At 68.6% G+C, this 57,671-nt stretch carries 48 protein-coding genes (1 of these 48 running past the window's edge); 24 read left to right on the top strand and 24 right to left on the bottom strand.

All coding sequences use genetic code 11. From position 1 onward, the window contains the following. Positions 1-240: 240 nt before the first annotated feature. The gene (locus tag AB0M24_RS05930) at positions 241-1,461 is read right to left on the bottom strand and encodes a serine hydrolase domain-containing protein (protein WP_363761622.1); all 1,221 of its coding nucleotides are present in this window, start codon (positions 1,459-1,461) and stop codon (positions 241-243) included. A 173-nt stretch (positions 1,462-1,634) separates the two neighbouring features. Here AB0M24_RS05930 and AB0M24_RS05935 point away from each other — a divergent pair, with 173 nt between their 5' ends. Further along, complete coding sequence (locus AB0M24_RS05935; RefSeq protein ID WP_363761624.1) at positions 1,635-4,445, top strand: AAA family ATPase; 2,811 nt, start codon at positions 1,635-1,637, stop codon at positions 4,443-4,445. Here AB0M24_RS05935 and AB0M24_RS05940 read toward each other — a convergent pair. Next, entirely contained in the window at positions 4,442-5,404 is a 963-nt protein-coding gene (locus AB0M24_RS05940) for an MASE1 domain-containing protein (protein WP_363761626.1), read from the bottom strand. The genes AB0M24_RS05935 and AB0M24_RS05940 overlap by 4 nt on opposite strands. A 50-nt stretch (positions 5,405-5,454) precedes the next feature. Further along, positions 5,455-6,108, bottom strand: a complete 654-nt coding sequence (locus AB0M24_RS05945) for a terpene synthase family protein (RefSeq protein WP_363761628.1) — start codon at positions 6,106-6,108, stop codon at positions 5,455-5,457. Between the two features lie 200 nt (positions 6,109-6,308). Here AB0M24_RS05945 and AB0M24_RS05950 point away from each other — a divergent pair, with 200 nt between their 5' ends. From AB0M24_RS05950 to AB0M24_RS05980, 7 genes are all read left to right on the top strand, one after another. Further along, positions 6,309-7,301, top strand: a complete 993-nt coding sequence (locus tag AB0M24_RS05950) for a polyprenyl synthetase family protein (RefSeq protein WP_363761630.1) — start codon at positions 6,309-6,311, stop codon at positions 7,299-7,301. Beyond that, a complete protein-coding gene (locus AB0M24_RS05955) occupies positions 7,295-8,254 on the top strand; it encodes a polyprenyl synthetase family protein (RefSeq protein WP_363761632.1) in 960 nt (319 codons plus the stop codon). The genes AB0M24_RS05950 and AB0M24_RS05955 overlap by 7 nt, the downstream gene beginning before the upstream one ends. Before the next feature lie 54 nt (positions 8,255-8,308). After that, on the top strand, positions 8,309-8,956 hold the full coding sequence (locus AB0M24_RS05960; RefSeq protein WP_363761634.1) for a zinc-binding dehydrogenase: 648 nt from the start codon (positions 8,309-8,311) through the stop codon (positions 8,954-8,956). Between the two features lie 33 nt (positions 8,957-8,989). Then, positions 8,990-11,128, top strand: a complete 2,139-nt coding sequence (locus AB0M24_RS05965) for a molybdopterin oxidoreductase family protein (protein ID WP_363761636.1) — start codon at positions 8,990-8,992, stop codon at positions 11,126-11,128. Between the two features lie 81 nt (positions 11,129-11,209). Further along, positions 11,210-12,991: a long-chain fatty acid--CoA ligase gene (locus tag AB0M24_RS05970; protein WP_363761638.1), complete on the top strand. Its 1,782-nt coding sequence runs from the start codon at positions 11,210-11,212 to the stop codon at positions 12,989-12,991. A 304-nt stretch (positions 12,992-13,295) separates the two neighbouring features. Next, positions 13,296-14,141, top strand: coding sequence for an alpha/beta hydrolase (locus AB0M24_RS05975; protein WP_363761640.1), 846 nt, complete (start codon positions 13,296-13,298; stop codon positions 14,139-14,141). Then, positions 14,141-14,842: a hypothetical protein gene (locus AB0M24_RS05980; RefSeq protein ID WP_363761642.1), complete on the top strand. Its 702-nt coding sequence runs from the start codon at positions 14,141-14,143 to the stop codon at positions 14,840-14,842. Before AB0M24_RS05975 ends, AB0M24_RS05980 begins: the two co-directional genes overlap by 1 nt. Here AB0M24_RS05980 and AB0M24_RS05985 read toward each other — a convergent pair. From AB0M24_RS05985 to AB0M24_RS06010, 6 genes are all read right to left on the bottom strand, one after another. Beyond that, positions 14,826-15,386, bottom strand: a complete 561-nt coding sequence (locus tag AB0M24_RS05985; protein ID WP_363761644.1) for a TetR/AcrR family transcriptional regulator — start codon at positions 15,384-15,386, stop codon at positions 14,826-14,828. The genes AB0M24_RS05980 and AB0M24_RS05985 overlap by 17 nt on opposite strands. Before the next feature lie 28 nt (positions 15,387-15,414). After that, positions 15,415-16,398 carry a LacI family DNA-binding transcriptional regulator gene (locus AB0M24_RS05990; RefSeq protein WP_363761646.1) on the bottom strand — a complete coding sequence of 328 codons (984 nt, stop codon included), beginning with the start codon at positions 16,396-16,398 and terminating at the stop codon, positions 15,415-15,417. A 50-nt stretch (positions 16,399-16,448) separates the two neighbouring features. Then, entirely contained in the window at positions 16,449-17,267 is an 819-nt protein-coding gene (locus tag AB0M24_RS05995) for an ABC transporter permease (RefSeq protein WP_363761648.1), read from the bottom strand. Beyond that, complete coding sequence (locus AB0M24_RS06000) at positions 17,264-18,154, bottom strand: sugar ABC transporter permease (protein WP_363761650.1); 891 nt, start codon at positions 18,152-18,154, stop codon at positions 17,264-17,266. The genes AB0M24_RS05995 and AB0M24_RS06000 overlap by 4 nt, the downstream gene beginning before the upstream one ends. Beyond that, positions 18,151-19,209: an ABC transporter ATP-binding protein gene (locus tag AB0M24_RS06005; RefSeq protein ID WP_363761652.1), complete on the bottom strand. Its 1,059-nt coding sequence runs from the start codon at positions 19,207-19,209 to the stop codon at positions 18,151-18,153. The genes AB0M24_RS06000 and AB0M24_RS06005 overlap by 4 nt, the downstream gene beginning before the upstream one ends. Positions 19,210-19,435: 226 nt before the next feature. Continuing rightward, on the bottom strand, positions 19,436-20,629 hold the full coding sequence (locus AB0M24_RS06010) for an extracellular solute-binding protein (protein ID WP_363761654.1): 1,194 nt from the start codon (positions 20,627-20,629) through the stop codon (positions 19,436-19,438). A 207-nt stretch (positions 20,630-20,836) separates the two neighbouring features. Between AB0M24_RS06010 and AB0M24_RS06015 the strand changes: the two genes are divergently transcribed. After that, positions 20,837-22,912, top strand: a complete 2,076-nt coding sequence (locus tag AB0M24_RS06015) for a PQQ-dependent sugar dehydrogenase (RefSeq protein WP_363761656.1) — start codon at positions 20,837-20,839, stop codon at positions 22,910-22,912. A gap of 153 nt (positions 22,913-23,065) precedes the next feature. Then, positions 23,066-23,788, top strand: a complete 723-nt coding sequence (locus AB0M24_RS06020; RefSeq protein ID WP_363761658.1) for a hypothetical protein — start codon at positions 23,066-23,068, stop codon at positions 23,786-23,788. On the opposite strand, the gene AB0M24_RS06025 is transcribed toward AB0M24_RS06020, so the two are convergent. Then, positions 23,756-24,301, bottom strand: coding sequence for a TetR/AcrR family transcriptional regulator (locus AB0M24_RS06025; RefSeq protein ID WP_363761660.1), 546 nt, complete (start codon positions 24,299-24,301; stop codon positions 23,756-23,758). The genes AB0M24_RS06020 and AB0M24_RS06025 overlap by 33 nt on opposite strands. Before the next feature lie 94 nt (positions 24,302-24,395). On the opposite strand from AB0M24_RS06025, the gene AB0M24_RS06030 reads away from it, so the two are divergent. Beyond that, complete coding sequence (locus AB0M24_RS06030; RefSeq protein WP_363761661.1) at positions 24,396-25,274, top strand: alpha/beta fold hydrolase; 879 nt, start codon at positions 24,396-24,398, stop codon at positions 25,272-25,274. Here AB0M24_RS06030 and araD read toward each other — a convergent pair. The 3 genes from araD to AB0M24_RS06045 are packed head-to-tail and all read right to left on the bottom strand — an operon-like array spanning position 25,236 to position 28,478. After that, a complete protein-coding gene (araD, locus tag AB0M24_RS06035; protein WP_363761663.1) occupies positions 25,236-26,954 on the bottom strand; it encodes an L-arabinonate dehydratase in 1,719 nt (572 codons plus the stop codon). The two genes, AB0M24_RS06030 and araD, sit on opposite strands and share 39 nt — an antisense overlap. Further along, positions 26,939-27,844 carry a dihydrodipicolinate synthase family protein gene (locus AB0M24_RS06040; protein WP_363761665.1) on the bottom strand — a complete coding sequence of 302 codons (906 nt, stop codon included), beginning with the start codon at positions 27,842-27,844 and terminating at the stop codon, positions 26,939-26,941. The genes araD and AB0M24_RS06040 overlap by 16 nt, the downstream gene beginning before the upstream one ends. Then, complete coding sequence (locus AB0M24_RS06045; protein ID WP_363761667.1) at positions 27,831-28,478, bottom strand: GntR family transcriptional regulator; 648 nt, start codon at positions 28,476-28,478, stop codon at positions 27,831-27,833. The genes AB0M24_RS06040 and AB0M24_RS06045 overlap by 14 nt, the downstream gene beginning before the upstream one ends. A gap of 258 nt (positions 28,479-28,736) precedes the next feature. Between AB0M24_RS06045 and AB0M24_RS06050 the strand changes: the two genes are divergently transcribed. Further along, complete coding sequence (locus tag AB0M24_RS06050; RefSeq protein ID WP_363761669.1) at positions 28,737-29,246, top strand: hypothetical protein; 510 nt, start codon at positions 28,737-28,739, stop codon at positions 29,244-29,246. Positions 29,247-29,256: 10 nt separating this feature from the next. Here the strand turns inward: AB0M24_RS06050 and AB0M24_RS06055 are convergent, their stop codons facing one another. Beyond that, on the bottom strand, positions 29,257-29,682 hold the full coding sequence (locus tag AB0M24_RS06055; RefSeq protein WP_363761671.1) for a VOC family protein: 426 nt from the start codon (positions 29,680-29,682) through the stop codon (positions 29,257-29,259). A 167-nt stretch (positions 29,683-29,849) separates the two neighbouring features. On the opposite strand from AB0M24_RS06055, the gene AB0M24_RS06060 reads away from it, so the two are divergent. The 3 genes from AB0M24_RS06060 (at position 29,850) to AB0M24_RS06070 (ending at position 32,316) form a co-directional block, all read left to right on the top strand. Then, a complete protein-coding gene (locus AB0M24_RS06060; protein WP_363761673.1) occupies positions 29,850-30,770 on the top strand; it encodes a DUF1996 domain-containing protein in 921 nt (306 codons plus the stop codon). A gap of 290 nt (positions 30,771-31,060) precedes the next feature. After that, a complete protein-coding gene (locus AB0M24_RS06065; protein ID WP_109637237.1) occupies positions 31,061-31,612 on the top strand; it encodes a sigma-70 family RNA polymerase sigma factor in 552 nt (183 codons plus the stop codon). Continuing rightward, positions 31,609-32,316 carry a zf-HC2 domain-containing protein gene (locus AB0M24_RS06070; RefSeq protein WP_363761675.1) on the top strand — a complete coding sequence of 236 codons (708 nt, stop codon included), beginning with the start codon at positions 31,609-31,611 and terminating at the stop codon, positions 32,314-32,316. Before AB0M24_RS06065 ends, AB0M24_RS06070 begins: the two co-directional genes overlap by 4 nt. Before the next feature lie 53 nt (positions 32,317-32,369). Here the strand turns inward: AB0M24_RS06070 and AB0M24_RS06075 are convergent, their stop codons facing one another. Further along, positions 32,370-33,314, bottom strand: coding sequence for a zinc-binding dehydrogenase (locus AB0M24_RS06075; protein ID WP_363761677.1), 945 nt, complete (start codon positions 33,312-33,314; stop codon positions 32,370-32,372). Between the two features lie 270 nt (positions 33,315-33,584). Here AB0M24_RS06075 and AB0M24_RS06080 point away from each other — a divergent pair, with 270 nt between their 5' ends. The 3 genes from AB0M24_RS06080 to AB0M24_RS06090 all read left to right on the top strand — a co-directional run bounded on the left by AB0M24_RS06080 (position 33,585) and on the right by AB0M24_RS06090 (position 38,353). Continuing rightward, positions 33,585-35,117: a tachylectin-related carbohydrate-binding protein gene (locus tag AB0M24_RS06080; protein WP_363761679.1), complete on the top strand. Its 1,533-nt coding sequence runs from the start codon at positions 33,585-33,587 to the stop codon at positions 35,115-35,117. Positions 35,118-35,213: 96 nt separating this feature from the next. Further along, on the top strand, positions 35,214-37,148 hold the full coding sequence (locus AB0M24_RS06085) for a trypsin-like serine protease (protein ID WP_363761681.1): 1,935 nt from the start codon (positions 35,214-35,216) through the stop codon (positions 37,146-37,148). A 146-nt stretch (positions 37,149-37,294) separates the two neighbouring features. Then, entirely contained in the window at positions 37,295-38,353 is a 1,059-nt protein-coding gene (locus AB0M24_RS06090) for a ricin-type beta-trefoil lectin domain protein (protein WP_363761683.1), read from the top strand. A 52-nt stretch (positions 38,354-38,405) separates the two neighbouring features. Here AB0M24_RS06090 and AB0M24_RS06095 read toward each other — a convergent pair whose 3' ends face one another. Then, positions 38,406-39,209, bottom strand: a complete 804-nt coding sequence (locus tag AB0M24_RS06095; protein WP_363761685.1) for an AfsR/SARP family transcriptional regulator — start codon at positions 39,207-39,209, stop codon at positions 38,406-38,408. A 417-nt stretch (positions 39,210-39,626) separates the two neighbouring features. On the opposite strand from AB0M24_RS06095, the gene AB0M24_RS06100 reads away from it, so the two are divergent. From AB0M24_RS06100 to AB0M24_RS06110, 3 genes are read left to right on the top strand one after another with little or no spacing between them, the layout of a single operon-like run. Continuing rightward, positions 39,627-40,439: a 2-amino-3,7-dideoxy-D-threo-hept-6-ulosonate synthase gene (locus AB0M24_RS06100; protein WP_363761687.1), complete on the top strand. Its 813-nt coding sequence runs from the start codon at positions 39,627-39,629 to the stop codon at positions 40,437-40,439. After that, positions 40,436-41,518: a 3-dehydroquinate synthase II gene (locus AB0M24_RS06105; RefSeq protein WP_363761689.1), complete on the top strand. Its 1,083-nt coding sequence runs from the start codon at positions 40,436-40,438 to the stop codon at positions 41,516-41,518. The genes AB0M24_RS06100 and AB0M24_RS06105 overlap by 4 nt, the downstream gene beginning before the upstream one ends. 12 nt (positions 41,519-41,530) lie before the next feature. Continuing rightward, positions 41,531-42,868: a class I adenylate-forming enzyme family protein gene (locus AB0M24_RS06110; protein WP_363761691.1), complete on the top strand. Its 1,338-nt coding sequence runs from the start codon at positions 41,531-41,533 to the stop codon at positions 42,866-42,868. A gap of 124 nt (positions 42,869-42,992) precedes the next feature. Here the strand turns inward: AB0M24_RS06110 and AB0M24_RS06115 are convergent, their stop codons facing one another. From AB0M24_RS06115 to AB0M24_RS06135, 5 genes are all read right to left on the bottom strand, one after another. Next, the gene (locus AB0M24_RS06115) at positions 42,993-43,802 is read right to left on the bottom strand and encodes an AfsR/SARP family transcriptional regulator (RefSeq protein WP_363761693.1); all 810 of its coding nucleotides are present in this window, start codon (positions 43,800-43,802) and stop codon (positions 42,993-42,995) included. Further along, positions 43,795-44,814 (bottom strand): methyltransferase, encoded by a 1,020-nt coding sequence (locus AB0M24_RS06120; RefSeq protein WP_363761695.1) that lies wholly within the window; start codon positions 44,812-44,814, stop codon positions 43,795-43,797. The genes AB0M24_RS06115 and AB0M24_RS06120 overlap by 8 nt, the downstream gene beginning before the upstream one ends. Beyond that, complete coding sequence (locus tag AB0M24_RS06125; protein WP_363761697.1) at positions 44,811-46,415, bottom strand: AMP-binding protein; 1,605 nt, start codon at positions 46,413-46,415, stop codon at positions 44,811-44,813. Before AB0M24_RS06125 ends, AB0M24_RS06120 begins: the two co-directional genes overlap by 4 nt. A gap of 82 nt (positions 46,416-46,497) precedes the next feature. After that, on the bottom strand, positions 46,498-47,694 hold the full coding sequence (locus AB0M24_RS06130; RefSeq protein ID WP_363761699.1) for an FAD-dependent monooxygenase: 1,197 nt from the start codon (positions 47,692-47,694) through the stop codon (positions 46,498-46,500). A gap of 60 nt (positions 47,695-47,754) precedes the next feature. Further along, positions 47,755-48,981 carry an MFS transporter gene (locus AB0M24_RS06135; RefSeq protein ID WP_363761701.1) on the bottom strand — a complete coding sequence of 409 codons (1,227 nt, stop codon included), beginning with the start codon at positions 48,979-48,981 and terminating at the stop codon, positions 47,755-47,757. A gap of 93 nt (positions 48,982-49,074) precedes the next feature. Here AB0M24_RS06135 and AB0M24_RS06140 point away from each other — a divergent pair, with 93 nt between their 5' ends. The 3 genes from AB0M24_RS06140 (at position 49,075) to AB0M24_RS06150 (ending at position 53,455) form a co-directional block, all read left to right on the top strand. Then, entirely contained in the window at positions 49,075-49,548 is a 474-nt protein-coding gene (locus AB0M24_RS06140) for an Rrf2 family transcriptional regulator (RefSeq protein ID WP_363761703.1), read from the top strand. A gap of 92 nt (positions 49,549-49,640) precedes the next feature. Beyond that, positions 49,641-51,164: an FAD-binding oxidoreductase gene (locus AB0M24_RS06145; protein WP_363761705.1), complete on the top strand. Its 1,524-nt coding sequence runs from the start codon at positions 49,641-49,643 to the stop codon at positions 51,162-51,164. After that, positions 51,161-53,455 carry a penicillin acylase family protein gene (locus tag AB0M24_RS06150; protein WP_363761707.1) on the top strand — a complete coding sequence of 765 codons (2,295 nt, stop codon included), beginning with the start codon at positions 51,161-51,163 and terminating at the stop codon, positions 53,453-53,455. The genes AB0M24_RS06145 and AB0M24_RS06150 overlap by 4 nt, the downstream gene beginning before the upstream one ends. Before the next feature lie 91 nt (positions 53,456-53,546). Here the strand turns inward: AB0M24_RS06150 and pcaB are convergent, their stop codons facing one another. From pcaB to AB0M24_RS06165, 3 genes are all read right to left on the bottom strand, one after another. Next, positions 53,547-54,914 (bottom strand): 3-carboxy-cis,cis-muconate cycloisomerase, encoded by a 1,368-nt coding sequence (gene pcaB / locus AB0M24_RS06155; protein WP_363761709.1) that lies wholly within the window; start codon positions 54,912-54,914, stop codon positions 53,547-53,549. After that, positions 54,911-56,863: an FAD/NAD(P)-binding protein gene (locus tag AB0M24_RS06160; RefSeq protein ID WP_363761711.1), complete on the bottom strand. Its 1,953-nt coding sequence runs from the start codon at positions 56,861-56,863 to the stop codon at positions 54,911-54,913. The genes pcaB and AB0M24_RS06160 overlap by 4 nt, the downstream gene beginning before the upstream one ends. 121 nt (positions 56,864-56,984) lie before the next feature. Beyond that, positions 56,985-57,671 carry the 3' portion of an MFS transporter gene (locus AB0M24_RS06165; protein ID WP_363761713.1) on the bottom strand. It continues 519 nt past the right edge of the window, so only the last 687 of its 1,206 coding nucleotides appear in the window; its start codon lies beyond the right edge, outside the window; its stop codon occupies positions 56,985-56,987.

Below are 57,671 nucleotides of genomic sequence, written 5' to 3' on the forward strand. Positions count from 1 at the left end.
CGGACGAGCACTCCCCAGACCACGCAGGTCGCGCAGCCGCCGCAGAAGCCGAAGCGCAAGACCAAGGCGCTGACGCTTGACCTGACCCCTCTGGCGCGGCAAACGGTCAGACACGACTCGTGACGGGGCCCACCGAACCACGCGGAAAGCTTGCTCGCCTTCGGCTTCGCTACTTGCTTCGGCTTCGCCTTCGCTCCTGCCCTCGGCTTCGCCGTCGGGGGCTCGCCTTCGGCTTCGCGGTTAGGCGAACCAGGTGCCGCCTCCCGTTTGGCGGTAGCCGAGAGCGCGGTAGACAGCGTCCACTAGGGACTGGCCGCGTGCGTTCACGCCTAGGCCCGGGCCCTGCCGGTTCATCGCGTAGCCGAAGGAGAGGCGGGCCTTCGGGTCCGCGAAGCCGAGTGAGCCGCCCATTCCGTTGTGGCCGAAGGCTTCCTCGGGGATGAGCAGGCCCTCGGCGTCGTTCGGCGGGAGGTGGGCGTTGTCGCAGGCCTTCTGGAAGCCCAGGCCGAAGCGGGATGGGACCAGGACCACGGCGTCGGCTCCGGCCACTGCCACGTTCGACATCTGCGGGATCTGCGACTCGTTGACCAGGCGGACGCCGTTGTAGGCGCCGCCCAGGGCCAGCGGGCGGTACATGCCTGCCAGGCCCCGGGCGTTCGAGATTCCGCCGATCGCGCCCATTTCTGCCGTATGGGCGGCGCGGGAGTCGGATTCGCCAGGGGCCATGTAGCCGCCGTTGTTGAGGAGCATCAGACCCGGGACGGACTCGGGCTGGGTGAGAGCTGTGATGAAGAGCGACGGCAGGAGGATCCCCGGTTGCGTGGGGTCTACCGGGATGGTGGGGGCCACGTGCGGTTCGAGGTCCTCGGGCAGGCCCATCCAGAAGTCCAGGCCTAGGGGGCCGGAGACTTCCTTTTCGAAGAACTGGCCCAGGGAGAGGCCCGTTACGCGGCGGATGATCTCGCCGACTAGGAAGCCGAAGGTCAGGCCGTGGTAGCCGTGGCGCGTGCCGGGTTCCCAGAGGGGCTTCTGGGCGGCCAGGGAGGAGGTGACCAGGTCCCAGTCGTAGAAGGCACCGGCTGGGAGCCACTCGGTGAGGGCGGGCAGGCCTGCTTGGTGCGACAGGACGTGGCGGACGAGGGTGGATTCCTTGCCCTCGGCGCCGTATTCCGGCCAGTACTGGACTACGGGCGCGTTGAGGTCCAGGGCGCCGCGCGAGGCCAGGATGTGGGCGCACAGCGAGGTGGCGGCTTTGGTGCAGGACCAGACGTGGACGATGGTTTCTTCGGACCACGGCTGGTTGGACACCGTGTCGGCTACACCGCCCCAGAGGTCCACGACGGGCTCGCCGTCGAGGGTCACGTGCACGGAGGCGCCGACCTCGCCGCGCTCGGCGAAGTTGCGTTCGAACTCGGTGCGGACCTCTGCGAACTGCGGGGCGCAGGTTCCCTGGATCGACATTGACCCTCCTCGGAAGGGGCGGCGGGGTTGCCTCTAGGCCATCACTCAGTGGAACCACGGATTAGTAGGGAACACTTAGCGGCTAACGTGTCCGGCCTCACACGGAGCAGCAGTCCTACTGAGAGTGACTGATCGCGTACGGAAAGCGGCCCTTGCCGAGTCAAGACACCCACATGGAAGACTCTGCGCAGCACCGCAGAAGCCGGGAGGCCGTCATCGCCGACACTCCAAGCCGCGCACTCGTGGGTCGGGAACCCGAACTGCGCGCCGTGCTGGACTGCGTGGACGCGGCGCCCGCTACGGGGCTCGTCGTGGTGCAGGTCAGCGGTGAGCCGGGGATCGGCAAGACGAGTTTGCTCGCGGAGCTCGCCAGACGACTCAAAGATCGTCATTGCGCGGTGCTGGCCAGTGCGTCGGACGTGCTCGGCAAGCGCATCCCGTACGGCGCGGTGCTCGCGTTGATCAGGTCGCTGCCCGCGGACAAGGCGAAGGCCGATGCCTTGGCCGCGCTGGAGATCTCGGTGGCCGAGGACTCCGGCGCGTGGTTCGGGCGGGCGTGCGACAAGGTGGTGCGGCTGCTCACCGAGCTGACGGCTACGCGGCCCGCGGCGTTGCTGATCGACGACCTCGACCATGTCGACGACGACTCCCTGGCCCTGCTGACGTTGGTGCTGCGCCGGGTCTCGGCGGCCCCGCTGGTCCTCGTCACGGCCAGTCGTCCGCACACGGGCGAAGCCGGGGAGAACCTGCTGGACCGCGTGGAGCAGCACGCGGAGGTTATGCGCCTGCAGCTCGCCCCGCTGTCCGGCGCGGATGTCGCGCGCATCGTCGAGGCCGTGCTGCAGACCGCCCCGGACGACGCCCTTGCCCGCGAGGTCCAGCAACGATCCGACGGCAACCCCTTCTTCGTCACCGAGATCGCGCGGTCGTTGAGAGAACTCGATCTGGTGACGGTCGACAACAACCGGGCCCGGCTCGCGGTGTCCCCGGACGCCATTCGACTCACGCGTCGCGAGGCCGTTCTAAGGCGAGTCGCACCGCTGGAGAACGACACACGGCTCGTAGCGCGCGCTGTCGCCGTGTTCAGAAGAGTTCGCCTCGACCAGATCTCGCTGCTCGCGCGCGTTGCGAGCCTTCCTGAGCAGACCGTCGTCGGTGCGTTCGACGAACTCCTGCGCGCGCACATCGTGGTCCACGACGACGAACGCGGCTACAGGTTCTCGCACGCGCTCGTAGGCGAAGCGCTCTACCACGAGGTCGGCCCTGCTCAGCGCCGTCACCTGCACTCGCTGATCTCGGCGAGACTGCTGGAGGACCGCGCCCAGGGCCTGGCTGTGGACCTGCTCCAACTGGCCTGGCACCTCGCCGAGTCGGCCGCGCCCGGTGATCGTGTCGCGGTCGGTGTCCTGGCCGAGGCCGCGTCGGTGGCCCGCGCGACGGCACCGGAGACCGCCGCCGCTCTGTGCGCCCGAGCCTTGCAACTGTTGCCGCGCAACGCCCCCGAACGTTCCGAGCTGCTCGCGTTGCAGTGCCGGGTGCTCGCCAGGGCCTCCCGTCCGGCGCTCGCGATCGAACCTGGCCTCGCCGCCCTCGAATCCTTGGAGCCCGGCCAAGAACGCACGCGCGTTGCCACGGCCGTGATCTCCTCCCTCTTCTCGGTCGGACGCACGCAAGAAGCGATGGCACTGGCCGATGACGAGGTCGCGCGCGGGCCGGTCCCCGCGTCGTTGGAAGCCCAACGCGCCGTGCTCCTCGTCTACAACAACCGCCACGAAGACGCCGTCACGGAAGTAGCCCGCATCGAGGCTCTCCCGATCAGCTCGCCGGCCGAGGGCGTGATCGTCTTCGAGCACCTCGCGATGCTCAGCTCGTTGCTCTTCCAGCACGACCGCACGGTCGAGTACGCCAACCGAGCCCTGTCGTACAGCGACGGCCAGCCGATGCTCGAGCTCCAGGCGCTGTCGGTCTGCGCGTCGATCACCTCGCTCGCCGGCCTCGTGCACGACGCCGAGTGGCGGGTCCGGCGAGCGGAGGAGCTCGTCGACCAGGTCGGCTCGCACGGCTTCCGCGCCGAACGGGCCGCGTCACGGGTGGCGCTGGACTGGCTCGGCGGGCACTGGGACGCCGCGCTCGACGGCATCGGCCGCTGGCTGCCGGACGTGGAGGCCGCCCAGGCCGACCAGGCTCTCGGTGTCCTGCAGGCGATCGAGCTGTCGATCCGCACCTGGCGCGGCGAGCTCGACGTCGCCGCCCGCCTGGCCTCGCTGCCCGCCCCGCAGTCGGTGAACATCTCCAAGCTGCACGCCTCCGCGCTCGCCGAGTACCTGGTCGCGCGCGGGGACACGGATGCCGCGTACAAGCTGCTCGGGGACGCGATCGGCTCGAAACTCGAAGCCGCCTACTCCTGCGTCCTGGTCGCGCGGATGATCGAACTGGACCTCGAACGAGGTCACAACGACCAGGCCCTCAAGGCCCTGGATCAGCTGGCAGCCGTCTCGCCGACCCGCGTCTCACCCTGGTCGCGCACCACGATCCGGCGCGTCACCGGAGTCGTGCGGCAGGACGCGGACCTGTTGCGAGAGGCCGTGTCCGAGGCGGCGCTGGGCGGTCTGGAGTTCGAGAAGGCCCGCGCCCAACTCGCACTGGGAGAGGTCACGAAGGACGAGGTGCCGACGCTCGTCGAGGCCTACACCGCGTTCCAACGCCTCGGCGCGCACGGACTGCGGCGCCAGGCGGGCAACCGCCTCAGAACGTTGGGCGCCAAGGTCCCGCGAGCCCGCTCGAAGGCGCCGGGCCTGCTGACCGAGGCCGAGGAGAACGTGGCTCGCCTTGTGCAGCAAGGAATGCGCAACCGCGACATCGCCGCGGCCCTGCACTACAGCCCGCGCACGATCGAGGTCTACCTGTCCCGCATCTACGCCAAGCTGCACGTGTCCTCACGCCTGGAGCTGGCGCGGGTCCTGGACGCGATGCAACAGCGCTAAGCCGGTGGAATCACCCGGCCGAGCCGTTTGCGAGCACCGTCCTGCTGGTACCGCGCGACGGTCTCGGCCAACTGCACGCACGCCCGCTCGATCGACTTCCTGGCCTCGTTGCGTTCGCTCGTGATCGCGCTCAGGATCAGCCCGGTCAGCGCCACCGACCCGTTGAACGCCTGCAGCACGATCATCGTCGTCAGCAGGTCGTTCTGCGCGAAGTGACCGCTGGCGGCGGACATCACCGCGGCCACCGAGATGATCACCGCGCACGGGGCCGCGATCGCGTGCTGGAACCTGAGTGCCGCCCAGATCAGCATCGGGAACACCAGGAACAGCAGGCGTGACTCCGACACCGTCACGAACGCGGCGAGGGCAGCCGTGGCGACCAGGATGCCCGCGGCCTCCACGAGCCGCAGCGGTGCCGCGTTCCAGTGCCGGGGCAAGGTCAGCAGCAACGGCGTGAACACCAGCACGCCCATCGCGTCGCCCGTCCACCACACCGCGATCACCGCCGGGACCTCGTGCCACGGGATGTCGCCGCCGATCTTCAACGCCGCCGCGCCCACCAGCGCGCTGACCATCATCGCGCCCAGCGCGCCCGCGAACACGAGCAGCAGCGCGTCCTTCAACCTGTCGAGCTGCTGCCGGAACCCGAAGCGCGTCAGCAGGTACCAGGCGGCCAGCGGGGCGAGCGTGTTGCCGACGGTGATCATCACGATGGCGCCGGGACCCGCACCGAGAGCGAGGTTCGCGGTCAACGCACCGAGTGCGATGCCCGGCCAGATCTTGCGGCCGTTCATCAGCAGCGCCGCGACCGAGATTCCCGTGGGCAGCCACAGTGGAGTGACCTGGCCCTTGACCAGCGCCAGGACCAGCCCCACCTTCGCCGTCGCGTAGTAGGCGACCGCGACCGCGAGGATCGTCGTGGTGGTGCGCAGTGCGGCGTTCACCGGCACACTCTCCACCTGTCCACACCCGTTCGCCATACCTCGCCACGCGGCGTACCCGACCGGACTCACTCCGTAGGTCCGTATCGGTCGGTTCCGCAGGCGTGCCAACGGTTCGAGCCCGCCACCCAGTCGCACACCGCTGTGGCGCAACGGAACGCGGGATCGCCCTCCGACAGCGACGCGACAGCATCCCGGAGTGCTCCCGCCCGTTCCCCGATCAACCGCACGGTCTCGTCGACCGCTTCGGTGAGATCGAGCCCCGAATGGTTCAGCACGACGACCATGTTCGTCATCAGACCGCCTGCCATTTCCTTTTCATATGAATACAGGTCGTTGGTCCACGTGACGACGTCCGTTCCGGCCAAAACGACTTCTTGGTAGAGCTCCGAATGGTATGAATCCGAGGAAAGCTCGACACCGAGACATACTTCGAGTACGTCGAACACCACCTTCATTGCGCCGGCATTGCGACGAAGCGTCACGTAGTCGTCGAAATCGGGAGGTGAACCGGCGTCGCGCAGGCCTATTTCCGCAGTCGCCGCGGCCAGCATCGCGGCGAAGTGGCCGTGGAAGCGATCTCTCCATTCGAGTGTCGATATATTTCCCAGCCGCATGGAAACGTCCGCCAGCGCGGCGATCAGCGGGCCGTCGGCGGCGAGCCCTGCCGAGCACTCGTAGTGGTCGTCGATGACGAACATCCAGGTCAGCAGGTCGGCCATCAGCTCGGCGCCCTCGGCTGGCGCGCTCGGGCACGTCATCGCGGCGTACGTGCCGAAGTGCCGGGCGTGCTCCGAAAGCCCGAACCGCAAGGCCCAGGAATGCGACGAAAGCTCTATTCGTTCCCTGTCGGAATGCTGTCGAAAAGAAAACGGGAGTTCCACCTGGAAAGTGAGCATGAGCGAAAGTTACACTCCCGATCGTGTCCCCACTCGATTTGCACGGCGTGCGTCAGGACATCGAGCAGGCGCTGAAGCGATTCATTCTCGGGCGCAAGTACGACGTCGCGGGCGCGCAGGTCGCGGCGCCTCTGCGCGCCCTCGACTCGTTCCTCGACGGACCCGGAAAACGGATTCGGCCGCTGTTCGCCCAAGCGGGCTGGCACACCGTGCGCGACGACCCCGACCCGCGGCTGCTCGACCTCGCCGTCGGATTGGAGCTGTTCCACTCGTACGTGCTGATCCACGACGACGTGATCGACCGCTCGGACGTCCGCCGGGATCGCCCGACGCTGCACCGGATCATGGCGCCGGACGACGACTGGACCGCCGTCAGCACGGCGATCCTGCTCGGCGACCTCTGCGAGGCGTGGTCGGCGGAGCTCATGAGCGGGCTCGGCGCGGCGGCGCTCGAACAGGTCCACCAGATGCGCGAGGACGTCCTGATCGGTCAGCTGCTCGACCTGTGCGGCGCCGCCGAGCCGTTCGAGGTGATCCACTACAAGACCACGCAGTACACCGTGCACCGGCCGTTGCGGATCGGTGCGGCGATGGCGGGTGCGGACGACGACGTGCTGGCCGCGTGCACCGCCTACGCCGAGCCGCTGGGGGAGGCGTTCCAGCTGCTCGACGACCTGGAGGACGTGATCCCGTCCCGCTACCCGCAGACGCGCGTCGGTGATCTGCGAGAGGGCAAGCCGACGGTGGTCCTCAAGCTCGCGATCGAGCTGGCCACGCCGGTGCAACGAGATCAGCTCATGCACCTCGTCGGAGACCGGCACCTCGACGACGACGGCCTGCGTACGGCACAACGGTTGATCGCGGACACTGGGGCGGTGGCCGAGGTGCAGCAGATGATCACGAACAGACGGCGGCAGGCGCTGGAAGTGCTGACGGACGCGCCGTTCCACGGCACCGGTGCGGAAGCGCTGACCGTGCTGACGGACCTCGCGCTGCCGGGCGTGAGCACGTGGTGAAGCTCCTCGACGACGCCCGCGCGGCCGTCCAGCCGTTGCTCAAGAGCCGCCTCGACACCCTGCCCCCGACTTTGCGGCAGCGCGCCGCCCACCACTTCGCCGGTGGTGGCAAAGCCGTCCGGCCGGCTCTCGTCCTCGCGACAGCACGCGCTCTCGACGCCGACCACGACACCGCGCTCACGATCGCGACCGCTGTCGAACTGGTGCACAACTTCACGTTGATCCACGACGACGTGCACGACCAGGACGCCGAACGGCACGGGCGACCCGCGTTGTGGACGGTCTACGGCACCTCGGAGGCGTTGCTCGTCGGCAACGCGGTGTGCGCGCTCGGCCTGGAGACACTCGACGGCCTGAAGGGCGTCGGGCGGCTCGCACGGTGCGTCACGGACCTGTGCGAGGGCCAGAGCCTCGACATCGCCTTCGAACAACGCGCCGAGGTCAGCCTCGACGAGTGCCTGCGGATGTCCGCGGGCAAAACCGGCGTCCTGCTCGGCTGCGCGGGCGCCCTGACCGCGCTCAACGCCGGAGCGGACGACGACGTCGTGAGGACGTTCCAGGACTTCGGCATCGAGATCGGCATCGCCTTCCAGTTCGCCAACGACCTGCTCGGCATCTGGGGCGACGAGGAGGCGACCGGCAAGCCCACCGGCTCCGACGTCGCCCGCCTCAAGAAGACGCTGCCGATCATCCGCGCCCTGCGGTCCGGGACCGAGGCGGGAACGCAGCTGGCCGAGCTCTACGCGGCCGGCGTCGAGCTGGACGACACCCAGACCCGCCGCGCCATCGCCCTCGTGGCCAGGACCGGGGCGCGGGAGTGGGCGGAGTCCGAGATCCACCGCCGCGTCACCCGAGCGCTGAAGCACATCGAGCACACCGGCTCGCCCGAACTGACCCTGCTGGCCGAGCTCGCGTACGCGTATTACAGGTCTCTGAGCAGCGCCGATTCTTAGTTGTCGTGGAAGCCGCACTACAGCCAGTGGGCCCAAGAACGTGAGATGGGCTACATGCGCACAGCCGAGGCGGTCGACGAGGTCCGGGTCGAGGACGGCGGACGTCGCGTGGTGGTGGTCGCCGGACGCCTGCACCTACCGGTCTCCGCGGGTGTCACGGACGACCAGGCGCTGACGCTCGCGAGAGCGGGCACGACGGCGTGGCACCTCCTCCGCACGTGCGCGCACCTCAGGCCGGACGAGTCGATCGTCGTGCACGACGCGGCGAGCGAGATCGGCGCGATCGCGGTCCAGCTCGCGCGCAGTTTCGCGGCAGGGCGTGTGATCGCGACGGACTCCAGCCAGGCCCGCCGGCGCAAGGCTTTGAAGCTCGGTGCCGACGTCGCCGTGGAGTCTGATCAGGACGGGCTCGCCGAACGGCTGATCGAGGCGAACGAGGGTAAACAGGTCGACGTGGTGCTCGATCCCGGTGACACCCTCAAGCCTTCGTTAGAGGCTCTAGCGCCGTTCGGTCGGATCGTCTGCTACGGCGCTGACCAGGACGAATCCATCAAGCTGACCGGGCTGCTCGGTGGCTCGCGCGCGGTCATCGGGTTCCGCTTCGAGCACACCCTCGACAGGCCGGACATGATCGCCAGGGCTGTCAGTGAGCTGTTCGGGTTGACCTCGGCTGGGCGATTGCGTCCGATGGCAGCTGACTAGTACTCGTTGGTAACAAGCCGTTTAAGGGGACGCATGAGGACCGTGTTCACGACCTGCCCGCTCTGCGAAGCGACGTGCGGGCTCGAGCTGACGGTCGAGGGCGACCGCATCACGAAGGTGCGCGGCGACCGCGAGGACGACTTCAGCAAGGGGTTCATCTGCCCCAAGGGCGCCTCCCTCGGCACGCTCGACGCCGATCCGGACCGCCTCGCGCAGCCGTTGATCAAGCGGGACGGCGAGTTCCAGGAGGCGACCTGGGACGAGGCGTTCGCGTACATCGACGAGCGGCTCAAGGACTTCCCCGACCGCAACTCCATCGCGATGTACCTCGGCAACCCGGTCGTCCACTCGCTCGCCGGCGGTCTCTACGCCGGGCCGTTGCGCAAGGCGCTGGGCAGCCGCAACGTCTTCACCGCCAGCACCGTCGACCAGATGCCCAAGCACGTCCAGGTCGGCCACATGTACGGCAGCATCTTCTCGATCCCGGTGCCGGACATCGACCGCACCGACTTCATGCTGGTGCTGGGCGCGGACCCGTTCTCGTCCAACGGCAGCCTGTGGACGGTTCCGGACGTGCCCGGCCGGTTCAAGGACCTCCAGAAGCGCGGCGGGTCGTTCGTCGTCGTCGATCCGCGCCGCAGCCGTACCGCGGCAGCCGCCGATCAGCACGTCGTGATCCGGCCCGGCACGGACGTGTTCCTGTTGCTGGCGTTGATCCACGAGCTGTTCGCGCAGGATCTGGTCGACCTTCGCGAACTCGCCGAGCACGTCACCGACCACTCGGTGATCCGCGAGCACGTTGTGCCGTTCAGCCCGGAAGCCGTCGCGGAACGCACGGGCGTCGCCGCGGACACGATCCGCGAGCTGGCCCGGAAGCTGGCGTCCGCCGACCGTGCTGCCGTGTACGGGCGCATCGGCACGACGACGGTGGAGTTCGGCACGGTCGCGTCGTGGGCGGTCGACACGCTCAACATCCTCACCGGCAACCTCGACCGCGCCGGTGGCGTGATGTGGCCGCTGCCCGCGCACAGCAAGCGAGGCCCGGGCAAGGGCAAGGGTTTCGGCGTCGGCCGCTGGCACAGCCGCGTCAAGGGACACCCCGAGGTGATGGGGGAGTACCCGGCCGTCACGATGGTCGACGAGATCGAGACGCCAGGCGAAGGCCAGGTGCGGGCGCTGTTCACGATCGGCGGCAACCCCGCGCTGTCGTTGCCCAACTCGGCTCGCGTGAACGCGGCGCTGGCGGGGCTGGACTTCATGGTCAGCGTCGACCCGTACCTGAACGAAACCACTCGCCACGCCGACGTCATCCTGCCCACGCCGCCGCCCTCCCGCCGCGACCACTACGACATCGCGTTCCTCAACAACTCCGTCCGCAACGTCGTGAAGTACTCGCGCGCGGCGATTCCGTTGGAGGAAGGCAGGGTCGACGAGACGGACATCTTCTTCCGGCTCGCCACGATCTTCAGCGGCCTCGGTCCATCGGCGGATCTGGACGCTCTGGCGGCGATGCAGCTCGCCGGTCTCAAGCAGCAGCTGGGCGTCGACTTCGAACCCGAGGGCGAGACGCGCGAGGAACGGTTGCTGGACCTCAAACTCCGCACCGGTCCGTACGGCGTTTCGTTGCGGCAGCTGCTCGACAACCCGCACGGCATCGACCTCGGCCCGCTCACCCCGCGCCTGCCGGAGATCCTCCGGACTGTCTCCGGCCGCATCGAGCTGACGCCTCAGCCGATCATGGACGACCTGCCGCGCGTGCTGAGGTCGTTGGAGACGCCCGAGACCGAGCTCGTGCTGGTCGGCCGCAGGCACCTGCGCACCAACAACTCCTGGATGCACAACGTGCCCGCGCTGGTGAAGGGCAAGCCGTTGTGCACGCTGCTGGTGAACCCCGGCGACGCGTCGCGGCTGGGCATCGAGGACGGCAAGACCGCTCAGGTCACCTCGCGCGTCGGCAAGATCGAGGTGCTCGTCGAGGTCACCGACGACATCGCACCCGGTGTCGTCTCGATGCCGCACGGCTGGGGCCACGACCTGCCCGGCACGCAGCTCAGCGTCGCTCGCGAGCACGCCGGCGTGAACGTCAACCTCCTCACCGACGACCTCCGCATCGACCCGCTCTCGGGCACCGCCGTCCTCAACGGCACCCGCGTGCAGGTCGTGCCCGCCTAAAACGATGAACGGCGCTTTTGTCCACCTCAGGTGCACAAAAGCGCCGTTCATAGAGATCCCCCCGAAGGTTAGGAGCCGCCCATGACCGCCGGAGTTGCCAGTCCCAGCGCGGTGCAAGCTGTTCGACGGATAGCTGACCTGCCGTTCCTCGCGGAGCAGGCGTACGGCGACAAGGTGGCGTGGCGGTTCAAGCAGAACGGGGAGTGGCGGGAGCAGACCTACGCCGAGGTCTCCGAGCAGGTGCTGGACCTGGCGTCGGGGTTCGTCCACGCCGGACTGAAGGCGGGTGACCGGGTCTGCGTGCTCGCGAACACGCGTCCTGAGTGGACGGCGGTCGAGCTCGCGGTGCTCGCGGCGGGCGGCATCGTCGTGCCGATCTACCCGTCGAGCACCTCGGAGGAGATCGCGTGGGTGATCGGCGACTCCGGCGCGTCGATCGTGGTGGCCGAGAACGAGGCGCAGTGCGTGAAGGTCGACGTCGTGCGGCCCGAACTCCCTGAGCTCCGAACGGTTTTCACGATCGACCCGGCGGGTGACCGGCCGAGCATCGCGGAGCTGGAGGACACCGGCCGCACGTCTCCGTTGGCCGCTGAGCTCGACACGCGGCGTGGCGCGATCAAGCCCGAGGACCCGAGCCTGATCATCTACACCTCGGGCACCACCGGTCCGCCCAAGGGCTGCATCCTCACCAACGCGAACTGGGTCGCGCTGTGCCGGGTCGCGGAGGAAGCCCGCATCGACGCGATGACCGGCACCGTCTACCTGTTCCTGCCGCTGGCGCACGTCTTCGCGCAGATCGTCATGTTCGGCACGATGTACCGCGGCGGCGCGCTGGCGTACTTCGGCGGTGACATGACGGCGATCGTGCCGGAGCTGGCCGAGGTCAAGCCGACCTTCCTGCCTTCCGTGCCGCGGATCTTCGAGAAGATCTACACCTTCGTCACGTCGGCAGTGCCGCCGGAGCAGCTCGCGCAGGCGGTGACTCTGGGGCTCGAGGTTCGGCGTCGCCGCGCTGCCGGCGAGCCCGTTCCCGCCGAGATGGCCGCCGCGTTCGACCAGGTCGACGCGCTGTTCGCCAAGGTGCGCGCGGTGTTCGGCGGGCGGCTCGTGCAGGCGTTGTCCGGTGCCGCGCCGATCTCCCGCGAGGTGCTGCAGTTCTTCCACGCGGCAGGCGTGCCGGTGCTGGAGGGCTACGGCATGACCGAGTCCACCGCGGTCGGCACGATCAACACGTTGGAACGTTTCAAGCTCGGTTCCGTTGGGGCGTCAGGGGTTGCCGGGCTGGAGATGTCCCTCGGGGACGATGGCGAGCTCCTGATGCGCGGCCCGCACGTCTTCGCGGGGTACTGGCGCAATCCCGAGGCCACCGCTGCCACGATCCAGGACGGCTGGTTGCACACGGGCGATCTGGGTGAGATCGACGCGGACGGTTTCGTCACGATCACAGGGCGCAAGAAGGACATCATCATCACCGCGGGCGGCAAGAACATCGCGCCCGCCAACGTGGAGAACGTCCTGCGCCAGTCCCGCTGGATCTCGCACGCGGTCCTGTTCGGGGACCGCAAGCCCTACTGTGTGGCCCTGCTCACACTCGACGCCGACGAGATCGTGCCGTGGGCGGCGCAGCGGGACTTGCCTTCTGACATCGAATCTTTGGTGGGTCACCCGGAAGTGCGAGCGCTCGTGCAGGAAGTTGTTGACGAAGCGAACTCGCACTTTGCCAGTGTTTCCCAGGTGAAGCGGTTCGTCCTGCTCAGCCGCGATCTGTCCCAGGAGGAGGGTGAGCTCACCCCCACGTTGAAGGTCAAGCGCACCGTGGTACATCGCCTTCACTCTGGGTTGTACGAAGGGCTCTACGAGTAACCCGTACGTACGAGAAATCCAAAAACAGGTACATCCACCCTGGCGTTCTCGGCTCGGTCAGGGCAGAGTGGGACACCAAGCGGCGCCTCGGCCCCCTCCCCCCTCGGGCCCAGCCGCTTCGCGGCCCCGGCACACGGCGTACTCCCCCCAGACGCCTCGCCGGGGCCGCCTTGTATTTCCGGAGTTTTCCGAACCGGCGGAAACCGGTCGGTATCCAACTCTCTCGATCTGCTGTGTATTCCGTGTCTTTCCTCATGCTTTTCTTGGATACCGATCGGTTTTCCACACTGCTAGCTTCGTCGTCATGACCACGCACACCCACAACACCGCACCGACGCGGTTCGCCGAGGTAGGGCCGAATCGCCTGGCCTACCGGCGTTTCGGCGCGGCGGAAGGCGTTCCCGTGCTGTTCTTCCAGCACTTCCGGGGCAACCTCGACTACTGGGACCCGGCCGTCGTCGACGGGCTCGCCGCACACCGTCCGGTGATCCTGTTCAACCCGCCGGGCATCGGTTCGTCCACCGGAAACGCGGCCGAGTCGTTCGAGGAAGTCGCGGACCAGGCGGCAGGACTGCTCGACGCGCTCGACGTGCCGGTGGCGGACGCGCTGGGCTTCTCGCTCGGTGGGTTCGCCGCCCAGGAGCTGGCGCTGCGCCACCCCGAGCGCGTCCGCAAGCTCGTGCTCGTCGGCACGAAGCCCCGCGGCGGCACGGACGAGGGCGCGCACCCGGACGTCATCCCGGTGGCGACGGGCAACGAGGTGCCGACGGTGGAGGACTTCCTGTTCCTCTTCTTCGAGCCCTCAGAGGCGAGCCAGGCGGCGGGACGCGCGTTCTGGGAGCGCCGGCACCAGCGGACCGCCGACCTCGACACGCCGACGTCCAAGGAGGCGATGCTCGCCCAGCTGACCGCCGCGCAGAAGTGGTCGGTGCCGACCTCGCCGCCGTTCGCCGACCTCGCCAGGATCACGCAGCCGACCCTGGTCGTGAACGGTTCGCACGACGTCATGCTGCCGACCTTCAACTCGTACCTGCTGCAGCAGCACATCCCCGACGCGCAGCTGATCATCTACCCCGACTCCGGCCACGGCGCGCAGTTCCAGTACCCGGAGCTCTTCGTCCGCCACACCGAACTCTTCCTGGACGCGTGATGCTCAACGACATCCTCGAGGCCCACGGCGGCCTCGCCAACTGGCAGACGGTCACCGAGCTCACCGCGACCTTCACGGCGGGCGGGCCGTTCTGGCGGGCGAAGGGCTGGCCCGGCGACCAGCTCGACCTCACGGCGCGGCTCGACCCGCGCACGCAGCGCATCGAGTTCTCCCCGTTCGCGGACGCGACCCTGGTGCTGGACAACGGAGAAGTGTCGTTGCTGCGCGACGGTGAAGTGCTGCAGGCCCGCGCCGACCCTCGCGCGCACTTCGACGGGCTCGACCTGAAGTCGCGATGGGACGACCCGCTGCGGTTCGGCTACTTCCTGGCCTACGCGATGTGGAACTACCTCACCACGCCGTTCCAGTTCACCTACCCCGGCTTCACCACGCGGGAACTGCCGGACTGGCAAGGGATGCGCCGGCTCGCGGTGTCCTACCCGGACACGGTTCACGCGCACCACCGCGACCAGACGTTCTACTTCGGACACGACGGCCTGCTGCGGCGGCTCGACTACGTGGTCGACGTCAACGGCGGAGCGGACGTCGCTCACCTCGTCGAGGACCACCGGACGTTCGACGGGCTGGTGTTCCCGGCCAGGCGGCACGTCCACCCGCGCAACCAGGACAACACTCCGGACCTCGGCTTCGAGGGCATCACCGTCGAACTGCGCGACGTCGAGGTCAAGCGTGCTCGATGAGGTCCAGCGCGAGCTCGCGGGCGTCGTCGAACGGCGCCGAGTCGTCCAGCGAGGTGGCCAGCGACATCACCCCCTCGTACAGCGTGATCAGGTGCCGGGCCAGCCGTTCCGGGTCGCGCGCGCCGATCTCCTTCGCGGCGTTGGTGACGTGCTCGCGCGTCCACCGCTTGTGCGTCAGCACCTCTGCCCGGCCCGGATGCTCCGGGTCGGGCAGTTCCACGGCCGCGTTGTGCCACGGGCAGCCGCGGAAACCGGCCGAGATCGGGGGCCGGTCGAAGAGCTTCAGCAGCCGGTCGCGGGCGGGGACCTCCAGGTCGTCCAGCCCGCGCTCGTTGAGCACGCTGCCGTCGTCGTCCAGTCCGCGCAGGTAGGCGGCCACGAGGTCGTCCTTGCTCGCGAAGAGCTGGTACAGCGACCGCTTCGACACGCGCGCGGTCTCGACGATCTCGCCGACGCCCGTCGCCTGGATGCCGTTGCGGTAGAACAGCCGCCCGGCGGTCTCCATGATCCGGCGCCGGGTCTCGGCCAGCGGCTCCTGCGTCATCCCTTCATGGTACCGATCGGTATCCCGTTCAGCGCTTCGGTGGAGTTGTGGTTCCGCGCACGATGAGCTGGGTCTCCGCCACGATCTGGGGCACCTCGGTGTTGTCCGAGTCGAGCCAGTCGAGCAGCAGGTTCACCGCCGTCCGGCCCGCCTGCGCCACCGGCATCGCCACCGTCGTGAGCGCGGGCGAGCAGAGCGCCGCGTACGTCAGGTCGTCGAACCCGGTCACCGACACGTCGCCCGGCACCGAGATGCCGCGGTCCCGCAGCCGCGCGAGCACGCCCAGCGCCATGATGTCGTTGTAGGCGACGATCGCGGTCGTGTCGGCCGCCACCGCCAGGTCAGCCGCCTGCAGACCACCCTCGTAGCGCGGCGCGAACGGTCCGAGATCCACCAGGTCGACGCCGTGCTGCGCGACCGCCGACATCAGGCCCCGGCGCCGTTCCTGGTTCGACCACGACGTGCGCGGACCGTTGAGGTAGGCGATCCGCCGGTGCCCCAGCGCGACGAGGTGGTCGATGATGGCGTGCATGCCGCCCGCCGAGTCCATCAACGCCGCGGGCACGCCGGGCAGGCGCCGGTTCAGCAGCACCAGCGACGTCGCGCCCGCCACCTCGTAGACCTGCGAGTCCTCCAGACCGGGCGCACAGAGCACGACGCCGTCGACCTGCTTGGCCATCGCGTGCACGAGCTTGGCCTCGGCGACCGGGTCCTCGTCGCTGTCCGCCACGAACACCGCGTAGTCCGCCTGCATGGCCCGCGCCTGCACGGCCTTGAGCACACCCGTGAAGAACGGGTTGTCGAGGTCCGGCACGACGATGCCGATGTTGCCGGTCTTGCCCGTGATCAGCCCTCGCGCCGCCCGGTTGGGCTGGTAGCCGAGGTCGGAGGCGGCGGCCAGCACCCGTGATCTGGTCTCCGGGCGCACCAGTTCGGGGGATGTCAGCGCACGCGAAACGGTGGCGACCGATACGTGCGCCCTGCGTGCCACGTCGCGGATGGTGACTGCCACTTGTACCTCACCCTCAACTGCCGGTTGAAACAATCATGACGGGTCAGGCGCTAAGCCGGTTCTTTGAGTCTGGTGACGAGCTGCGTCGGGTTGACGAATCGGAGTGCGATCACGAGGAGCAGCAGCATAGATCCGGTGTAGATCACGGCCATCGAGTCGACCATCTGCTGTGGCCGGATGCCCGCCGACGACATCGCCTCGTACAGCGACACCACCAGGGTCTGACTGGTCGGCCCCGCCGTGAGGAACGTCAGTTCGAACATGCCCACCGTCCGCACCAGCACCAGGATCGAAGCCGCAAGGATGCCCGGTACGAGCAGAGGCGCGAGCACGCGGGTGAAGATCGCGAACGTGTTGGCCCCGCACATCCGCGCCGCCGACTCGATCTTCGTGTCGATCTGCTCGATGAACGGCGTCATCGTCAGCACCACGAACGGCACGGCCGGCACGAGGTTCGCCGCGATCACGCCGAACATGCTGCCCGCCAGCTGGAACTTGTAGAGCACGGTGGCGAGCGGGATGCCGTAGGTCATGGGTGGCATCAGGATCGGCAGCAGGAACAACACGTTGAGCAGCTTCTTGCCGGGGAAGTTGCGGCGCGCCAGGGCATAGGCCGTAGGAACTCCGATGAGGACGGAGATGACGACGACCGCGATGGCGACCTGGAAGGTGACCGTGAGGACGTCCAGCAACCGGTAGTCGCGCCAGGCCTCGCCGTACCACTTGCCGGTGTAGCCGTCCGGCAGCCACGTGCCGAACCAGGTCTCGGCGAACGAGTTCGTGACGACCGCGCCGACGATGCCGACGAGGTTGATCATGAAAAACGCCAGTGCGCCCCAGGTCAGCCAGATGATCGGACGTGCTTTCATCCCTTGCCTCCTGTCGCGCCGCGGTAGAGCGTCGTGCGCCAGATCAGCACCACGCCGATCACGATCAGCATCACCAGCGCCATCAGCATCGCGATCGCCGAACCCATCGCGAAGTCGTTGTCCCGCAACGCCGTCTCGTACGCGGCGATCGACATCACGTGCGTCTCGCCGGCCGGGTTGCCGACCATGACCGCACTCGGGAACACGCTGAACGCCAGCACGAAGCTGAGGCAGAACGTGACCGCCAGGCCTGGTGCGAGCAACGGCATGGTGATCGTGCGGAAGCGTTGTCTTTTGCTTGCGCCGAGTGTCGCCGCCGCCTGTTCCAGCGTCGGGTCGATGCCGGACAGGTAGCTGAGGGTCAGCAGGAACGCGAACGGGAAGCCGGTGATGATCAGGCTGAACAGCACACCCCAGTAGTTGTGGGTGAGCTTGGCCGGTTCGTCCGCTCCGAGTAGCTGGAGGACGCGGTTGAACCACCCCGTCGGGCCGAAGAACGCGAGGAGTCCTTCGGCCGTCAGCACGGTGCCGAGGGTGATCGGGATGACCAGCAGTGTGGTGAGCGCTCTCTTGCCCCGGAACCGGCCGCGCATCCGGAACGCGATCGGGATGGACGCCAGCACGTTGAACAGCGCCGCCGGGAGCCCGAGCCGCAGCGTGATCCAGACCGTTTCCGCCAGGTAGTCGTCCTGGAAGAACGTGATGTAGTTCTGGAACGGGCTGCCACCCTGTTTCGGTTGGAAGCTCAGCTGCAGCCCGTACAGGAACGGGTACACGAACAGCAGGATCACGAACACGGCGCCCGGGAGGAGGAGCCAGAGGACCCGGTCCACGCCCTTCTCGGCCAGCCGGTGCTTGAGCGAGGCTCTTTGGATCGTGGCCGTCATGCGAACACCAGCACGCGTTCGGTGGGCACCCTCAACGTGACGGTGTCGCCGGGCGCCAGCCTGGAGTTCGTGCGGACGTGCAGCTGCGTGCCGTCGCGCAGCCGTGCCTCCACCGCCTGCTCGCGACCGTGGTACTCGACGATCTCGACCACGGCCTCGATCGTGTTGTCGCCGGTCTCGGTCACGACCGTGAAGTCCTCGGGCCTGATGGCCGCGACGGCTTGGTCTTTGAGCTCTTCCCGTTTGACGCCAACGAGTTTGACGCCGGCCTCGGTGTGGGCCGTCGCGTGCTCGCCGGTCTGGGCGTCGACGGTCACCGGGATCATGTTGCGGTAGCCCATGAATCCCGCCACGTACCGGTTGACGGGATGCGCGTAGACCTCCTCCGGCGACCCGACCTGCTGCACCTCGCCGAGCCGCAGCACGACGAGCCGGTCCGCGAGAGCCAGCGCTTCTTCCTGGTCGTGCGTCACGTAGACCGTCGTGAGACCCAGCGACTGGTGCAGCCGCCGGATCTCCGTGCGCATCTCGAGCCTGAGCGCCGCGTCCAGGTTGGACAGTGGCTCGTCCATCAGAACCAGCGGCGGCTCAAGCACGATCGCCCGCGCGATCGCGACGCGCTGCTGCTGGCCGCCGGACAGCTGGGCCGGGAACTTGTGCTGGTGCTCCTCGAGCTGGACGAGCCTGACGGCCTCGTCCACCCTCTTCGCGAGCTCCTGTTTCGGCGTCTTGCGCATGGACAGGCCGAACCCGATGTTGCGCCGCACCGACATGTGCGGGAACAGCGCGTAGTTCTGGAACACCATCCCGAACCCGCGCTTCTCGGGCGGCAGGTCGTCGATCCGCTTGCCGTCCAACGTGATCCTGCCGCCCGTGAGAGGCAGGAGACCCGCCAGGCAGTTCAGCGCGGTCGACTTCCCGCACCCCGACGGCCCGAGCAGGGCGACGAACTCGCCGCCCTTGATCGTCAGGTCCATGCCCTTGAGGGCAACGGTGTCCCCGAACGCCCGCTGCACGTGGTCCAGGTGCAGCTCGGCAAACCGTTGTCCGGTCATCGCGGTCCCCTCGCTCGGGTCGCCATCTTGGGGTGCGGGGTGTTTCGCCGGCGTATCGGGGGAGAGGGGGCGGCGGCGAATGCTGCGGCCGCACCCACGCCATCACTGCCAAGCGCACGCACCGCCGCACCCCCACCCTCATCCGCGTGGAGCGCGCGCACCGCAACCGAGCCGCCACCGCTCGGCGCAGTCACCCGCTCCACCACGTGCCCGGAAACCTGAGAGGTCACTTCTTGCCGATCTCTCGGTCCCACCGCTGGAACGCCTTCACCTGCTGCGCGGCCGGCAGCGACGTCTCCTTGGGGTTGTCGGCGATCAGCTTGTCGTACTCGGCGCGCCCGAACTTCGCGATCGCGTCCTGCGACTCCTGCGGCGCCATCTTCAAGGTCACGTCCTTGACGGCCGGGCCGGGGTAGAAGTAGCCCTTGTCGAAAGCCTTGGCCTGCTGCTTGGCGTCCAGCATGAACTTGATGAGCGCCAGGTTCGCCGACAGCACGTCCTGCGACACGCCCTTCGGCACGACGGCGTAGTGCGCGTCGGTGACCCAGTGGAAGCCCTTGAACGTCGAGATCTTCATGCCCTCGGGCACGGAGCCGAGCACGCGCGGGTTGATGTCCCAGCCGGTGGTCGAGGCGACCATCCACGACGTGCCGTTCGCCAGGTTCTTCATGACGTCCGTGGTGCCGCCGGGGTAGTTGTCGACGTACTGGCCCAGGTCCTTCAGGAAGGCCCAGGTCTTCTCCCAGCCCTTCTCCGGGTCCTTGGGGTCGGTGTCACCGAGCAGGTACGGCAGTCCCATCAGGAACGTCCGGCCGGGACCGGAGTTCGCGGGCCGCGCGTACTGGAACTTGCCGGGGTGCTCCTTGGCCCACGCCAGCAGTTCGGCAGGAGAGGTCGGAGGGGTGGGCACCTTCGCCGGGTCGTACTCCAGCAGCGGGCCGGCGGGGTAGTAGGTGACGGCGACGCCCTGGCCCTGGGCGAGCTTCTGCATCTCCCACGCCGGCGGGAGGTAGGTCTTCTCCAGGTCCGGCAGCTTCGCCGAATATCCGGGGAGCAGTTCGTAGACCAGCTTCTGCTCGATCACCGACGACAATCCGTCGGTACCGGTCAGCACGAGGTGGGTCTGGGAGGTGCCGGAGTTCTGCTCGGCCTTGAGCTTGCCGGGCATGTCGGGCGCGGTCGCCTTGGTGTAGTTGACCTTGCTGACGAAGTCGGGGTTGGACTTCACGAACTCGTCGATCATGCCCTGGGTGAGCTGCAGGTTGCCGGCCACGTCGAGCACGTTCAGCTCGACCGGTTTCGACGGCTTGTCCGGGACCGTGCTGGGTGCGTTCGCCGCCTGCGGGGCCTCCGGCGCACCACAGGCCGTGACCACCAACAGGGCGGGGATGACGAGCTGTAACTTCCTTGTCCAGCGCATCTCGTGGCTCCCTAACTGACTCTGGACCTGGCGCTCGAAAACGTTTACGGTTTTTCTGTAACGGTCGAATGCCTACACCTGATCTCCACAGCGAGTCAACAGATTCGCCCAGAGGGCAGCACAGCACTCCTCCGATGACTGGCCCGCCGCCCGGTCGAACGCAATGCCGCCGCACAACCCATCCCCCGACGAAAGTGGGAGGCTCCTGTGGCACCCCGTTCACGGCGGTTGCTGGTCGCAAGAACCGGCATCCTGGCCACTGCGCTCGCAGTGGCGGTGACCTCGCTCGTTTCCGCCGCGCCCCAAGCGGCTGCGGCGGACGTCCTGCTGTCCCAAGGCAAGCCCGCGACCGAGTCGGCGTCCGGCGGTGCGAACTACGCGCCGAAGAACGCCGTCGACGGCAACTCGGGCACGCGCTGGGCCAGCAAGTCGAACACCGATCCGGCCTGGATCCGCGTCGACCTCGGCGCGTCCGCGAACATCAGCCGGGTTCGGCTGCAGTGGGACCTCTCGTGCGCCAAGGCGTACCGGGTCGAGACCTCTGAGAACGACTCGAGCTGGACGTCGATCTACACGACCGCCGACGGCAAGGGCGGCACCGAGGATCTGACGGTCACCGGGCGGGGCCGTTATGTCCGCATGTACGGCACGACGCGTTGCCGCACCGGCACGTCCTACGGCTACTCGCTGCAGGAGTTCCAGGTCTTCGGCAACAGCGGCCCGATCGACGGTGAACCGCCCACGCCACCCGCGAACCTCAAGGCGTCCGACGTCAAGCCGGACTCCGCGAAGCTGACGTGGGACCCGTCGACGGACAACATCGCCGTCACCTCCTACGAGATCTACAACCTCGGCCAGTTCGTGAAGTCCGTCCCCGCGACGCCGACGTCCACCACGATGACGGGCCTGAAGCCGAACACGACGTACGGCTTCTACGTCAACGCGAAGGACGCGCAGGGCAACATCTCACAGGCGTCCAACACCGTCGAGTTCAAGACGCCGCCGGCCGAGGACGACCCGATCCCGCCGACCGCGCCGACGAACCTGCGCTCGTCCGGGCAGACCGCGAACAGCGTCACGCTGATCTGGGACCCCGCGACCGACAACGTCGGCGTGGTCCGCTACGAGATCTACAGCGGTGGCGTCAAGGTCGGTGACTCGACCACGACGACGGCGACCATCGGCGGCCTGAAGGCGAACACCGAGTACAAGTTCACCGTCAAGGCCTTCGACGCGGTGGGCAACGCCTCGCCCGCGTCGAACGAGATCACCGCGCGCACCAAGTCCGGCGGCGACCAGGTCGGTGCCGTCACACAGATCGCGACCGACAACGACGTGCCGTGGGGCCTCGCGTTCCTGCCCAACGGCGACGGCATCTACTCGCGCCGCGACGCGCAGGACATCGTCCGCATCACCCCGTCCGGCCAGAAGACCACGCTGGGCAAGGTTCCCGGCGTGAGCGGCACCAACGGTGAGGGCGGTCTGCTCGGCATCGAGCTTTCGCCCACGTTCGCCTCGGACGGCCTGATCTACGTCTACCACACGGCTTCCGGCGACAACCGGATCGTGCGGGCGAAGATCGAGGGCAACTCGCTGACCGGCTGGACCACGCTGCTCACCGGCATCCCGCGCAACAAGTTCCACAACGGCGGCCGCCTGCGCTTCGGCGCCGACGGCAAGCTCTACGCGGGCACCGGCGACGGCCAGAACGGAGCCAACGCCCAGAACAAGCAGAACCTGGGCGGCAAGGTCCTGCGCCTGAACCCGGACGGCTCCGCGCCGTCGGACAACCCGTTCTTCAGCGAGGGCGGCAACGCGCGCTACGTCTGGACCTACGGCCACCGCAACGTCCAGGGCCTCGCCACGGACTCGCAGGGCCGCATGTGGCAGGCCGAGCTCGGCAACTCGAACATGGACGAGGTCAACCTGCTGCAGAAGGGCGGCAACTACGGCTGGCCCAACTGCGAGGGCACCAGTGGTTCGTGTTCCGGTTACGTGGCACCGAAGAAGACCTTCTCGGTCGGCTCGGCGTCCCCGTCCGGTCTCGCGATCGTCAACGACGTGCTGTTCCTCGCGGCTCTGCGCGGCGAACGCCTGTACCGCATGCAGATCAGCGGTTCGTCGATCGGTACGACCACGTCCCACTTCCAGGGCACCTACGGCCGTCTGCGGACGCCCGAACCCGCCCCGGACGGCTCGCTGTGGGTCACCACCTCCAACGGTGACAAGGACTCCACCGCGGGCAACAGCTCCACCAAGCTGCTGAAGGTGGCGCTGAACTAGAAGCGGCCCGGTGCGGTCCGACATGCGGCGGCGCTAGGCCGGGCCGCGCCGGTACCGGAAAACGGAAGGCCCTCGGACGTGGCGTCCGGGGGCCTTCCCCTGTCGCGGATCTCTGGGGATGATCGAGGAGGGAGTGGGAGGTGAGCCCTGCCGATGACCATGCGTGGCGTGCTGGCACTGACCGGTCTGCTGGTAGCGGTGCTGGTGGTGATCGCCGCGCTCACGTTCCTGCTGAGCCCCAGAGGCGGCAACAACACAGCTGATTCCACGACAATCCCCGTCACGCCGACGCAGCCGCCTGCCGCGACCACGACCAGCACGTCGAGGTTCGTCCTGCAGGACGGTCAGGTCGTGTACCGCGCGCCTTCTCCCATGCAGGTCAACGAGGTTCAGCGGGTGACCGTCCGCGTGGCCGGATCCGACGCCCCGCCAGAGCTGACGTCGGGACTGCCCGGCACCGGCAGCATCACCGTCGACCCCGCCAAGGTCGGCACCGATCTCGCCGCCGACCTGAGCGGACCCGAATTCCAGATCACCCGTGTCGGCAGTGGTGACGACGGCAAGCGCGAACTGCAGGAGGGCGGGTTCGCCGAGTGGGCCTGGGACGTCCGCCCGGCCAAGAGCGGGAAGCTCAAGCTCGACTTCGTGCTGTACGTGGCCAAGGAGACCGGTGGCGCGCCTGTCTACTACCGGACCTATGCGCACGAGGTGGAGGTCGAGGTCAACTTCTCTTACAGCTTCGGCAAGTTCGTGAAGGACTACGGCGCTTTGACCGGCTTGAGCGTGCCGGTGGTCGTGGGCGCGCTGTGGACGTTCTTCCGCTGGCTGCGCAAGAAGCGCAAGTCAAAGCCGGACCTGGAGCCCGTCGAGGAGTAGCGAGATCAGGCGCCGCGGGTCGTAGCGCGGGTCGTCGTCTCGCCCGATGCACAGGTTGCCGATTCCGCGCATCAGCTCGTACGGCTGGATGTCCTTGATCCCGGCCGCTTCGAGCAGTTCAGCGCACACCGGTCCGAGCCGGTCGAGGAAGTACGCGTGCAGCGACGCGAACCCGCTGCTGTCCGACTGCAACGCGCCGGCGAGTCCGTGTTTGGTGACCAGGAAGTCCACGAACAGGTCGACCCACGCCCGCAGCGCGTCGAACGGCGTGTCCGAAGTGGACAGCAGTGATGGGCCCGCGGAGGCGCACGCCTCGACCTGGTGGCGGTAGACGGCCACGACGAGGTCGGCGCGGGTGGGGAAGTGGCGGTAGATCGTGCCCATGCCGACGCCCGCCTCGGCCGCGATCTCGCGGATCGGCGCGTCGACGCCCGACCTGACGAACACCTCGGCCGCGGCCGCGAGCAGCGTCTGCTCGTTGCGCACGGCGTCGGCCCGCTTGCGTGGTGGCATGGGAGCTCCCGTCGGTTGACAAAGCGGAACAGCGCTCCGTATCGTTCCGGAACGTCGCTCCACTTACGGCGACAGACTACTCGAAGGGGAACCGATGACCGTCTTCACGGTGAGTCCTGTCGTGCTCGAGATTCCTGGCAGGCCCGTTGACCTGCAGTTGAAGGTGAGCGCGCCGATCGAGGGCAACGATCTGCCGATCATCCTGCTGTCGCACGGGCAGGGCTACTCGAACCACCTGTCCTCGCTGAACGGGTACGCACCGCTGGCCAACCACTGGGCTGAGGAGGGGTTCGTCGTCATCCAGCCGACGCACCTCAGCTCCCGCACGCTGGACCTCGGAGACATTCCCGGCGCGCCGATGTTCTGGAAGGAGCGCGCCGAGGACATGAGCAACATCATCGACCGGCTCGACGAGATCGAGAAGGCCGTGCCGCAGCTGCGGAACCGGCTCGACCGCACGAAGATCGCGGTCGCGGGCCACTCGATGGGCGGCCACACCGCGAGCCTGCTCATGGGCATGAAAACAGAAGGTCAGAGCCTCAAGGACGAGCGGATCAAGGCGGGCGTGCTGCTCGGCTCGACCGGCCGCGGAGAAGGGCTCACCGACGTGGTCAAAGAGAACTACGCGTTCATGCTGGCCGCGGACTTCGGCGACATGACCACTCCGGCGCTCGTAGTCGCGGGTGACCAGGACGGGTCCGAGCACCTCACGACGAACGGCCCGCAGTGGCACGAGGACCCGTTCCACCTGTCGCCCGGCCCGAAGGACCTGCTGGTTCTCGAAGGCGGCGAGCACGGCCTCGGCGGCGTCTCCGGTTACGACGTCGCCGAGACCACGGACGAGAGCCCGGAACGGGTCGCGCTCGTGCAGCGGCTCACCACGGCCTACCTGCGCAGCCGGCTGAACAAGACGAACGACTGGCAGCAGGAAGCGCTAGTGGGCGTTGGGTTCCGGGTTGACTCCCGGTCGTGACAGGAACTCGAAGTCGCAGCCCTCGTTGGCCTGCGTGATGTGCTCGTAGTACAGAGCGCCGTACCCGCGTTCGAACTTCGGCGGCGGCGCGGTCCACAAGGCTCGACGCCGTGCCATCTCCTCATCGGAGATCTCGAGCCGCAACACGCGTTCTGAGACGTCCAGCGTGACGAGGTCGCCATCCTGCACCAGCGCCAGCGGCCCACCGACGTGCGCTTCCGGTGCCACGTGCAGAACGCAAGCGCCATAAGAAGTTCCGGACATCCGCGCGTCTGACACGCGCACCATGTCCCGAACGCCTTCTCGCAGCAACTTGTCCGGGATCGGCAGCATCCCGTACTCAGGCATGCCGGGCCCGCCCTTGGGGCCGCCACCGGCCAGCACGATCACGGAGTCCTTCGTCACCTCCAATGAAGGATCATTGATCCGTGCCTGCAAATCCTTGTAGCCGTGGAAAACCACGGCGGGCCCGGTGTGCTTCCACAACGAAGGATCAGCCGCCACGTACTTGATCACCGCGCCGTCGGGAGCCAGATTGCCCCGCAGCACAGCCAGTCCGCCCTCAGCCGAGATCGGGTCGTCCACCGACCGGATCACCGCGGAGTCGTAGACCTCCGCGCCTTCCAGGTCCTCGCCGAACGTCCGGCCGGTGACCGTGATTCGCTTGAGGTGCAACGAATCGCGCAACCGCGACAGCAACCCGCGCAGCCCGCCCGCGTAGTAGAAGTCCTCCATCAGGAAGGAACCGGCGGGCTGAACCGAAGCCAGCACGGGAACTTCTCGCGACAACCGGTCGAAGTCGTCCAGCGACAAGGAGATCTGCGACCGTCCGGCCATCGCGATCAGGTGGATGTAGGAGTTGGTGGAGCCGCCCAACGCCAGCACGGTCCGAATCGCGTCCTCGTACGCCTCCGGAGACACGATGTCGTTGATGGTCAGGCCTTCCCGGACCATCTCGACGACGCGCATGCCGGACGCCGCGGCCATCCGGTAGTGCGCCGAGTCGACGGCCGGAATCGACGACGCGCCGGGCAGGGTGAGCCCGAGCGCCTCGGCGGCCGCGGTCATCGTCGAGGCCGTGCCCATCGTCATGCACGTGCCGGGGGAGCGGGCGAGTCCGGACTGGATCTCCGCCCAGTCCGACGACGAGATCGTCCCCGCGCGCTTCTCGTCCCAGAACCGCCACATGTCCGTGCCGGACGCCAGTTTCTCGCCACGCCAGTTGCCGCGCAGCATCGGCCCGGCGGGCACGAACACCGCGGGCAGACCGGCGGAAGCCGCGCCCATCAGCAACGCCGGAGTGGTCTTGTCGCAGCCGCCCATCAGCACGGCACCGTCGACCGGGTAGGAGCGGAGGATCTCCTCGGTCTCCATCGACAGCATGTTCCGGTACAGCATGGGAGTCGGCTTCTGGTACGTCTCCGACAGCGTGGACACCGGGAACTCCAGCGGATAGCCACCGGCCTCCCACACCCCGCGCTCGACCTGTTGCGCCCGCTCGCGCAGGTGCATGTGGCACGGGTTGATGCCGCTCCACGTGTTCAGGATGGCGATGACGGGCTTGCCGAGGTGTTCCTCGGGGTTCATGCCGAGCTGGCGCATGCGTGCGTTGTGCGAGAACGCCCGCAGCCCTTCGCCCTCGAACCACTCAGCGCTGCGCAGCTTCACAGCAAGCTCCACGAGTTCAGCAGCACACCAACCGCAGAACGATCAGCCTCGCTCAACAACGAAGCAGGCGGCCGCACATCTCGGCGGCACAAACCGAGCTGTGCCAACGCTTCCTTCACCACGGACACGTTGTTCGCGGACTCGTTCAACGCCCGCAGCTCCTCGAACTTCCGGATGAACTCCCAGAACTCCATCGCTGCACCGAACTCGCCGGCTTTCAAAGCCTTGAACATCTGCACGGACAGCTCGGGCGCCACGTTCGCGAGCCCCGAGGTGAACCCGGTGGCTCCGACCGCGAAGTAGCCGGGTGCCGACAGCTCGGCGAGCCCCGCGACCCACGTCAGCCGGTCCAGCCCGGCATCGCGAGCCACGGTCGCGAACCGCACCGGATCCGGCACCGCGTACTTCACGCCGACGACGTTCGGGCACGCGTCGGACAAAGCAGCGATCTGCGCCCCGCCGATCCGCGGGTTGCGGACGTAGAGGATCACGCTCAGCTCAGGCACCGAGGACGCGATGGCGCGGTGGTAGTCGACCCACCCGTCCAACGACACGTACGGGTGCACCGGCTGGTGGATCATGATCCCGTTCGCCCCGGCCCGATCAGCGAACTGAGCGGCAGTGACAGCGGAACCGAGGTCATGTCCGACCCCGGCGACGATCGCGGCCCGATGCCCGACGGTGTCCACGGTGATCCGCAGCGCGCGCTCGGTCTCGGCAGAGGACAACGTGTAGAACTCGCTCGTGTTGCCGTTCGGCGTGACGACCGAGACGCCGCCCTCCACCATCCGGTCCACGATCGAGGCGTAGTTCTTCTCGTCGATCGCGCCGTCGGCGTCGAACGGCGTGACGGTGATCGCCACGACGGACGCGAGCCGCTCGGAGAGGTCATCGAACGCCATCGGGAAGCTCCTCAACTACTCGGTCGGCGAAGGTCTGGATGTGGCGGCGGAGTAGCTCGAAAGCGAGATCGCCCTTGCCGGTGACCGCGGCGGCGAGGATCGCGCGGTGCTCGGCGGCCTCGTCGTCCCAGGTCGGGCAGATGCCCCAGCCGGCGACGGTGATCAACGCGGCCTGGTCGCGCAGGCCGTCGAGAATCTGGATCATCAACGGGTTCCCGCACCCGGCGTACAGGGCGCGGTGGAAGCGGCGGTTGGCCAGAGAGCGTTGGGCCAGGTCGGACGGGTCCTCCAACGCCAGCGCGGCGTCGTCGAACGAGGCCCCGAGCAGGATCGCGCGGCGCAGCGCCTCGGGTTCCATCACCATCCGCACGTCGTAGACGGCATTGGCCATCGCGGCGTCGACGGTGCGGACCGCGGCTCCCTTGTACGGGCTCATCACGACGAGCCCCGACCCGGCGAGCGTCTTGAGCGCCTCGCGCACGGGCGTCTTGGAGACGTTGAGCGTGGCCGCGAGATCTGTTTCCACGAGCGCCTGTCCGGGCTTCAGTTTTCCGTTGAGAATCGCTTCTTTGATCGATTCCAGAACGAAGTCCGTTCGAGACGCGGGAGGCGCTTCCACCCGGTCATACATCATATATGAGAGCCTAGGGGCCTTGAGAGGCCCAGGTCAACCGTCTTCTGTGGGCTGCGCAACTGCCCTGTATCTGCGTTGAACCAACTTCCTCGCGGGCTCGTTTTGAAGGTGTCGGTCCCAAGCTGCAACACCGCAACAACGCGGACCGGAGAAGGAGAAAATGAGTGAGTCGTTCCGCGTGAACCGTGTCCATTGCCGCGTCCGCCAGCGCATGGCACCGAACGTCCTGGGCACCGACGAGTTGAACGAGATCGACACATGCTGATGGAAGAACTGCCACCGGAGGCCGCACTGGACGGCCCTCCGCGCGACGCGGACCACCTCTTGCAGCGCACGCTGGGGACGGTCCGCGACGAGAGACACCAGGCCGTGCGACGCCGAGGGCGCATCACGGCCCTGACCTCGACCTTTCTGGTCGCCGGCGTGCTTGCTGGGGGCGTTTGGTTAGGGCAGGGCTCGGGCATCGGCGGCACGGACGACGTTGCCGGGGTTCTGCAGGGGACCTCGGCGGACGGCGCGCACCTCGCCGTCAAGGTCACCGACACCGAGGGCGGCCTCAGGCTGGTCGCCACGGTCGACGGCATGCAGGACGGGGAAGCCTGCTGGCTCGTCGTGCACACGAAAGACGGACGCACCTTCACCGCCGGCTCCTGGAGAGCGCACGACGGCGAGGTGACGCTGGCCGGGTCCGCGATGGTGCGGGCTGGGGACGTGGCCGGGGTCAGCGTCGTGAACCACGATCACCAGCCGCTGGTGACCGCCAACTAGAGCAGGACCCTCACGTTGCGAAGACCTGTGAGTCGTCGGCGAACGCCTTCACCTCGATGGCGTTCCCCGACGGGTCGCGGAAGAACATCGTCCACTGCTCGCCGGGCTCCCCGGCGAACCGGCGGTAGGGCGCGATCACGAACTCCGTCCCCGAGGCCTGCAGCTTGTCCGCGAGCAGCAGGAACGCCTCGACCGACAGCAGCACGCCGAAGTGCGGCACCGGCACGTCGTGGCCATCCACCGGGTTGTGGGTCACCGAGGGGCGCGGGCCTTCCACCAGGTGCGTCACGAACTGGTGGCCGTAGAGGTTCCAGTCGATCCACCTCTCGCCCGACCTGCCTTCCGGGCAGCCGAGCACGCCGCCGTAGAACACGCGGGCCTGGGCCAGGTCCGTGACCGGCACCGCGAGGTGGAAGCGAGGGATGGTCCGGGTCATCTGACGTCCTTTCGCTCGGCTAACGAATTAGCCCCTCTCGCCGGCTCGATGTCAACATCCGGACATGTCCTGAACCTCGCGGCGATGATCGGCGTAGAGGACGCCGTGACCCTCCGAAGTGAGACACCGGCCTGTCCTCTCGATGGCGCGCTTGGCAAGCTGTAGCCGTGGCCCGCAGCAAACCGATGACCCTCGCAGTCGCGGCGGTCGCGGTCATCGTGGTCGTGGCCTCCGCCGTCGCGTACGCCCGGTCCGACACCGACCAGTACGTGACCGAGCTGGACCAGGCGTTGACCGAGCCTTCCGTGCCCAACGTCGTGATCCGCTGCGGCACGAACGAGGACCGGCACCTCAACGCCGACAACCCCGTCGTGTCGCCCGGCATCCCGTTCGGTGCACACCACACACACGAGTACGTGGGCAACAAGTCGGCCGACGCCCAGTCGACGAACGTCTCTCTCGCGGCCGCCGCGACCACGTGCGAGAAGGACGACCAGTCGACGTACTACTGGCCGGTGCTGCGCCTGACCGACGGCGCGGGCCCCGACGCGCACGCCGAGGGTGGCGGGGTGCACGGCAACGTCGGTGAGGTGCTCAAACCGAAGAGCGTGGAAATCCGGTACGAGGCCAGCCCGGTGAGCACTGTGCTGCCGATGCCGCGGTTTCTGCGCATGATCACCGGCGACCCGTCGGCGTTCACCAACAACTACGGCCCGAAAGTTCGGGCCCAGTGGGGCTGCTCGGACAAGCCCGGCCGGTACACGACGAAGTACCCGCTGTGCGGGAGCGCGACCACCCTGCGCGGCTACGACTTCGCGAGCTGCTGGGACGGCAACAACACCGACAGCGCCTCGCACCGCACGCACGTGGTGTTCCCGCTGGCAGGAGGCGCGTGCCCGCCCAGGACGTTCCCGATCCCGCGGCTGCGCGTCACGGTGGGGTACGACGTTCCCGAGGGCAGGCCGTTCGCGATCGACAGCTTTCCCGAGGAGCTGCGCGACCCGGCGACCGACCACGCGATGTTCATCAACGTGATGCCCGACGCGCTGATGAAGGAGCTGGTCGGGCACCTCAACAGCGCCCGGTAGCGCGGTCGGCGCCGCTGGCCTTTGCCCCGTATTTGGTGGTCAGACGGATGCATCGTGGTGCCGGCCGCACGCCCTCATCCTGGTTGGCTGTGGGTGTGAGGCCCGTGCCGCGAGGCGCCCTGCTGAGCGCCGAAGCCGCGGCGAAGGCCAGCGGTCGCGGCGCCGCTAGCATTCGCGACAATCTTTTAGTCAAACCTCTTTGAACCGAAGCCCGTCTCTGCTCGTGTGTCGGCTGAGGTCTTGAACAGGACGCCCGCAAGAGGTGTTCGCGGGCGGGGAGGAGTGGGTGGATGGCGGCTTTGTTCTCCCGCAAACGGGAGACCGCGGCCGACGAGGCGCTGATCCGATCGCTCTACGAGGAGCACGGTCGGGCTCTGCTGGCGTACGCGACGCGGTTGACCGGTGATCGGGCGGCTGCCGAGGACGTGGTCCAGGAGACCCTCGTCCGAGCGTGGCGCCATCCCGACGCCCTCGTCAACGGCAAGGGGTCGGTTCGCGGCTGGTTGCTGACCGTGGCGCGCAACATCGTCACCGACAGGGTCCGGGCCAAGGCGGCGCGTCCTCAGGAGGTGGCCGAGTCTCCGGCGACGCCACCGATCGAGCGCGACCACGCCGACCAGGTCGTCGACTCGGTGGTGGTGCTGGAGGCGCTCGACAGGTTGTCGTCGGATCACCGCGATGTGCTGATGGAGATCTACTTCCGCGGCCGCAGTGTGACGGAGGCGGCGGAGGCGCTCGGGGTGCCACCGGGCACGGTTAAATCAAGATCGTATTACGCGTTGCGAGCCCTGAGGGAGACGTTCGTCGGTCAACAGGTCGCACTGAAGGGGGTGGCCGGATGACCACGCAGCACGACCCGCAGCTGCTCGGTGCCTACGTTCTCGGAGCGATGGACGAGCAGGAGGTGCGCGACATGGACGAGCACTTGGCGTCCTGCCCTGACTGCACGCGTGAGCTCGAGGACCTCCGCGCCATGGAGGCCTACCTCGGCGAGGTGCCGCCGGAGGCCATGCTCGACGGGCCGCCGGAAGGTGGCGACCTGTTGTTGCAGCGCACGCTCCGGGAGGTGCGTGCGGAACGAGGCGGCGTCGCGCGGCGTCGCCAGTTCGCGTTGGGAGCCGCGGCAGCCGTCGTGGCCGCCGTGGTGCTCGGTGCCGGTGTCTTCGTCGGCAAGGCGACCTCGCCGGACGTCCAGGCAGGTCCTGCCCCGACGACGACGGCTCCGGACCCGTCGGGCACCAAGCTCGCGTCGTTCACCGACCCGGCCACCAAGGCGTCGATGACCGTGAAGGTCGTCCCCGCCGCGGGCTGGGTGCGCACGAACATGTCGATCAACGGTATCCCCGAGGGCGAGAAGTGCCGGATCTTCGTCGTGGCGAAGGACGGCAGCCGTCAGGAGGCGGGTTCCTGGGTGGTGTCCAAGAAGGGCGCCGCCGAGGGCACGAACCTGGACGGCTCCGCGCTCGTGGCCCCCAACGACGTGAAGTCGGTGGTGGTCGAGAACTTCGCCGGTAAGAAGTTCGTCGAGGTACCGGTCCAAGCCTGACCGAGGGGTTGGAGAAGGGGCCGCCTCCGTTTCGACGGGGGCGGCCCCTTCGTTCACGGCTTGAGCACGACTTTCCCCACCGTCGCACGGGATTCCAGTGCCTCGTGCGCCGCGGCGGCGTCCTTCAACGCGAACGCCGGGTTGATCAGCGGCACGAACCGTCCGCTCGCCAGCCCCGCCATCGACTCGTCCTCCAAGACCCGCAGCCCACGCCGCATCAAGCCGGGACCGAGCGCGACCGTCGCCGTGAGGCTGTTGGCCCACAACGCTTCCGTGCTGATCTGAGTCATCTCGCCGGACGCCCAGCCGTAGATGATGTGCCGCCCGCCGACGCCGAGCGTCTTCAGCGCCGCCGAGCCGACCGCGCCCCCGACGCCGTCGAGCACCACGGTCATGTCCTTGATCCCGTCCGCCCAGTCCGGCCGGGTGTAGTCGATCGCGGCGTCGGCGCCGTTGTCCATCACGAAGTCCAGCTTCGAGCCGCTCGCCAGGCCCACGACCCGCGCTCCGACGTTGCGCGCCTCCTGCACGAGCAACGCCCCCATGCCCCCGGCCGCCGACGTCACCAGCACGACGTCGTCCGGAGTGAGCTTCGCCGCGTGCAGCACGCCCACGACCGTGCGCCCGGTGCCGATCATCGCCACCGCGGCCTCGAACGACACGTCGTCCGGCAGCGCGTGCAACGACTCGGTTTTGGCCACGGCCAGCTCCGCGTAACCCCCGTTGGACATGCCGAGATGAGCCGTGACGCGCCGCCCCAGCCACTCGGCCTCGACCCCCTCGCCGAGCGCCGTCACCACCCCGGCCACCTCCCGTCCCGGCGTCATGGGGAAGTCGACGGGACCGAACCCGCCCTTGCGGATCGTGGTGTCGACGAGGTGCACCCCGGAGGCGGCGACCGTGATGCGCACCTGGCCGGGCGCGGGCGAGGGGTCGGGCACCTCCTCGAAGAGCAGGTTCGAGGCCGGGCCGTACTCGTACTGCCGAATCGCGAACATGCTCAAGGACGCTAAGAGCTCGACTTAGGTGGAGGTCAACAGGTGTAGCGCGATCAACGACACACGGGCAACTGTGCCTCGGATCACTTGCACGGCTGCCCGGAACCTGAAGCGCGAAGGTAGGTTGCTCGCGGTAGTACGTACCTCTGGGGGGTCGTTTTGCGCACGCGCATGCGCGTCTCACCGGGGCAATGGACAACTTCGAGTCCTGGGGGACTTAATGAGATCGTTCTCGCGCGCCCAAGCGCAGCCGGCCGAGGTGGTCTGGCTGTGAGCGTGAGCAGGAAGGTCACCGTCGCCGCCGCGGTCGCCGCGGTCGCGCTCGCCGGGGTGCCGGTCGCGCAGGCGTTGTCCGGCGGCACCGTCGTCCCGGACGGGTCGTACGAGTTCCTCGCCCGCCTCACCGCGGGGGACAAGGGCTGCTCGGGCGCGCTGGTCGCTCCCGGCTACGTCCTCACCGCCGCGTCCTGCCTCCCGCAGACCGCCGGTGACGTGAAGGTCGTCGTGGGCAAGGTGAACCTCGCGACGGGCACCGGATTCGCCACCACGGCCAGGCGGATCGTCCGCCACACCGACCGCGACGTGGCGCTGGTGAAGCTCGCGACCAAGACCGACGGCATCACCCCGCTGGCGTTGAGCGGCACCACGCTGGCCCAGAACGAGTCGCTGAAGTCCGCCGGTTTCGGCCGCACCGCGACGGAGTGGGTGCCGGACCGGCCGCGCGTCAGCACGTTCACCGCCGGCGCCCTCACCACCACCGAGGCCTCGCTCACCGGCGAGAAGGACACCTGCAAGGGCGACGCGGGTGGCCCGGTGTTCCGCGAGGTCAACGGCACGCCGCAGGTCGTCGCGGTGAACAGCAGGTCGTGGCAGAACGGCTGCCTGCTCGTCAACGAGACCCGGAAGGGCAGCACCGGCACGCGCGTCGACGACCTGACCGCCTGGATCACCAAGCAGATCACGCCGACGCCGGTCGACTGCAAGCCCGCGGCGATCTGGTCGGTGCGGCAGAACGGCGACCTGTTCCGCTACCAGCACCACGACGCCAAGGACGGCGGTCTGAGCTGGTCCGGCGGCGGCCAGGTCGGCAACGGCTGGCTCGGCCGCATGCTCGCGGGCACGGACAACGTGGTGTGGGACTTCCACAAGAAGATCGACGCGAACGACCCGCACGACGACGGCGTGCTCAAGCGCTGGGTGTGGAACCCGAACGCCACCAACCCGAACACCGGTTTCTGGTCCGGCGGCAACGCGGTCGGCTCCGGCTGGGAGCGCTACTTCACGCCGGAGTACAAGAACCGCATCACGGTGGACAGCGTCGGCCGGATCTTCATGATCGACGACAAGGGCCAGCTCAAGTACTACGTCTGGGACACCGTTCGCGGCACGTGGGTGAACGGCGGCGGCGAGGTCGTCGAGTCCGGCTGGGAGCGCTTCGACTCGATCACGGCCGCGGGCGACGGCGTGCTGTACGCGCGCAAGCCGAGCGGTGAGCTGTTCCGCTTCGAGTACGACGTGGCCAGGAAGTCCTGGGCGGACAAGGAGAAGCCCGCCGGCGCCGGCTGGTCGATGTTCAGCGAGATCTTCTCGCCGGGCGGCGACGTCCTCTACGGCCGAGGCGCCGTGGGCCAGGGCCCGTGGGGCGAGGGCACCGTGCCCGTGCTGCGCTGGTACGCGCACCAGGACAACACCGACACCTGGGCGCCCGGCGCGCAGGACGGTACCGGCAAGTCCGTCGGCACCGGCTGGGACACCGAGCGCAACGTCGCGGCCCAGCCGAACGCCTGCGTGCTCGTGAAGTGATCTGACTGCGCCAGAAGGCCATTCCGCGATGCGGGGTGGCCTTCTGGCGCGCAAATCTGGGGGTATTCGACAATGAGATCAGGTTCCAGACTCGCGGTGAGCGCGCTCGCTGCCGCGGCATTGGCGGGCGGGCTCACCGCGTCGCCGTCGATGGCGCTGTCTGGTGGCACGGTGGTGCCCGACGGCGCATACAAGTTCCTCGCGAGGATCTCGCTCGGCACCACCGCCGCGTGCACCGGCGCGTTGATCGACCCGGTCTGGGTGCTGACCGCGAAGGGCTGCACGCCCGATGGCGCTTCGGTGTCGTTGGCGGGCAAGACGATCGGCATCGCGCGGGTCGTCACGCGCTCCGACCGCGACGCCGTCCTGGTGCGGCTGAAGGAACCCGTCACGGACGTCACGCCGATCGCGATCGGCGCCGCGCCCGCTCAGGGCGAAGTGCTGCGCGCCGGCGGTTTCGGCCGCACCGTCACGGAATGGGTGCCGGATCGTGCGCGCACGGCGTTGTTCACCGTCGGTTCGAGCAACGGCCAGACGGTCGCGCTCACCGGCAACGACGGCGTCGACACCTGCAAGGGTGACGCGGGCGGCCCGGTGTTCCGCGAGGTGAACGGCACCCCGCAGCTCGTCGGCCTGAACAGCACCTCCTGGCAGCACGGGTGCATCGGCGTGTCCGAGTCGCGGCAGGGCAGCACCGCCGCCCGCGTGGACAACGTCGCCGACTGGTTCGCCTCCGAGCTCCTCGACCTGTCCGCGCGGCCCGCACCGCAGCACGCGATCAACCTCTCGTGGGCGGCCAGGGGCAACCAGTCGTTCAAGGTCTACGCCTCGCAGAACGCCGATGTGCCGATCGGTCCGTCCACTTTGGTCGCGACGTTGACGACGCCGGGCTACATCCACAGCGCGCTCGCCGCCAAGCAGAAGTGGTACTACCGCGTCGTTCCCGTGCTCAACGGCCAGGACGGCACGGCTTCCGGCATCGCCTCCGCCACCACGAAACTCCCGTCCCGCCACGACTTCAGCGGTGACGGCATCGACGACGTCGGCGCCGCGTACGAGCTGGGCGGCTACACCCTCGGCCTGCCGGTGTGGAACGGCGGCGAGGCGGGTCTCGCGGCGCCCGAGTTCAAGCTGAAGGGCAACGCCGGTGGCTTCGACGTCAACCGCGCCCGCTGGGTGACCGGCGACTTCAACGGTGACGGCCGTTCGGACACGGCGGCGTTCTACAACTACGACGGCGGCGAGACGAAGCTGCTCGTCTTCTACGCCACCGCGACCGGCTACAGCGACTGGCAGGAGAAGTGGACGGGCGGCCCGAACAACGCTCCGTCGCAGAGCTCGAAGATCGTCGCGGGCGACTACAACGCCGACGGCCGCGCCGACATCGCCGCGTTCTACGACCTCGGCAACGCCCAGACCAAGCTCTTCGTCTGGTACGGCACGGCGACGGGCTTCGAGCCGCCGGCCGAGAAGTGGGACAGCGGTCCCGGCCAGTGGATCCAGGGCCGCGCCACCTACCTCGCCGGTGACCACAACGGCGACGGCCGCGTGGACATCACGGCGGTGTACGACCACGGCGACGCGAACATCGCGCTGTGGACGTTCGAAGCGACCGCGACCGGCTTCAACGCCCCGGTGCACCGCAAGGGCGTCACCGGCTGGGGCAACGGCCAGGCCCGCTACGTCTCCGGCGACTGGAACGGGGACGGCCGCTCGGACCTCGGCGCCTTCTACAACTACGGCGGCGGCCAGACGAAGCTGCTCGTCTTCTACGCCACCGCGACGTCGTTCGCCGACTGGTCCGAGAAGTGGGACGGCCTGCCCGGCAACTGGCCCGCGCAGGCCGCACGACTGATCGCCGGTGACTACAACGGTGACGGGCGCAGTGACGTCGTGGCGTTCTACAACTTCGACAACGGGCTCACGCGGGCCTACCTGTGGAAGGGCAACGCCACCGGCTTTGACGCACCCGTCCGGCAGTGGGACGGCGGAGACGGCAACGGGCCGGCGCAGTCGGCGAAGCTGCTGTAGCAAGGGTCCCAACCCCGGGCCGTAGATCCGTTGCACGACAAGCATCACGACCTGGGTGAACCGGTGAGCCACCAGGGTTCACCGGTTCACTCGGCAGTTGCCCGCGTTCAGGAGCGGGCCGGAGATCCAAATGGGGGAAGTGTCAAGTGACGAAGATCGCTGTGGTTGTGGCCGGTGTGGTCGCGGCCGGGTTGTTGTCCGCGGGGGCGTCGCAGGCGATGTCCGGCGGAACCGTTGTGCCGAACGGCAGTCACCAGTTCCTGGCGCGTGTCACGTCGGGCTCGGCCGCGTGTTCGGCCGCGCTGATCGACGCGGAGTGGATCGTCACGTCGTCGTCCTGCCTGCCGTCGTCCGGTGAGGTGAAGGTCGTCGTCGGTGACGTCAACCTGGGGACCGGCGCAGGCCATGCGACGAAAGCAGTTGAGGTCAAGAGGCACCCGGCGCGTGATCTCGCGGTCGCGCGGCTGGAGGTGCCCGCACCTGTCGCGCCGATCGCGCTCGGCACCGATCTCGCGGCGAACGAGTCCGTGAAGGCAGCCGGTTTCGGCCGCACGGACCGGGAGTGGGTCCCGGACCGTCCGCGCGTCACGGCGTTCACCGCCGCCACGGCCGGTTCGGACGCGGTGCTGACCGGCGGCGCCGACCTGTGCAGGGGCGACGCGGGCGGGCCGGTGTTCCGCGAGCGGGACGGCGTCGCCGAGCTCGTCGGCATCAGCCGGACCTCGTGGCAGAACGGCTGCCTGCTCGTAGACGAGACCCGCAAGGGCAGCACCGCCACTCGCACCGACGACGTGGTGACGTGGCTGCGGCAGCAGTTCGCCGGCCAGCGGATCCGCAACTTCAACGGCCTGTGCGCGGACATCGAGAGCAACGCCCCCGGCACGGTCGTCGGACTGTTCACGTGCGACCCCGGCCACCACAAGAGCCAGAAGTGGCAGGTGCCCGGCGACGGCACCATCCGCAACTACAACGGCCTCTGCCTGGACATCCCGAGCAACGCCGACGGCACCAAGATCGTGCTCGCGAACTGCAAGGCGGCGCCCGGCTGGATCAGCCAGCAGTGGAAGTTCCAGGACGGCACCATCCGCAACTCCAACGGTCTGTGCCTGGACATCGGCTCCAACGCCCCCGGCACGCCGATCGTGATCACGGCCTGCCGCCCGGCGCCGGGCTGGACCAGTCAGCAGTGGACAGTGCGCGTCTGATCGCGCGCGACCCGACGAGGGATCGTCCATTGCGGACGGTCCCTCGTCCGCGTCAGGAGGCCGCGGCGCAGAGGCTGCGCACGGGGCCGCGGCTGACCGGCCCGACCAGCGCCGGGTCGCAGTTCACGATCGCCTCGTGCAGCCGCTGCATCCGGTTGCAGGGCTGCAACCCGAGCTGGTCGCCGAGCAGCCGGCTGAGGTGGTGGAACACCTGGATCGCCTTGCCGCGCCGATCGGACCGGTAGAGCGCGATCATCAGCTGGGCGTGGATGTTCTCGTGCGTCGGATGCGCCTGCGTGAGCTTGTGCAGCTCCGGCAACAGGTTCGCGTGCCGGCCCAGCCGCAGGTCGGCCTCGATGCGCTGCTCCAGCACGCCGAGCCGGCGTTCGGTCAGCTCCACCTGGTACGCCGTGATCACCGTGCTCGCGGGCACGTCCGCCAGAACGGTGCCCCGCCACAGCGCGAGAGCGGACCGGAACGTGCTCGCCGCGAGGTGGTTCTCGTTGCGCGCCAACGCTTCCCGCGCCTCGCGGACGTGGTCGTCGAACACCGCGCGGTCGAACGTTCCGGGCGGGACGACGAGCTGGTAGCCCTGGGTGCGGGTGAGCAGCAGGTCCTTCCCGCCCGGCAGATGTTTCAGCATCCGCCGCACGTGCAGGACGTACGTGTGCAGCGTCGACATGAAGCTGTTCGGCGGGTTGCCGGCCCAGAGCTCCTCGACGCACGCGTCCACGGAGACGAATTCGTTCGCGCTGATCAACAGCAGGGCGAGGAGCTGCCTCGATTTCGGCGCGGTCGGCACGAACGACTTGCCGCCCGATGTCACCTGCAGCGGTCCGAGAACTCCTAATTGCATCTCTTCCCCCCAATGATTGCCGTCGCTTCCCCTAGCAACGCGATTCCATGCTAGCGGGGCGTCCTTGCTCCACGTGGGTGATTCCGCAGCCTGAGAAGTGCCTACTCTTGGTTACGAGGAGAATGGCCGACGCCTTCAGGACACTAGCTCGGCCCGCCGCCCGTCGTAAACGGTCGCTATCAAAGTTCGCTGGAAACTGCCGGTGGAAATAGCTACGCAGAGTAAAAGCTTGCGTTTGCGTGCGAGCTGTGTACCCGTACGGCCGTTACGCAACGTGTGCGCACCCTCGAAAGGGGGTGCTGCAGGAGGTTCTCACCTCGCTCGATTCTTTAGAGCGGGCTGCGACGGTGGTCCCGGGACTCGCGACGGACCGCTGTGCCACGTCGCCCCGAATCAAACGTCCGAGGGGGAGGCAACATGTCGATACTGCCACTGAGCGGTAAGGCATTAAGGATGGCCCGGTTATCTCGGCACAACGACGGTCGGTTCCTCTTCGTCCCGCTCGACCACACAGTCGCGGATGGGCCGATTGCGAGTGTTCCGGGCTTCAATCAGCTCGTGCGCGACATTGTTGACGGCGGGGCGGACGCCATCGTCGTGCACAAAGGGAGGGCCCGCACCATTGCGCCGCACTTGTTGGCGCGATGTGCGCTCGTCGTGCATTTGAGCGCGAGCACGATGCACGCGCCGGACGCCAACGCCAAGGTGCTGGTCGGCGAGGTCGCCGAAGCGGTGCGGCTCGGCGCCGACGCGGTGAGCGTGCACGTCAACGTCGGATCCGCGACCGAGGCCGGGCAGCTCGCCGACTGCGCCGCCGTGGCGCGCGAGTGCGACCGGTGGGGCATCCCGCTGATCGCGATGATGTACCCGCGCGGCCCCCGCATCACCGACCCCTCCGACCCGGTGCTGGTCTCGCACGTCGCGAACATCGCGGCGGACCTCGGGGCCGACATCGTCAAGGTGCCCATGGTGGCGCCGATCCACGCGATGGTCGAGGTCGTGGCCGCCTCGCCGTTGCCGATCGTCGTCGCCGGCGGCGCGGGACAGCAGAGCGCCGCCGACTTCGCCACCTCCGCGCTGGAGGTCGGCTGCCGCGGTCTCGCCGTCGGGCGCCGCGTGTTCACGAGCGTCGAGCCCCGCAAGACGGTGCGGGAGCTGGCCAGGATCGTCCATCAGAGCGAGTTCGGGTCCGCGCCCGTCTCCCAACCCCGAATGGCAGGTATCTCGTGAAGTTCGCATGGATCGACGTCCGTTCCGCCCCCGAGGCGCAGCGCGAGGCCGTGATCGACGCCGCGATCCACGCCAGGGTGGACGCGATCGTCACCGACAACCCCGACGTCCTCTCGGTCCTGCCGAGCACGGTGAAGCGCGTGCTGGTGGGCGACTTCGACAGCGTGCCCTCCGACGTGATCGCGTTGCGCGAGGTCAAGGACGAGTCCCAGATCAGCGGGCTGGCCGCGCAGAACGTCGCCGGCCTGGTGCACGTGGTGGACGACCCGACGCTGACGCTGGCGTGCAACGCGGCGATCGGGCTGCCGTACACCGTGGTGCAGTTCAAGGACCCGACGAAGATCCCGCTGGAGATCGTCATCGCCGCGGCCGACCGGTCGCCGGGCCAGCTCATCTGCGCGGCGAGCAGCGTCGAAGAGGCGCAGATCATCGTGGACGTGCTGGAGAAGGGTTCCGAGGGCGTGCTGCTCGCGCCCCGCAACGCCGACGAGGTGTTCAAGCTCGTCCGCATGCTCCAGGCGCGCACGCCGGAGCTCGCGTTGCAGCCCCTCACCGTCGAGTCGATCGAGCACCTCGGACTCGGCGACCGCGTGTGCATCGACACCTGCACGCACTTCGAAGAGGACGAGGGCATGCTCGTCGGCTCGTACGCGCACGGGTTCATCCTGTGCTGCAGCGAGACGCACCCGTTGCCGTACATGCCGACCCGGCCGTTCCGGATCAACGCCGGCGCGCTGCACTCCTACGTGCTCGGTCAGGACAACCGGACCAACTACCTCAGCGAGCTGAAGTCCGGCAGCGTCGTCCTGGCCGTCGGCGCCGACGGCCGCACCCGGCGCATCGTCGTCGGGAGGATCAAGCTGGAGTCGCGTCCGCTGCTGAGCATCAACGCGGTCTCCGAGGCCGGGGTGAAGGTCAACCTGATCGTGCAGGACGACTGGCACGTCCGCGTCCTCGGCCAGGGCGCGTCGGTCCTCAACGTCACCGAGCTCACGCCGGGCACCCAGGTCCTGGGGTACGTCGCCACGGACAAGCGGCACGTCGGCTGGCCCGTCGGCGAGTTCTGCGTGGAGAAGTAGTCGGGAGATGACGTGAGCACCGATTCGTGGTGGGGCGCCGCACTTCTGCACGGTGGTGAGGACGACGCCGTGTGGGCGCGGGGTGCCGAGGAGATCACTCACGGCAGGCTGCGCGCCGAGGTGGCACGGCTGGCGGAGCTGTTCCGGCTCCAGGGCATTCGCGGCGGGGACGTCGTCGCGCTGCAGGGAACAGCGAGCTTCACCCAGCTGTGGGCGATGTTCGCGCTGTGGTCGCTCGGCACGCAGGTCGTCCACCTCGGCCCGCACGTGACCAGGGCGGAGCGCGCCGCGCTGTTCGAGCTGTGCGGGCCACGCCACCACGTCGTGCTCGGTGGTCGGCGGGTGGCACGGGGCGCGTTCGCCGACGAGTGCGAGGTGGCCGTGCTGCGGCTGCCCTCCGGTCGGCGGGCGCGCACCGGCCACTGCCTGGTGCAGTTCTCCTCCGGCACCACCGGTGGGATGAAGGCGGTCGGGCGCACGCCCGAGTCGCTGCTGAACGAGGTGCACCGGTTCGCCGCGATCGACGGCATGCCCGGCCGCGGCGAACGGGTGCTGGTGCTCGACCCGATCACGCACTCGTTCAGTCTCGTAGGTGGTGTGCTGCACGCTCTCAACGCGCGCGCGGTCCTGATGTTCTCCCACGAGACGATCAGCGACGCGGACGTGGTGCTGGGCACCCCGCGGCATTTCGAGCGAATCGCGGCCGCGAGGCGGGAACCGTCCCGCCTCCGGCTCGCCGTGTCCAGTGGTGAGGCACTGCCGCAACGGGTCTACGACACGTTCGCGGATCGGTTCGGTGTCCACATCGGACAGGCCTACGGCACCACGGAGACCGGGATCGTGGCGACCGACCTGCGCGGCGAACACGGCCCGCGCACGGTCGGCGTGCCGCTGCCCGGCGTCGCGACGAGGGTGCGGCACGGTGTGCTGGAGGTGCTCGTCGCGCAGTCGCCGTACCTGTACTCGGACGACGACCGGTGGCAGGGCGGTGGCTGGTTGTCCACACAGGACCTGGTGACGCTCGATCCCCGCACCGGCGCGGTGCGGTTGCGGGGCAGGGCCGGTGCCGGCGCGGACCCCCAGGTGGACCTGCTGGAGATCGAGGCGGTGCTGCGCGGTCACCGGCTGGTGTCCGACGTCGTGGTGCTGGGCGCGGACGTGGTCGAGGCCCACGTCGAGGGCCCTGCCGAGCTGACCCGCGACGAGCTCACGTCGTGGTGCCGCTGGCTGCTCGGCGACGTCGGCGTGCCTTCCAGGTTCCACGTCACCAGCCGCCTTCCAGCGACCGCGAACGGCAAAACCCTGCGCAGCAGAGAACTCCTCCTCGCGCACCTGACCCGCGCCTCGTGAAGCTCGATGAAGGGAACCTTCCTCCACCTGACGTGGAGGAAGGTTCCCTTCATCGACCACGGGAGAACCCCCGCCGGGGCCGATCCGGCGGGGGTTCTCCTTTTTTCTGGGAGAGGGAGAGTGGTCACGCGATCAGCGCGGCGTCCAGTGAGAGCCTGGTCCGCGCCTGGATGGGCGGGTCGAGCGCCGGGTCACCGGCCAGGATGGCCGTGTAGAGGTCGTGCAGCTCCCTGGACAGCCTGCCCTCCGCACGACGCAGCCGGTGGAACGCGTTCAGGGCGTCGACCTGACGACCCGAACGGTAGAGCGCGAGCATGAGCTGGGCGGTGAACCGCTCGCTCGTGCTGTTGTGCAGCACGAGCGAGCTGAGCTCACCGATCAGTTCGTGGTGCCAGCCGACTTCGAGGTCCGCGTCGATGCGGTGCCCCAGCGCGTCGAGCCTCTTCTGCTGCAGCACCGTGATCGCGGACCGCATCACCGGTCCGGTGACGACGTCCGCGAGCGCGGGCGCCGTCCACAGCTCCAGCGCCTCGTGCAGACCCCGTGCCCGCGTGGAGCTGTCGGTCTGGGCCAGCGCCGCCTGGATCTTCTCGTCGAACACGTCGAGGTCGAGCTCTCCCGGCCGCACCACCAGCTCGTAGCCGCCGGTGCGGGTGACGAGCCTGCTGCTGGCGGGCCCGTCCGCGAGGTGCAACGAGTCCAGCGCGCGCCGCAGCTGCATGACGTACGTGTGCAGAGCGGGAATCGCGCTGGCCGGGGGATACCCCTCCCACAGTTCTTCCACGAACTGCGGGAGGGACACCGTGCTGTTCGCGCGAAGCAGCAGCAGAAGGAGGACCTGCCGCTGCTTCGACGCTGTCGGTGTGTGCACCCGGCCTCTGTGCTCGACCCGGAGCGGGCCCAGCACCCGGAAGATCGGCTGCGGGTCACCCATGGTTCTGGGGCACAGCGACCAGGAGATGGGTTTCCAGTGGCAACGAGTGCACGGTGCCGAGCGAGAACCCCGCCTTGTCGAGCATCGCGGCGTACTCGGCCTCCGACCGCTCCCGCCCACCGCCGAGAACGACCAGCATGTGCATGTTGAACCCGAGCGCGAGTGCCGCGTTCTTGTCGGTGATGACCCGTTCCAGGATCACCAGCTTCGCGTCCGGGGCCATCGCCTGGCGGCAGTTGCTCAGGATGCGGTGGCACGCCTCGTCGTCGAAGCAGTGCAGGATTCGCGACAGGAGGTAGACGTCGCCGTTCTCCGGCACCGACTCGAAGAAGTCGCCACCGATCCGTTCGCACCGCTCGGCGTGCTCGGAGGCGATGGGGTAGCGCGACGCCTCCTCGATCACGTGCGGTGCGTCGAACAGCACGGCGCTCGGGCCGGGGTTCGCGGTGAGGATCTGGTCGAGCAACGCGCCGTGCCCGCCGGCGACGTCGACGATCCGCCGCGCGTCCGAGAAGTCGTACACCTCGCTGACCGCCTGGAAGAACGGCAGTCCCGCGACCATCATGCGCTCGTAAGATTCCGAGACCTGGGGGTTCTCGGACAGGTACGAGAACAGCGGGGCGCGGTGCACCAGCGTGAAAGCGGAGCCACCGGTGCGCAGCGAGTGCGTCAGCGCGCCCCACGCCCGGTAGAACTGGTCTCCGTAGAGGCGCGCGTGGTCGCGCATGGCGCTGGGGGAGTCGCTGCGCAGCAACGCGCCGACGTCGGTGAGCGCGTAGCCCGTCGCGTCGTCGCCGTCGGCCACGCCGAGGCCGACGAGGTAGTCCAGCAGGCGGCCCAACGCGTCCGCGTCGAGCTGCAGCGCGAGTGCGAGCTCGGCCGCGGACGGCCGGTTCGTCTCGGCGATGCGGTCCACGATGCCGAGCTCGGTCGCGATGAACACGGCCTGGGTTTTCCAGAAGCCGGTCATCAGTTCGATCAGGTGACGCTCGGAAGGACTCTTGGTCGTCATGCGGTCTCGGTCCCCTCAGTGGCCTTGTGGGCCTCGCGGATGAACTTGGCGAGCTGGTGGCGCTGGATCTTCCACGTGGAGGTGCGCGGCAGCTCCTTGAACGGCAGCTGGCGCACCGCGGCCATGGATGGCAGGTCGCGGGTGGCCTGCTTCCACCGGCCCTCGTCGTACGGGAGATCGTCCCTTGTGGACACGACCGGCACGGGTTCTCCGTTCGGTCCGACCACGATGACGACCTCGCGCAGCTCCTCGAGCCTCGACATCAGGATGTCCTCGACGGCGAGGTTGCTGTCCATCGACTCGATCTTGTCGGCCTCGCGGTCGAGCAGGTGCAGCAGACCGAAGCGGTCCCGGAAACCCATGTCCCCCAAGCGCCACCAGCCGCCGTTGAGCAGCTGGCTCTGGTACCGCTCGTCCTCGCCGAGGTAGGTGAGGATGCGGGTGCGGCTGCGCACCACCAGGTGGCCGGGCTCGCCGCGCTTGACGCGGTTGCCGTTGTCGTCGACCACGCGCATCGAGATGAAGCCCGGCAACGGCATTCCGACGCAGCGGCCGTCCGCGTTCTTGGCGGTGCGGCGGGAGTACCAGCGGCCGGCCACCGGGCCGATCTCGGACTGCCCGTACGCCTGCAGGAACAACGGCCGCGGCCGACGCGAAGCCGAGAGCATCCGCTGGATGGTGCGCGGGTGCATCGCGTCGAAGGTGGCCCCGAAGTAGCGCACGCTCGACAGCGGCTCGCCGGGAGCGTCGGCCAGCACCTCCCAGTCGATGTAGTTGTTGGGGTGCGTCTCCACGTAACCCGGCCGCGTGCGCTTGAACAAGGGGCCAACAGCACTCGGATCGGCGTCGACGGCGATCACCAGAGGGTTGCCCAGCTCCAGCCACATGGCAAGGCCTTGGTAGAACCGCGAGTGCACGAAAGTCATGCACAGAGCGGCCTTCTCCTTGCGCCGCGTGGGCCAGGCCGCGAGCTTCTGCGGAACCAGGCGGTGGAACCCGGCCTCCGGACAGTGCACGGCGAGCTTGGGCACACCCGTCGTGCCGGAGCTGTGCGAGATCAACGAGGGCTGGCGCGGGTGCAGCAGCACCGGGTCGCGGCGCGGTGCGTTCTTGAACGACGCGAGCCGGGTGGTGCCGACCGGTGCGTCGCCCGCGGTGATGAGAACTCCCTTGCACGCCTGGGCGACGGGGATGTCCTGCAACGAGCCGTTGATCGTGTCCTCGTCCGTGAGCAGCCACGGCTGGTCGAGCCGGTGCAGCAGCACGAACGCGATCTCACCGTCGAGGAACGGGGAGAGCAACGCCGGCACCGCGCCGATCCGCGCGACCGCGCAGGCGAGCAGGGCGATGTCGAAGTTGTTGGTCTTGTAGAGCGCCACCCTGTCGGTGGGACGGACACCCGCCGCCCACAGCCGCGCCGAGAGGTCGTCGACGACGTCCGCGAGCTGCGTGACGGTGAAGTCGGTGCCGCGTTCGGGATCCCACAGCAGCGGGGTGTCGAGGGTGACGCTCAGGCCGGGGAACCTGCGCGCCGCGTCCTCGAAGATCTTTCCTATGTAGAAGCCGTTGCCGTGCATGAGACGGCGGATCAAGCCGTGCATCTTTTCCTCCCAGTTTTGTGCCATGGCAAGTGCAGGGGGCATGGCAAAAGAAGAGTTGCGCAGCGTGGAGAGAGAAGAGCTTTCAGCGAACGTCGACGCTCGGCGTCACGACGCGCGCGGCGTCGTGGCCGTACAACCAGGCGAGGTGGTCCAGGTCCTGCTCACGGGCGAGCACCTGGTCGCGTTCTTGCTGACACTGTCCGTCGGCGTAGTGGAAGCTGTCCGCGCGGTTGCGGGACATGCCGTGGACCTCGGTCGTGCGCGGCATGCGCAACGACTCGTAGCGCTTGATCGCGCCGCTGAGGTCTCGCTCGCTGTCGGAGATGCAGTCGGTCAGCACGACCGCGTCCTCGAGCGCCTGGTTCGCGCCTTGGGACATGTACGGCAACATCGGGTGGGCAGCGTCGCCGACGAGCGCGATTCGTTGCCCCACATAGCGTTGTGCGATGTCGCGGTCGAACACGCCCCAGCGGGTGACCAGTGCCGGGGCGGCGATCACCCGCCGGACCTCCTCGTGCCAGCCGGCGAACGCCTCGGCCAGGTCGTTCGCCTCGGCACCCGTGGAGGTGGAGTTCGGGCGGGAGTCCTCGGTGGCGTAGACCGCGCTGAAGTGGATGGTCTCGCCGGAGCAGATCGGGTAGTACGTGATGTGGCGCCGCGGGCCGAGCCAGAACATCACCCGCGGGTCGGCGGCGAACGACGGCACCTCGTGGGCTTCGATGAGCCCGCGGTACACGGCGTAGCCGGAGAACTTCGGCTCATCGGCGATGAGCGAGGCGCGGACGGCGGAATGCACCCCGTCGGCGCCGATCACCAGGTCGGCGGTGTCGCGAGTCCCGTCGCCGAACCGCAGTTCGGCTCCGTCAGGCCCGTCGACCACCTCGGTGACGGCGCGCCCCAGGGTCACGTCCGCCTCGGGTAACAGGCGCAACAGGCAACGTTGCAGGTCGGCCCGGTGGATCAGGTAGTAGGGCGCGCCGAACTCCTCGTCGCAGGCCAGGCCGTGCGGGACGCGGGACAGCAACGCCCCGTCGTCCCACCGCCTGGTCTCGATCGCCTGGGCCACGACCCCGCGCTCGGCCAGCGCGGGGGCGAGTCCCAGGGAGTGCAGCACGCGCACGCCGTTCGGTGAGAGCTGGATACCGGCGCCGACGGCGTCGAACACCGGGGTTTTCTCGTAGACGGTGCACGTGATCCCTCGCCTGCGCAGGATCGCGGCGATGACCAGGCCTGCGATACCCGCGCCGACGACGGCGACACGCGGTCGTTCCGAAGACACTCGAACCCCCCAAGATCCGGCTGCGTGTTGATCAGTCTGTTGGTAGTTCCGGTTTTCGGTCTACTCCGCGAGGCTGAGCCGATGGGGTGACAAAGTGAGGATCGGCAGCACCATGAGTGCCGCCGCCACGGCCAGCGCGAGGAACGCGAGCATGAAGTTGCCGGTGGTGTCGCGCAGGAGACCGACGAGCAACGGGCCGACCGCGGCACAGCCGTAGCCGACGAAGAACGCCATTCCGCTGATGCGACCGGCGTGCGCGGCGTCGCGCGACGCCGTCACCGGCAGGGCGAGCACGAGCGGGAACAGACCGCCGTGGCCGATGCCGATCAGCAGGACCCACAACCAGACCGCGGTGCCGGGCAGCAGGGCGAAGCCGAGGAAGCCGGCGGCGGTCATGACCGTGGTGACGACCAGGCCGAGGCGCTGGTCCTTGCGCTCGCCGAGCAGCATCGGCACGGCGATCATCGCCACGACCTGGATGGAGATCATCGCGGTGAGCAGCACACCGGCGCTCGCCGTGCTGCGGCCACCGTCGTTGGTGAGCAGCGGGGCGATCCAGGCGAGCTCGCAGTAGTACAGGGCGGAGTTGCCCGCGGAGATCACGGTGATCTTCCACGCCGTCGCGCTGCCCCACGCGAGACCCTTGGTGGAGAGCTTGCGGGGACCGGCGGCGTCCTCCAGCGCCAGCGACCGCTTGGCCGCCGACCACAGCACGATGCCCGCGAACGCCAGCACCGCCCAGGAGGCGAGCGCGACCGGCCACGAGTCGAGCGCGTCGGCCAGCGGTGCCGTCGCGCCCGCCGCGACCGCGCCACCGAGGCCGAGGCCCGCGGTGTAGATGCCGGTGACGAGGCTCGGCCTGCTGGAGAAGCGCGCCTTCACGACGGCGGGGAGAAGCGTCTGCGCGATGGCGATGCCCGTGCCGACGATGAACGCGCACGCGAGCTGGAACCACGTGGCGTGGCCGAACGCGCGGGCGATCGTGCCGAGGCCGATGATCAGGAGACCGACGTTCACACCGCCGTGCAGGCCGGTGCGGCGGGCCACGAGAGCGGCCACCGGCGCGCAGACGCCCATGGCGAGAGTCGGGATCGTGGTGAGCAGTGCGACGCCCGTGGCCGACAACCCCAGGTCGGCACGAATCGCGTCCACAAGAGGCGACACCGCGGCGATGGCGGGTCGCAGGTTGATCGCGGCGACGAACAACGCCACCGCCGCCAGCCCCAGAGTGGCACGGTCGGCGGCCGTCGGAGAGGCCGCCGCCTGCTGATTTTGGGTGGAGGTCAAGGAAACCCCTCAACTCGGATAGAAGTTGTCCGGATCGTATCACGAACTCCGGCGCTACTTGGACAAAACTTGTCCGGGAACTATCCTTGCTGGATGAAGCTCTCCAACGGAGTCGAGTGGGCACTGCACTGCTGTGTCACGCTCAGCCAGGCGAGCACGCTGGTTCCGTCCCAGCGGCTGGCTGAGCTGCACGACGTGCCCATGACGTATTTGGCGAAACAGCTCCAGGCGCTCTCGCGCGCGGGAGTGGTGCACTCGTGGCAGGGGCAAGGTGGCGGGTACTCCCTGACCAGATCCGCACGCGAGATCAGCGTGCTCGACGTCGTCGTGGCCATCGACGGGCCAGGGGACTTCTTCCGCTGCACCGAGATCCGCCAGCGCGGCCCGTTGGCCGTGCCGGAGGAGAAGTGCACCAAGATGTGCTCCGTCGCGCGCGCGATGGCGACGGCGGAGGCCGCGTGGCGCGAGGTGCTGGCCGGGATCACGATCGCGGACCTCGCCGCGAACATCGACGTCGCCAGCAGCGGAACCGCTTTGAAGGACGTGCGGACCTGGCTGAAAGCGTGACGCCTCAAGCATCGATGGAACGAGAATGGGGGAATTCGTGAGCCGGTGACAGTGTGGCGGGTGGTACCTGCGCACTGTGAGAAGAGGCTTGCATGCACACGAGAAGGTCATTCCTGCGAGCGGGAGCCGGCGTCGTCGCCGCGTCCGCTCTCGGTGGTTCCGGACTGCTCGACTCCGCGGGGTACGCGTCGTCGACGGACTGGTCCGCGCTCGGCCGGCAGCTGTCCGGTTCCCTCGTCCTGCCGTCGGATCCCGGCTACGCCCAGGCGAAGCAGCTCATCAGCGCGGAGTTCGACACCGTTCGTCCCCAGGCGATCGCCTACTGCACGTCCACTGAGGACGTTCGCAGGGCGGTCCTTTTCGCGCGCGAGAACGACGTCCGCACGTCGGTGCGCAGCGGCGGGCACAGCTTCAACGGCTGGTCCACCACCGAGGGTCTGATCGTCGACACGTCCAGGCTCAACCAGGCGACCGTGTCCGGTTCGACCGTCCGGTTCGGACCGGGGCTCAAGGGCGTTGACGCGCTGCCGAAGCTCAAGCCGCACGGCGTGACGCTGCCCGCCGGTGGCTGCCCGACGGTGAGCCCTGGCGGCTTCCTGCTCGGCGGCGGCCTCGGCTGGCAGACCCGCAAGTACGGCACCGCCTCCGACCGGCTCGTGTCCGCGAAGGTGGTGCTCGCCGACGGACGTGTCGTCCGTGCGTCTTCGAGCCAGTACAGCGACCTCTACTGGGCGCTGCGCGGTGGCGGCGGCGGCAACTTCGGCATCGTCACCGAGTTCGAGACCACGCCGACCCGCGTCGACAAGGTGATCAGCTACCGGCTTACGTGGGCGTGGGACAAGGTCGCTGACGTGGTTTCGGCCTGGCAGCAGTGGGCGATCAACGGGCCGGACGAGCTCGCGACCACGTTGATCGTGGTGCTGCCGGACGCCGCACCGGGCGCGGTGCCGATCGTCCAGGTCGTCGGGGCATATCTCGGTCCTTTGGCGGACGCCAACGCGCAGCTGGACACGTTCGTGAGCGCGGTCGGTACCGCACCGGCGACGCGTGCCGCCGAGGAGCTGCCGTACGACACCGCGATGATGCGGGCGTTCGGGTGCGGCGACAAGACCACCGACCAGTGCCACGTCGTCGGCCAGACGCCGGAAGCGGTGCTGGGGCGGACGCCTTTCGTGGCGCACCGCTACCGCACGTTCACCAAGGCCATTCCCGCCGGTGGCATCAACGAGATCGTCACGGCGTTCGACGCGAACCGGCGTGCCGGGCAGAACCGGTCCATCGTCTTCGTCGCGTGGGGCGGCCAGGCGAACCGCGTTCCCGTCGGCGACACCGCGTGGGTGCACCGGGACGCGCAGTTCGCCCTGGGCTACTCGGCACAGCTCAACAACGCGAACCCGTCGCGTGACGACACCGATGCCGCGGTGGCGTGGGCGAACCACGGGTTCTCCGTCATGGACCAGTATTCGAGCGGCCACACCTACCTCAACTACGGCCACGACGGGCTGCGGGACTGGCAGTGGGCCTACTACGGCCGCAACTACTCGCGCCTGGTGACGGTGAAGCGCAAGTACGACCCGGACAACTGGTTCAGCTTCTCGCAGAGCGTGGGCAAATGAGGCGGTTCCTCGTCGTCCTGCTGCTCGTCGCGGCTTCTGCGGTTCCGGTCAGCGCGTCGGCTTCCGAGCTCGCGTTGTCGGTGCCGGGGCTCTCGCGGCCGGCGCAGATCACGATCGACCGGTGGGGTGTTCCGCACATCTCGGCTTCCGGAGTCGAGGACCTGTTCCTGGCGCAGGGTTTCCAGGCCGCGCGGGATCGGTTGTTCCAGATCGACCTGTGGCGCAGACGTGGTCTGGGGCAGCTGGCCGAGGTGCTCGGTCCGTCCTATGTGGAGCAGGACAGGGCGACGCGGTTGTTCCTGTACCGGGGTGACATGCGGGCGGAGTGGGCGAGCTACGGTCCCGAGGCTCGGATGGCGGCTTCTCGGTTCACCGACGGCGTCAATGCCTACGTGGACTGGCTTGCCGGTAATCCTGGGTTGTTGCCTTTGGAGTTCCGCGAGCTGGGGTACCGGCCGTCGCGCTGGAGCCCTGAGGACGTGGTGCGGATTCGCAGCCACGGCTTGACGAAGAACCTCACCAGCGAGGTCGCGCGGGCCAAGGTCGCGTGCGTCACCGACGTCAACGCGGACAAGGTGCGCCTGGTACCGCAGCCCGACGTGAACCTGGTGGTGCCTGCGGGGCTCGACCCGTGCGCGGTGACGGACGACGTGCTCACGACGTTCCAGCTCGCCACGCAGGACGTCGTGTTCCACCGCGGTGTGCTTTCGGTCGTGCCGGACGACGGACCGTCCGAGGGCTCGAACAACTGGGTCGTCGGGCCGTCGCGCACGACCACGGGCCGTCCGATCCTGGCGAACGACCCGCACCGCGCTCTGAAGTCCCCGTCGCTGCGCTACATCACGCACCTGTCCGCGCCGGGGCTCAACGTGATCGGCGCGGGCGAGCCGTTCCAGCCGGGAATCTCCATCGGGCACAACGGAACCGTCGCGTTCGGGCTCACCGTGTTCGGCATCGACCAGGAAGACCTCTACGTCTACCAGCTCGACCCCGCCGACCACACCCGTTACCGCTACCGCGACGGCTGGGAGTCTCTGCGGACAGTCACGGAGACCGTTCCCGTTGCGGGGCAATCCGACCGTTCCGTGGAGTTGTCGTTCACCCGGCACGGTCCGGTTCTGAAGATCGACCACCAGCGCGGTCTGGCGTTCGCACTGCGCACGGGCTGGGCGGAGCCGGGCATGTCGCCGTACTTCGGCAACCTCAAGCTGATGCGAGCGCGCGGTTTCGACGATTTTCTCGCTGCTATGCGTCAGTGGGGCGCGCCGGCGGAGAACCAGGTCTACGCGGACACCGGCGGCAAGATCGCCTGGGTGCCCGGCGGCCTCGCACCCAAGCGCTCCGGCTACGACGGCCTGCTGCCCGTGCCCGGTGACGGCCGCTACGAGTGGAACGGCTTCCTCACCGGCGACGACCTGCCTCGCTCGGTCGACCCCGCTGCCGGTTTCCTCGCCTCCGCCAACGAGTACAACCTGCCGCCGGGCGCGCCGGTCGTGGGCTACGAGTGGGCGAATCCCTCGCGGTACCAACGCATCGCGGACGTGCTGCGGCAGACTCCGCGCGGCTCTTTGGCGTCGTCGGCGGCGTTGCAGAACGACCAGTTCGAGCTGCCGGCTGCTCGGCTGGTTGCCTTGCTTTCTTCGTTGAGCAGCACGGACTCCGGTGTTCAGGCGGCGCTGAACATGTTGCGGGGCTGGAACTTCGTGAGCTCCTCCGATTCCGCTGCGGCGGCGCTGTACCACGTGTGGCTGTCGCGCTACCTGCTGGCGGGGTACGCCAAGGCCGTCCTGCCACCCGCGGCGCAACCGCTCATCCCCGTTGCCGATCCGGTGGCTGCTCTTGATGGTCTGGGGCGGCTGGATCCGTCGACGAGGGACCAGCTGCTGCTCACCACGTTGGGTGCGGCTTACCAGGAGACGCAACGACTCCTGGGCGCCGACACTTCTACGTGGCGTTGGGGAAACCTGCACCAGACGTTGTTCGCCCACCCGCTGGGCAAGGACGTAGGCCCGTTCGCGCGCGGCGGCTCCTCCTACACGGTGGACGCGGCGGGCTTCGGCGCGAAGTCGTTCACCCAGACGAACGGCGCGAGCTTCCGCATGGTGCTCGACGTGGGCGGGTGGGACAACTCGCTCGCGGTGAACACGCCGGGCCAGTCCGGCGACCCGGCCTCCCCGCACTACCGGGACCTGGCCGAGAAGTGGCACACCGGGCAATACTTCCCGTTGGTGTACAGCAGGTCCGCGATCAACCGGAACGCGGAACAGCGCATCACGCTGAACCCGGCGTGACACAGCGGAGGGGGCGGGCAGGCATCCCCGGCGCCTGCCCGCCCCCTCGCTTGCTACTCGCGGCCGGGACATGCGCCTCGCCCGCACCAGCTCACTCGCGGCTCAGCACCCGCCCCGCTCTCACCAACACCCGCGAAGCCAGCTGAGCCGACAACCCCACGTACTGCCCGGGATCCAGCAGTTCCGCCACCCCGCCCCGCCCGGCGAGCCCCTCAACCAGCTCCGGTCGAGCCGCCAACGCCTCCGCGAACGGCACATCCTCCCGAGCCACCTCAGCCAGCAGCTTCTTCGCCGCCACCCGCCCCAAAGCATCAGCCAGCTCAGCGTTCAACCGCTCCGCCACGATCGAGCCACCAGTCAGCGCAAGATTCGACCTCAACCGATCCGCGTGCACAAACAACCCCTCGGTCAACTCGGCCGCCGTGTGCGCAGCACCAGCCGTGAGCCGCAAACACTCCCGCAACGGCTGCCACTCGGCATGCCACCCACCCGCAGACCGTTCGTCCTCACTGACCAGACACCCCATCAAAACCGACGCATACGCAGGCACCTGGCGCGCCGCGGAGTTGAGCAGCGTCGCGAGCACCGGATTGCGCTTCTGCGGCATGGCGGACGACCCGCCGCGCCCGTCCGCCGCCGGTTCCGACAGCTCGCCCACCTCGGTGCGCGACATGATCTGCACGTCCGCGCCCAGCTTGCCCAAAGCACCGGTGACGAAGGCCAACACGCAACCCAGGTCGGCGATCGGGGTGCGCAAGGAGTGCCACGGCACCACCGGCTCGGCCAGCCCGAGCTCCTCGGCGAACGCGCGCATCAGCTCCAGAGCGCCCGAACCGTCAGCCATGCGTGCGTAGGTCTCATACGATGCCAAAGTCCCAGCGGCACCACCCAGCTGAGCCGGCAGCAGCACACCGGAGACCCTGTCCAGAGCGTCCAGCACGAGTTGCAGCCACCCCGCCGACTTCAGCCCGAACGTGATCGGCACGGCGTGCTGCGTCAAAGTCCGGCCCGCCATCGGCGTGTGCTGGTGGGCGACCGTGATCCGCACCAGCGCCACGGCCACGCGCCGCAGGTCCCACGCGATCCGCGCCAGCACCCGCGCGGACAGCAACATCGCCGCGGAATCCAGAACATCCTGGCTCGTGCCACCAAGATGCACGTACCGCGCGGCAGAAGCGTCCGAAGCCTCCACCTCAGCCGTCAACCGCTGCACCAGCACCACAACCGGATTGGCCGACTCGCGCGCGACGTGAGCCAGCGACACCAGGTCGATGGAGTTGTGCGCTGCCAACGAGGCGATGGTCTCCGCGGCCTCCTTGGGCACCACGCCCAACCGGGCCTGCGCCATGGCCAGCGCCGCCTCGACGTCGAGCATCGCGCGCAGCCACGCCTCGTCCGACACCTCGGCACTCGACGGAGTGCCCGCCCACACCGGGGCGAGCAGACCTGCGTCGGTCACGACCTGTTCTCCTTCGTCTCCAACGAGCCCGACCGAACCTCGGCACGCGGAGCGAACAGCGCCGCGCGGGCGATGGCGTCGGCGTCCGCGACGATCACCGAGTTCACGCCGGGCCGGATGCCCGCCGCCGTCAGCCAGTGCACTGTCTCCGTCGGCACCCCGTACGCGAACCTGCGTTTGTGCGCGCGGCCCGCGGCGTCCAGCACGCGGTACGGCCGCGGCGTCACGGCCAGCCCTCCCGTGTCGTAGCCGGAGAACGCGTCGGGCAGCCGGTAGCCGCGGCACTGCCCTGTCCGCACGAGGTGTCGCAGCAACGGATCGGTGGTGCGGAACAGGTCGAACTCCGGCATGTGCGCGTCGATGAACCCGGTCACCTCGACCTCGGGCCCGGTCACGCTCGCCGACGTCAGCACGAATCCGGTGCCGGCAGGGGAGAGCTCGACCCGCATGCCCGGCGCGAGGACGTGCAGCACCCCTGCCTCGACCAGAGCGATCATCTCCTCGATCCGCTGCACCGGCGGGCCGATCGACAGGAACGCGTTCAACGGGTTGTACCAGCGCTGCAGCTCGTCGCGGTACGAGCTGCCGTCCAACCCGCCGTGGTCGACGATCAGGCGGATCTCGTTGCGCAGATCCCGCATGACGTCCAAGGCCGCCTTGAGCGGGCTGCCCACGTTGCCGCGCAGCGCTTCTGCCACATCTGCCCGCAGATAGTCCAGCAGCCAAGCGCGAAACTCCGCCTGGGTGCGCGGAACCTGGTCGTTCCACGGCTGCGTCACGCGTTCCCACCGCCACTGGTCAACCACGGAAATACCATGGCGCAGCGGCAGTTCCGGGTCGTCCGGCGTCGCGATGTACTCCGACGCGAACGCGTCACCAGCAGCCACACCGTTGCGCTCGCTGATCAACGAGCGGTGGTAGGTGAGGGTGACCTCGCGGTCGATCAACGGCCACAGGTCGCGCACGAAGTGGGCGGGCCGCCCGTCGGCGACCCCGGCGCGAAAGCGTGCGATCACCGACGGCGTGATGAACCGGGGCTCGTGCCGCTCCGCCACGCCCTTCTGGTTCTCACCCCTTGCGTGGTACGGGATCCCGCGCCGCGATCCCGCGTACATCACCGGTTCGCGGCCGGACGGCTGGTACGTCAGCGTGCCGTCCACGCGCCGGAACGACCCGCCGCGGCCGACGGTCAGCAACGTCAGGTAGTCGAAGAAGTTCAGGCCCATGCCGCGCAACGCCACCGGCTCGTCCGGCCGGATCGGGCTCAGATCCGCGTCGGCGGGGTTGCCGGGCCGGATGTAGACGAGCCCGTGCGCCGTCGCGTGCCGGTGCAGCATCAGCTCCTGCTCGGTGAGCTCCATGCCGACGTGGCCCTGCGCCAGCACCACCGAGTCGACGTGCAGAGCGCTGCCGTCGTCGAGGGTGAGGGTCTGCGTGCCGTCGGGGTTGTCCTCCAACGACATCGCGACCCTGCGGTGCGAGATGATCGAGACCTGGGGTGGTGCCGAGGTCGCGACCCTGCGCAGCACCCACGCGACGTAGTGGCCGTAGAACGCGCGGGACGGGTAGGAGTCCGCGGTCAGCCTGCGGGCCTCGGCCAGCACCTCGTCGGGATACTCGTCGAGGCCGTCCATCACGCTGACGAACCGCGCCCACTCGTACAGGCTCGGGCCGGTGACGATCGGGCCCTCGCACTCCACGCTCGGGTCGGTGAACATCGAGATCTGACAGGCCACTGTGTTCATCAGCAGCTCGACGGGCTGTGCCGTGCGCCAGACGCGCCCGCCGCCGTCGCACACGGCGTCGATCAGGTGGATCGTCACGGCCGGGTGGACGTCGGGATTCGCGGCCACGTTGGCGCAGATCCGCTCGACCACGGACACTCCTCGCGGGCCGGCGCCCACGACACTGATTACCAGAGAATTCGAAATTCTCTCGTTGAGCGGCATCAATCCTCCAGCGGTGGTGCCGGATGCTCAGCCGCCAGTTCCGCGAAAAACCGCAGGGAATTAGGCGACTCTCATTGATTCCACCCTTGCACCACCAGCTAAAGAATCGAGCAAAGCGCGTTCAGGACACTTCCGCCTTTGCGGGGTCGCTGAACAAACGGACACCCGGCACCGCCAGACACGCCACGCTCGTCACCACGACGACGACGGCCGCGCCGACCAACGCCCACTGCGCGCCCACGAGCACGACCACCGGACCCACCAGGAGATAGCCGACGGGCAGCAGCGCGAACGCCCCGAGCTGGTCGAGCGCGAGCACCTTGCCCAGCACGGCACCGGGGATGTTCCGCTGCAACGCGGAGATCCAGTACACGAAGAAGAACTCCACCGCGAAGCCCCCGATGGCGAACGCGACGGCGACCCCGGCCAGCGGCAACGGCAGCGCCAGGCTGAGCGGCACCAGCGCGTACCCGACCAGCGCGCACATCGACACCAGCCCCTTGGCCTGCGGCTTCCACCGCCCGGCCAGCACGACGGCGGGCAGCGCGCCCAGCGACAGAGCCGCGAGCGCGAGCCCGTAGGCGAGCTCACCGCCGAGTCTTTCGCGGGCGATCAGCGGCAGCAGCGTCAGCGCGGTCGCGGTGCCGGTCAGCAGGTGCACGCTGACCGTGGACATCACGGCGAGCACCCACGGCCGTTCCCGCACCGCCCGGACGCCGTCGCGGGCGTCCGCGAGCACCGAGGACGACGTGGTGCGCGCGGCCGTGTCGGGCAGCCGCAGCACGGTGAACCCGCTGATCGCGAACAC

This window comes from Lentzea sp. NPDC051838 (assembly GCF_040681245.1).
Lineage (GTDB): Bacteria > Actinomycetota > Actinomycetes > Mycobacteriales > Pseudonocardiaceae > Lentzea.

Coding starts and splice junctions, on each gene's coding strand:
- AB0M24_RS05995 (WP_363761648.1), bottom strand. CDS start 17,267: ATGAAAGCACGTCCGATCATCTGGCTGACCTGGGGCGCACTGGCGTTT.
- AB0M24_RS05970 (WP_363761638.1), top strand. CDS start 11,210: ATGACCGCCGGAGTTGCCAGTCCCAGCGCGGTGCAAGCTGTTCGACGG.
- AB0M24_RS06010 (WP_363761654.1), bottom strand. CDS start 20,629: ATGCGCTGGACAAGGAAGTTACAGCTCGTCATCCCCGCCCTGTTGGTG.
- AB0M24_RS05975 (WP_363761640.1), top strand. CDS start 13,296: ATGACCACGCACACCCACAACACCGCACCGACGCGGTTCGCCGAGGTA.
- AB0M24_RS06125 (WP_363761697.1), bottom strand. CDS start 46,415: ATGCACGGCTTGATCCGCCGTCTCATGCACGGCAACGGCTTCTACATA.
- AB0M24_RS06055 (WP_363761671.1), bottom strand. CDS start 29,682: ATGACCCGGACCATCCCTCGCTTCCACCTCGCGGTGCCGGTCACGGAC.
- AB0M24_RS06005 (WP_363761652.1), bottom strand. CDS start 19,209: ATGACCGGACAACGGTTTGCCGAGCTGCACCTGGACCACGTGCAGCGG.
- AB0M24_RS06115 (WP_363761693.1), bottom strand. CDS start 43,802: ATGGGTGACCCGCAGCCGATCTTCCGGGTGCTGGGCCCGCTCCGGGTC.
- AB0M24_RS06020 (WP_363761658.1), top strand. CDS start 23,066: ATGACCATGCGTGGCGTGCTGGCACTGACCGGTCTGCTGGTAGCGGTG.
- AB0M24_RS06070 (WP_363761675.1), top strand. CDS start 31,609: ATGACCACGCAGCACGACCCGCAGCTGCTCGGTGCCTACGTTCTCGGA.
- AB0M24_RS05980 (WP_363761642.1), top strand. CDS start 14,141: ATGCTCAACGACATCCTCGAGGCCCACGGCGGCCTCGCCAACTGGCAG.
- AB0M24_RS06095 (WP_363761685.1), bottom strand. CDS start 39,209: ATGCAATTAGGAGTTCTCGGACCGCTGCAGGTGACATCGGGCGGCAAG.
- AB0M24_RS06160 (WP_363761711.1), bottom strand. CDS start 56,863: ATGCCGCTCAACGAGAGAATTTCGAATTCTCTGGTAATCAGTGTCGTG.
- AB0M24_RS06150 (WP_363761707.1), top strand. CDS start 51,161: ATGAGGCGGTTCCTCGTCGTCCTGCTGCTCGTCGCGGCTTCTGCGGTT.
- AB0M24_RS06075 (WP_363761677.1), bottom strand. CDS start 33,314: ATGTTCGCGATTCGGCAGTACGAGTACGGCCCGGCCTCGAACCTGCTC.
- AB0M24_RS06050 (WP_363761669.1), top strand. CDS start 28,737: ATGCTGATGGAAGAACTGCCACCGGAGGCCGCACTGGACGGCCCTCCG.
- AB0M24_RS06100 (WP_363761687.1), top strand. CDS start 39,627: ATGTCGATACTGCCACTGAGCGGTAAGGCATTAAGGATGGCCCGGTTA.
- AB0M24_RS06000 (WP_363761650.1), bottom strand. CDS start 18,154: ATGACGGCCACGATCCAAAGAGCCTCGCTCAAGCACCGGCTGGCCGAG.
- AB0M24_RS05960 (WP_363761634.1), top strand. CDS start 8,309: ATGCGCACAGCCGAGGCGGTCGACGAGGTCCGGGTCGAGGACGGCGGA.
- AB0M24_RS05985 (WP_363761644.1), bottom strand. CDS start 15,386: ATGACGCAGGAGCCGCTGGCCGAGACCCGGCGCCGGATCATGGAGACC.
- AB0M24_RS05945 (WP_363761628.1), bottom strand. CDS start 6,108: ATGGCCGACCTGCTGACCTGGATGTTCGTCATCGACGACCACTACGAG.
- AB0M24_RS06045 (WP_363761667.1), bottom strand. CDS start 28,478: ATGATGTATGACCGGGTGGAAGCGCCTCCCGCGTCTCGAACGGACTTC.
- AB0M24_RS06030 (WP_363761661.1), top strand. CDS start 24,396: ATGACCGTCTTCACGGTGAGTCCTGTCGTGCTCGAGATTCCTGGCAGG.
- AB0M24_RS06040 (WP_363761665.1), bottom strand. CDS start 27,844: ATGGCGTTCGATGACCTCTCCGAGCGGCTCGCGTCCGTCGTGGCGATC.
- AB0M24_RS05965 (WP_363761636.1), top strand. CDS start 8,990: ATGAGGACCGTGTTCACGACCTGCCCGCTCTGCGAAGCGACGTGCGGG.
- AB0M24_RS06140 (WP_363761703.1), top strand. CDS start 49,075: ATGAAGCTCTCCAACGGAGTCGAGTGGGCACTGCACTGCTGTGTCACG.
- AB0M24_RS06065 (WP_109637237.1), top strand. CDS start 31,061: ATGGCGGCTTTGTTCTCCCGCAAACGGGAGACCGCGGCCGACGAGGCG.
- AB0M24_RS05935 (WP_363761624.1), top strand. CDS start 1,635: ATGGAAGACTCTGCGCAGCACCGCAGAAGCCGGGAGGCCGTCATCGCC.
- AB0M24_RS06145 (WP_363761705.1), top strand. CDS start 49,641: ATGCACACGAGAAGGTCATTCCTGCGAGCGGGAGCCGGCGTCGTCGCC.
- AB0M24_RS06120 (WP_363761695.1), bottom strand. CDS start 44,814: ATGACGACCAAGAGTCCTTCCGAGCGTCACCTGATCGAACTGATGACC.
- AB0M24_RS05930 (WP_363761622.1), bottom strand. CDS start 1,461: ATGTCGATCCAGGGAACCTGCGCCCCGCAGTTCGCAGAGGTCCGCACC.
- AB0M24_RS06025 (WP_363761660.1), bottom strand. CDS start 24,301: ATGCCACCACGCAAGCGGGCCGACGCCGTGCGCAACGAGCAGACGCTG.